The 57,671-nt window shown below is 51.2% G+C and carries 54 protein-coding genes (2 of these 54 cut by a window edge); 47 read left to right on the top strand and 7 right to left on the bottom strand.

Features of this window, described 5'->3' with window-relative positions; all coding sequences use genetic code 11:
- Positions 1–126, top strand: the final stretch of a protein-coding gene (locus HH215_RS11475; RefSeq protein ID WP_169280023.1) for a YebC/PmpR family DNA-binding transcriptional regulator. Its footprint begins 621 nt before the window's first position; only the last 126 of its 747 coding nucleotides appear in the window; its start codon lies off the left edge, out of view; the stop codon is at positions 124–126.
- A 124-nt stretch (positions 127–250) separates the two neighbouring features.
- Here the strand turns inward: HH215_RS11475 and mnmA are convergent, their stop codons facing one another.
- Positions 251–1,429, bottom strand: a complete 1,179-nt coding sequence (mnmA, locus tag HH215_RS11470) for a tRNA 2-thiouridine(34) synthase MnmA (RefSeq protein WP_169280022.1) — start codon at positions 1,427–1,429, stop codon at positions 251–253.
- A 229-nt stretch (positions 1,430–1,658) separates the two neighbouring features.
- Here mnmA and cymR point away from each other — a divergent pair, with 229 nt between their 5' ends.
- The 15 genes from cymR to HH215_RS11395 all read left to right on the top strand — a co-directional run bounded on the left by cymR (position 1,659) and on the right by HH215_RS11395 (position 18,179).
- Positions 1,659–2,078 carry a cysteine metabolism transcriptional regulator CymR gene (gene cymR, locus HH215_RS11465; protein ID WP_169280021.1) on the top strand — a complete coding sequence of 140 codons (420 nt, stop codon included), beginning with the start codon at positions 1,659–1,661 and terminating at the stop codon, positions 2,076–2,078.
- 15 nt (positions 2,079–2,093) lie between these two features.
- Positions 2,094–3,245 carry a cysteine desulfurase family protein gene (locus HH215_RS11460; RefSeq protein WP_169280020.1) on the top strand — a complete coding sequence of 384 codons (1,152 nt, stop codon included), beginning with the start codon at positions 2,094–2,096 and terminating at the stop codon, positions 3,243–3,245.
- A gap of 29 nt (positions 3,246–3,274) precedes the next feature.
- A complete protein-coding gene (locus HH215_RS11455; RefSeq protein WP_169280019.1) occupies positions 3,275–3,826 on the top strand; it encodes a PRC-barrel domain-containing protein in 552 nt (183 codons plus the stop codon).
- Positions 3,823–4,032, top strand: a complete 210-nt coding sequence (locus HH215_RS11450; RefSeq protein WP_169280018.1) for a YrzR-like zinc ribbon domain — start codon at positions 3,823–3,825, stop codon at positions 4,030–4,032. The genes HH215_RS11455 and HH215_RS11450 overlap by 4 nt, the downstream gene beginning before the upstream one ends.
- A gap of 137 nt (positions 4,033–4,169) precedes the next feature.
- Entirely contained in the window at positions 4,170–5,240 is a 1,071-nt protein-coding gene (locus HH215_RS11445; RefSeq protein WP_169280017.1) for an AI-2E family transporter, read from the top strand.
- Positions 5,241–5,588: 348 nt separating this feature from the next.
- Positions 5,589–8,216, top strand: a complete 2,628-nt coding sequence (alaS, locus tag HH215_RS11440; protein WP_169284347.1) for an alanine--tRNA ligase — start codon at positions 5,589–5,591, stop codon at positions 8,214–8,216.
- A gap of 265 nt (positions 8,217–8,481) precedes the next feature.
- Entirely contained in the window at positions 8,482–8,760 is a 279-nt protein-coding gene (locus HH215_RS11435) for an IreB family regulatory phosphoprotein (protein WP_169280016.1), read from the top strand.
- 3 nt (positions 8,761–8,763) lie between these two features.
- Positions 8,764–9,177 (top strand): Holliday junction resolvase RuvX, encoded by a 414-nt coding sequence (ruvX, locus tag HH215_RS11430; RefSeq protein WP_169280015.1) that lies wholly within the window; start codon positions 8,764–8,766, stop codon positions 9,175–9,177.
- A gap of 11 nt (positions 9,178–9,188) precedes the next feature.
- A complete protein-coding gene (locus HH215_RS11425) occupies positions 9,189–9,500 on the top strand; it encodes a DUF1292 domain-containing protein (protein ID WP_169280014.1) in 312 nt (103 codons plus the stop codon).
- A 36-nt stretch (positions 9,501–9,536) separates the two neighbouring features.
- Positions 9,537–9,851, top strand: coding sequence for a DUF1292 domain-containing protein (locus HH215_RS11420; protein WP_169280013.1), 315 nt, complete (start codon positions 9,537–9,539; stop codon positions 9,849–9,851).
- A gap of 69 nt (positions 9,852–9,920) precedes the next feature.
- A complete protein-coding gene (mltG, locus tag HH215_RS11415; protein ID WP_254450448.1) occupies positions 9,921–11,225 on the top strand; it encodes an endolytic transglycosylase MltG in 1,305 nt (434 codons plus the stop codon).
- Between the two features lie 154 nt (positions 11,226–11,379).
- The gene (locus HH215_RS11410) at positions 11,380–12,273 is read left to right on the top strand and encodes a peptidase U32 family protein (protein WP_169280012.1); all 894 of its coding nucleotides are present in this window, start codon (positions 11,380–11,382) and stop codon (positions 12,271–12,273) included.
- Positions 12,274–12,676: 403 nt separating this feature from the next.
- The gene (locus HH215_RS11405; RefSeq protein ID WP_254450447.1) at positions 12,677–13,936 is read left to right on the top strand and encodes a peptidase U32 family protein; all 1,260 of its coding nucleotides are present in this window, start codon (positions 12,677–12,679) and stop codon (positions 13,934–13,936) included.
- Between the two features lie 164 nt (positions 13,937–14,100).
- Positions 14,101–16,215, top strand: coding sequence for a methyl-accepting chemotaxis protein (locus HH215_RS11400; RefSeq protein WP_254450446.1), 2,115 nt, complete (start codon positions 14,101–14,103; stop codon positions 16,213–16,215).
- A gap of 125 nt (positions 16,216–16,340) precedes the next feature.
- On the top strand, positions 16,341–18,179 hold the full coding sequence (locus tag HH215_RS11395) for a peptidoglycan D,D-transpeptidase FtsI family protein (RefSeq protein ID WP_169280011.1): 1,839 nt from the start codon (positions 16,341–16,343) through the stop codon (positions 18,177–18,179).
- Here the strand turns inward: HH215_RS11395 and HH215_RS11390 are convergent.
- Complete coding sequence (locus tag HH215_RS11390; protein ID WP_169280010.1) at positions 18,112–19,257, bottom strand: AI-2E family transporter; 1,146 nt, start codon at positions 19,255–19,257, stop codon at positions 18,112–18,114. The two genes, HH215_RS11395 and HH215_RS11390, sit on opposite strands and share 68 nt — an antisense overlap.
- A gap of 180 nt (positions 19,258–19,437) precedes the next feature.
- On the opposite strand from HH215_RS11390, the gene HH215_RS11385 reads away from it, so the two are divergent.
- On the top strand, positions 19,438–20,922 hold the full coding sequence (locus tag HH215_RS11385) for a polysaccharide deacetylase family protein (protein ID WP_169280009.1): 1,485 nt from the start codon (positions 19,438–19,440) through the stop codon (positions 20,920–20,922).
- Between the two features lie 143 nt (positions 20,923–21,065).
- On the opposite strand, the gene ilvD is transcribed toward HH215_RS11385, so the two are convergent.
- On the bottom strand, positions 21,066–22,736 hold the full coding sequence (gene ilvD / locus HH215_RS11380; protein ID WP_169284343.1) for a dihydroxy-acid dehydratase: 1,671 nt from the start codon (positions 22,734–22,736) through the stop codon (positions 21,066–21,068).
- Between the two features lie 300 nt (positions 22,737–23,036).
- On the opposite strand from ilvD, the gene HH215_RS11375 reads away from it, so the two are divergent.
- The 6 genes from HH215_RS11375 to HH215_RS11350 are packed head-to-tail and all read left to right on the top strand — an operon-like array spanning position 23,037 to position 27,879.
- Positions 23,037–23,339, top strand: a complete 303-nt coding sequence (locus tag HH215_RS11375) for an urease subunit gamma (RefSeq protein ID WP_169280008.1) — start codon at positions 23,037–23,039, stop codon at positions 23,337–23,339.
- A gap of 25 nt (positions 23,340–23,364) precedes the next feature.
- Complete coding sequence (locus HH215_RS36360; RefSeq protein WP_169280007.1) at positions 23,365–23,727, top strand: urease subunit beta; 363 nt, start codon at positions 23,365–23,367, stop codon at positions 23,725–23,727.
- A gap of 57 nt (positions 23,728–23,784) precedes the next feature.
- Entirely contained in the window at positions 23,785–25,491 is a 1,707-nt protein-coding gene (ureC, locus tag HH215_RS11365) for an urease subunit alpha (protein ID WP_310735614.1), read from the top strand.
- Positions 25,492–25,532: 41 nt separating this feature from the next.
- Positions 25,533–26,285 (top strand): urease accessory protein UreF, encoded by a 753-nt coding sequence (locus HH215_RS11360; RefSeq protein WP_254450445.1) that lies wholly within the window; start codon positions 25,533–25,535, stop codon positions 26,283–26,285.
- A gap of 36 nt (positions 26,286–26,321) precedes the next feature.
- Positions 26,322–26,996 (top strand): urease accessory protein UreG, encoded by a 675-nt coding sequence (gene ureG / locus HH215_RS11355; RefSeq protein ID WP_169280005.1) that lies wholly within the window; start codon positions 26,322–26,324, stop codon positions 26,994–26,996.
- Positions 26,980–27,879: an urease accessory protein UreD gene (locus tag HH215_RS11350; protein ID WP_169280004.1), complete on the top strand. Its 900-nt coding sequence runs from the start codon at positions 26,980–26,982 to the stop codon at positions 27,877–27,879. Before ureG ends, HH215_RS11350 begins: the two co-directional genes overlap by 17 nt.
- A gap of 36 nt (positions 27,880–27,915) precedes the next feature.
- Here HH215_RS11350 and HH215_RS11345 read toward each other — a convergent pair whose 3' ends face one another.
- Complete coding sequence (locus tag HH215_RS11345; RefSeq protein ID WP_169280003.1) at positions 27,916–28,578, bottom strand: 3'-5' exonuclease; 663 nt, start codon at positions 28,576–28,578, stop codon at positions 27,916–27,918.
- Between the two features lie 377 nt (positions 28,579–28,955).
- Here HH215_RS11345 and HH215_RS11340 point away from each other — a divergent pair, with 377 nt between their 5' ends.
- Positions 28,956–29,399 carry a tellurite resistance TerB family protein gene (locus HH215_RS11340; RefSeq protein ID WP_169280002.1) on the top strand — a complete coding sequence of 148 codons (444 nt, stop codon included), beginning with the start codon at positions 28,956–28,958 and terminating at the stop codon, positions 29,397–29,399.
- A 456-nt stretch (positions 29,400–29,855) separates the two neighbouring features.
- On the opposite strand, the gene sigK is transcribed toward HH215_RS11340, so the two are convergent.
- Positions 29,856–30,557, bottom strand: coding sequence for an RNA polymerase sporulation sigma factor SigK (gene sigK, locus HH215_RS11335; protein WP_169280001.1), 702 nt, complete (start codon positions 30,555–30,557; stop codon positions 29,856–29,858).
- 182 nt (positions 30,558–30,739) lie between these two features.
- Here sigK and spoVAC point away from each other — a divergent pair, with 182 nt between their 5' ends.
- The 22 genes from spoVAC (at position 30,740) to HH215_RS11225 (ending at position 53,271) form a co-directional block, all read left to right on the top strand.
- Complete coding sequence (spoVAC, locus tag HH215_RS11330; RefSeq protein ID WP_375140496.1) at positions 30,740–31,252, top strand: stage V sporulation protein AC; 513 nt, start codon at positions 30,740–30,742, stop codon at positions 31,250–31,252.
- Positions 31,239–32,276, top strand: a complete 1,038-nt coding sequence (gene spoVAD, locus HH215_RS11325; protein ID WP_174887683.1) for a stage V sporulation protein AD — start codon at positions 31,239–31,241, stop codon at positions 32,274–32,276. The genes spoVAC and spoVAD overlap by 14 nt, the downstream gene beginning before the upstream one ends.
- Positions 32,276–32,626 (top strand): stage V sporulation protein AE, encoded by a 351-nt coding sequence (gene spoVAE, locus HH215_RS11320; protein ID WP_169284340.1) that lies wholly within the window; start codon positions 32,276–32,278, stop codon positions 32,624–32,626. Before spoVAD ends, spoVAE begins: the two co-directional genes overlap by 1 nt.
- A 221-nt stretch (positions 32,627–32,847) precedes the next feature.
- Positions 32,848–34,185 (top strand): ABC transporter substrate-binding protein, encoded by a 1,338-nt coding sequence (locus HH215_RS11315; protein WP_169279999.1) that lies wholly within the window; start codon positions 32,848–32,850, stop codon positions 34,183–34,185.
- Between the two features lie 77 nt (positions 34,186–34,262).
- Positions 34,263–35,153 (top strand): carbohydrate ABC transporter permease, encoded by an 891-nt coding sequence (locus HH215_RS11310; RefSeq protein WP_169279998.1) that lies wholly within the window; start codon positions 34,263–34,265, stop codon positions 35,151–35,153.
- A gap of 3 nt (positions 35,154–35,156) precedes the next feature.
- Positions 35,157–35,996, top strand: coding sequence for a carbohydrate ABC transporter permease (locus HH215_RS11305; protein ID WP_169279997.1), 840 nt, complete (start codon positions 35,157–35,159; stop codon positions 35,994–35,996).
- Between the two features lie 49 nt (positions 35,997–36,045).
- Positions 36,046–37,815, top strand: coding sequence for a cache domain-containing sensor histidine kinase (locus HH215_RS11300; RefSeq protein ID WP_169279996.1), 1,770 nt, complete (start codon positions 36,046–36,048; stop codon positions 37,813–37,815).
- On the top strand, positions 37,793–39,424 hold the full coding sequence (locus tag HH215_RS11295) for a response regulator transcription factor (protein WP_169279995.1): 1,632 nt from the start codon (positions 37,793–37,795) through the stop codon (positions 39,422–39,424). The genes HH215_RS11300 and HH215_RS11295 overlap by 23 nt, the downstream gene beginning before the upstream one ends.
- 26 nt (positions 39,425–39,450) lie before the next feature.
- Positions 39,451–41,103 carry an MGH1-like glycoside hydrolase domain-containing protein gene (locus HH215_RS11290; protein ID WP_169279994.1) on the top strand — a complete coding sequence of 551 codons (1,653 nt, stop codon included), beginning with the start codon at positions 39,451–39,453 and terminating at the stop codon, positions 41,101–41,103.
- 51 nt (positions 41,104–41,154) lie between these two features.
- Positions 41,155–42,000: a glycoside hydrolase family 43 protein gene (locus HH215_RS11285; protein WP_169284339.1), complete on the top strand. Its 846-nt coding sequence runs from the start codon at positions 41,155–41,157 to the stop codon at positions 41,998–42,000.
- A gap of 213 nt (positions 42,001–42,213) precedes the next feature.
- Entirely contained in the window at positions 42,214–43,167 is a 954-nt protein-coding gene (locus tag HH215_RS11280) for an AAA family ATPase (protein ID WP_169279993.1), read from the top strand.
- A gap of 2 nt (positions 43,168–43,169) precedes the next feature.
- Positions 43,170–44,411 (top strand): DUF58 domain-containing protein, encoded by a 1,242-nt coding sequence (locus HH215_RS11275; protein WP_169279992.1) that lies wholly within the window; start codon positions 43,170–43,172, stop codon positions 44,409–44,411.
- Positions 44,408–46,636: a transglutaminase TgpA family protein gene (locus HH215_RS11270; RefSeq protein WP_169279991.1), complete on the top strand. Its 2,229-nt coding sequence runs from the start codon at positions 44,408–44,410 to the stop codon at positions 46,634–46,636. The genes HH215_RS11275 and HH215_RS11270 overlap by 4 nt, the downstream gene beginning before the upstream one ends.
- Positions 46,637–46,900: 264 nt before the next feature.
- The gene (locus tag HH215_RS11265) at positions 46,901–47,431 is read left to right on the top strand and encodes a YqeG family HAD IIIA-type phosphatase (RefSeq protein ID WP_169279990.1); all 531 of its coding nucleotides are present in this window, start codon (positions 46,901–46,903) and stop codon (positions 47,429–47,431) included.
- Positions 47,428–48,549, top strand: a complete 1,122-nt coding sequence (gene yqeH / locus HH215_RS11260) for a ribosome biogenesis GTPase YqeH (RefSeq protein ID WP_169279989.1) — start codon at positions 47,428–47,430, stop codon at positions 48,547–48,549. The genes HH215_RS11265 and yqeH overlap by 4 nt, the downstream gene beginning before the upstream one ends.
- A gap of 52 nt (positions 48,550–48,601) precedes the next feature.
- Positions 48,602–49,444: a shikimate dehydrogenase gene (gene aroE, locus HH215_RS11255; RefSeq protein WP_169279988.1), complete on the top strand. Its 843-nt coding sequence runs from the start codon at positions 48,602–48,604 to the stop codon at positions 49,442–49,444.
- A 214-nt stretch (positions 49,445–49,658) separates the two neighbouring features.
- A complete protein-coding gene (gene yhbY / locus HH215_RS11250) occupies positions 49,659–49,955 on the top strand; it encodes a ribosome assembly RNA-binding protein YhbY (protein ID WP_169279987.1) in 297 nt (98 codons plus the stop codon).
- A 22-nt stretch (positions 49,956–49,977) separates the two neighbouring features.
- Positions 49,978–50,565 (top strand): nicotinate-nucleotide adenylyltransferase, encoded by a 588-nt coding sequence (nadD, locus tag HH215_RS11245; RefSeq protein ID WP_169279986.1) that lies wholly within the window; start codon positions 49,978–49,980, stop codon positions 50,563–50,565.
- Positions 50,555–51,130 (top strand): bis(5'-nucleosyl)-tetraphosphatase (symmetrical) YqeK, encoded by a 576-nt coding sequence (yqeK, locus tag HH215_RS11240; RefSeq protein WP_169279985.1) that lies wholly within the window; start codon positions 50,555–50,557, stop codon positions 51,128–51,130. Before nadD ends, yqeK begins: the two co-directional genes overlap by 11 nt.
- A gap of 22 nt (positions 51,131–51,152) precedes the next feature.
- Positions 51,153–51,497, top strand: coding sequence for a ribosome silencing factor (gene rsfS, locus HH215_RS11235; RefSeq protein WP_169279984.1), 345 nt, complete (start codon positions 51,153–51,155; stop codon positions 51,495–51,497).
- Positions 51,494–52,438, top strand: a complete 945-nt coding sequence (locus tag HH215_RS11230) for a CvfB family protein (RefSeq protein WP_169279983.1) — start codon at positions 51,494–51,496, stop codon at positions 52,436–52,438. The genes rsfS and HH215_RS11230 overlap by 4 nt, the downstream gene beginning before the upstream one ends.
- A 38-nt stretch (positions 52,439–52,476) precedes the next feature.
- Positions 52,477–53,271, top strand: a complete 795-nt coding sequence (locus HH215_RS11225) for a class I SAM-dependent DNA methyltransferase (RefSeq protein WP_169279982.1) — start codon at positions 52,477–52,479, stop codon at positions 53,269–53,271.
- Between the two features lie 945 nt (positions 53,272–54,216).
- Here the strand turns inward: HH215_RS11225 and HH215_RS11220 are convergent.
- A complete protein-coding gene (locus HH215_RS11220) occupies positions 54,217–55,095 on the bottom strand; it encodes a LysR family transcriptional regulator (protein WP_169279981.1) in 879 nt (292 codons plus the stop codon).
- 110 nt (positions 55,096–55,205) lie between these two features.
- Here HH215_RS11220 and HH215_RS11215 point away from each other — a divergent pair, with 110 nt between their 5' ends.
- Positions 55,206–56,483 (top strand): adenylosuccinate synthase, encoded by a 1,278-nt coding sequence (locus tag HH215_RS11215; RefSeq protein WP_169279980.1) that lies wholly within the window; start codon positions 55,206–55,208, stop codon positions 56,481–56,483.
- A 57-nt stretch (positions 56,484–56,540) separates the two neighbouring features.
- Here HH215_RS11215 and HH215_RS11210 read toward each other — a convergent pair whose 3' ends face one another.
- A protein-coding gene (locus HH215_RS11210; RefSeq protein WP_169279979.1) for an MMPL family transporter crosses the window boundary here: on the bottom strand, positions 56,541–57,671 show its 3' portion. 1,095 nt of this gene lie beyond the right edge of the window; only the last 1,131 of its 2,226 coding nucleotides appear in the window; its start codon lies off the right edge, out of view — the gene reads right to left on this strand; its stop codon occupies positions 56,541–56,543.

Here is a 57,671-nt window from a genome sequence, read left to right as displayed (position 1 = left end):
GCCGTGGAAGGCGATAACGCCGATAAGTTATTGAAGATGATGGAAGCTTTCGACGATAACGACGACGTTCAAGACGTTTACCACAACTTCGAGATCAGCGACGATGAAATGAACCGTTTGGGTTAATTCGAAACTTCATTCGATACGATGGCTATATGCCATTATTTTTGGGGCCGCGAGGCCTCTTTTTCGTGTTACTTGAAAAAAACCGCCATCCAAGTTCGGATAGCGGTTTTGCAGGTGAAACAAGTTATTTCGATATGGATACCGAAGCATCGGCAACGGTAGGTTGCAGCATGCGGACTTGATCGATGGTGCCTCCGCCGAGACAGGTTTCCCCATCGTAGAAGACGACGGCTTGTCCGGGGGTGATCGCTTTTTGCGGAACATCGAACTCGACGTCATAAGTACCGTCACCGCGAGGGGTAAGCGTTACTCCCTGATCCGGTTGGCGATAACGGAATTTGGCCGTGCACCGAACAGCTTCGGCGGGTTCGGAAGGGCTGATCCAATTGACGTCCGTAGCGGTTAACCCGACGGAGTACAGACTGGAGTGCGTATCCCCTTGAACGACGTAAAGCGTATTGGTGGTTAGATCTTTACTGGCTACGAACCATGGCTCGCCGTTGCCCGAACCGCCAATTCCAAGACCTTGGCGTTGCCCTAAAGTGTAATACATGAGGCCGTCATGCCGACCCTTCACTTCACCGGAAACGAGATCGACCATATTCCCCGGTTTGGCCGGCAAGTACTGGCTTAGGAATTCCTTGAAATTGCGTTCGCCGATGAAGCAGACGCCGGTACTATCTTTTTTCTTGGCCGTAGCCAAACCGGCTTCGTCGGCAATCTTGCGTACGTCCGGTTTATTAAGATGGCCGATCGGAAACATGGCTCGCGATAATTGCGACTGGTTAAGAGCGTGCAAGAAATAGGATTGGTCTTTATTCGTATCCACTCCGCGCAGCAGCTCGTATTTGCCATCCCTAAGTTCAACGCGCGCATAATGTCCGGTCGCGATCGCTTCGGCGCCGAGATCGAGCGCTTTTTGCAGAAATTCTCCGAACTTGATCTCGCGGTTACACATGACGTCCGGGTTAGGGGTTCTGCCCCGGCGATATTCTTCGAGGAAATATTCGAATACTTTGTCTTTATATTCCTCTTCGAAATTGACCGTATAATAAGGGATTCCGATTTGGTTGCATACGCGGCGCACGTCCTCGGCATCTTCCTCCGCGGTGCATACGCCGAATTCATCCGTATCGTCCCAATTTTTCATGAATACTCCGATGACATCGAAGCCTTGTCTTTTCAATAACAGCGCGGTTACGGAAGAATCCACTCCGCCCGACATGCCGACGACGACACGGACTTTGGAGGGGTCCTTAAACCGTTCCTCGTATGGAAATTTAGTTCCTTCATTATTATTCATGCAACATCGCTCCTTACTGCTGACACAACCGATTCGTTATTATTTTAGCATATTCGATCTTAAATCTCACTTAGGGCGAGTCCTTTCATGAATATGTCACGATTTTTTTGACCAAAAAGGAAATAGATGTGATAACATAGATTTAATATGGGGATACCCCCATTTAAACTAAACGAATAAGACATAAAGAAACTTATTCTATGCTAAAGGCATGAAAGCAGGTGTTCTCTTGAAAATCTCCACCAAAGGCCGCTACGGCTTAACGATCATGATGGAACTTGCGGCTAAATTCGGCGAGGGGCCGATTTCATTAAAAAGCATCGCGGAGAAAAATAGTCTTTCCGAGCATTACTTAGAGCAATTGATTGCCCCGCTGCGTAACGCAGGATTGGTCAAAAGCGTACGAGGAGCATACGGCGGTTATATCTTGTCCAAGGATCCGGAAACGATTTCCTCGGGAGATGTCATTCGCATCCTGGAAGGACCGATCAGTCCGGTTGATTTTACGGAAGAGGATGATCCGGCCAAACGCGATCTGTGGCTGCGGATTCGCGACAGCATCGCCGATGTTCTCGATTCTACGACTCTTCATGACCTGATTACTTTTAAAGGCGAGGACAAGCTCGACAACTATATGTTTTACATTTAGAAGAAGGTGCAAGACATGGGTTCAATTTATTTCGATCATGCCGCGACGTCACCGATGGATCCGGAAGTTCTTAACGCTTACGTTGAGGCGGTAGCAAGTGGACCGGGCAACCCGTCCAGCCTGCATGCCCACGGCCGCGCGGCAAGGGAACGAATTACCTCGGCGAGGGACGTATTCGCATCGATACTGAATTGCGAAGCATCCGAGCTTATTTTCACCGGCAGCGGGACGGAAAGCGACAATTCCGCATTGTTCGGAGCTGCGATGGCTCAGCGTAAGCGAGGCCGAATCGGAATCGTTACGACGGCGGTCGAGCATCATGCCGTTCTGAACGCTTGCCGTCAACTGGAAGCGGATGGATTCGATCTGACGGTATTGCGGGTGGACGAGTTCGGACGCGTCTCCGTCGAAGAAGCGAAGGCCGCGATTAACGAATCGACGGCAGTCGTCAGCATAATGGCAGGCAACAATGAAACCGGAACGTTACAGCCGATTGCCGAAATCGGCGAATGGGCTCGCAAGCATAAAGCTTTAATGCACGTGGACGCCGTACAAGCATTCGGTTACGTTTCTTTTAACCTAAAGGAATTGCCGATCGACTTCCTCAGTCTTTCCGCCCACAAAATCAACGGTCCGCAAGGCGTCGGCTTGCTCTACGTCCGTAAGGGAACCCCGTTTCAACCTTTGTTGCACGGAGGTTCGCAAGAACGGAGCCGCAGAGCCGGAACGGAAAACGTCGCAGGAATCGTTTCGTTCGCCAAAGCCGCGCAAATCGCTTACGATCAACTCCGGGCTCGATGGGATCATGCGGAGCATATCCGCGCGACCGTTCTGGGCAAGTTGGAACAATATCTCGGAGCCGAGCGGTTCGTCGTCAATGGCCACCCCGATCATCGGCTTCCCCATATTCTGAATTTGAGCTTTTCCGGTATTTCTTCCGAGAGCATGTTGATGAACCTGGACTTAGAGAACGTGTCGGCTTCTGGCGGTTCGGCCTGCAACTCGGGCTCGTTAAAACCGTCGCATGTGTTATCGGCAATGAAATTATCTTCCGAAAGAGTGTCAACCGCCGTACGATTTAGTTTCGGTTTGGGCAATACTAGGGAAGAAGCTGATAAATTGGCGAAAATAACTGCAACCATTTCGGCGCGTTTGCGTAATAGATAACAAGCGTTGGAATAGTTAGGAGTCCGGTAATGATTCAAGTTCAACGGATTCTCGGCTTACCGGTGTTGTTCGAAAACGGTAAAAGCATTGGAAAAGTCAAAGATCTATGGTTCGACGAGTTCTGGAGTTTGGTCGGAGTCGTTTTAGACAAGTACGCTCGTTCGGGCATCGTACGCAAGATGCCTAAGGTAGTCTATTGGGAGAACATCGTTCACTGCGGTGAAGATGCCCTGTTGATTCGCAACAGTACGGTCATCGCGACCTTAGATAGCAAACAACTGCTGCGGACTTTCCATACCGGCGTGGTCAGATTAAAGGATATGCCGGTGTTTACAATTGAAGGACAGCATTTAGGTGAAGTGTCGGACGTTTACGTTAAGCCGTCCGAGGGTACACAAATAATAGGATATGAGTTGACGGATGGTTTTCTCACGGACGTGTTCGAGGGAAGGCGGAAATTATTTCTGCCGGAAGCACCCGAGAATATTACTCTGGGCGAAGATGCCATTCTGGTTCCTGCTTCTTACGAGCGGATACTGACGAGAGACCATACATGGAAAGTGACAGGTGATGACGGATGATGAGATGCCCGAATTGCAGCTCCAAAGATATTGGGAAAATCGGTTCCCACCAATTTTATTGTTGGAGCTGCTTTATCGAATTAACGGTGAACGGCGAGAAGATGTCGGTTTATCAAGTGGAAGAAGACGGAACGTTAAGCTCGTTGGACGATTTGTTTTTCGAAGAGCCTATGCCGGCTGCCCACATTCACGCGAACGGAATGTAAGTTGGATAAGCAAGCACTCTGTTTCTCCTTCGGGAGGCAGGGTGCTTTTTTATTTGCGTTGGTTTATGGGTAGGGACAAGTACATATACTAAATAAGAAAGTTAAGGAAGAAGCGCGCATGAAGGGGAGGTGGGGGAATGGATCGGTTCTCTCAGAGCCGTTTGTTTAGCGTGCTTATTTACGCCATCCTATTTTTGGTGGTTTTGTTTCTTGTCGTTCTAGTGCGTCCGATGCTTATGTCCGTGTACGACTTCTTGAAAGCGGTGCTGGCGCCCTTTCTCGTTGCGATGGTGATCTCGTACACGCTTAATCCGATCGTCAATCTGCTTCACGACCGCAAAGTGCCAAGAACGGCGGCGGTTCTGATCATCTATGCGGTGTTTATTTCCGTGTCGGTCGTCATTCTGATGAATGTCATTCCCATGTTTATGAACCAGGTCGAGGAACTGAACGAACATATGCCGGATTTAACGATGAGGGCGCAAAGCTTCGTCGATCAGTTTAACAACAATAACGTATTGCCCGAGACGATTCGGGACGGGATCAATAAATCGATCAGCGGGATGGAGAAACGGCTCGAACAACGGATTACCGATTTCCTTAACAATATCGGCGCTGTCGTTAACGTGTTATTCATTGCGATGATCGTCCCTTTTCTCGCCTTTTACATGATGAAGGACTTGGATGTGTTCGAGCGGGCGGCTCTGCAGTACGTCCCTCGCGCTAAGCGCAAACACGTGATCAGGCTTCTGAAAGAAATAGACGCGGCCTTGGGCAGCTACATAAGAGGGCAACTAATCGTTTCCTTATGCATCGGGGTGCTTGCGTATATCGGTTATCTGATCATCGGTATGCCGTATCCGTTGCTGATGGCGGGATTCGTATCCTTGTTCGACATCATTCCTTATCTGGGTCCTTTCTTCGGCGCGTTGCCGGCGCTGATCATGGCGACTACGATTTCTTGGAAAATGGTGCTGATGGTCGTCATCGTCAATATGATTTGCCAGAACCTAGAGAGCAACGTCATCAGTCCGCAAGTGGTCGGCAAATCGATGAAAATGCATCCGTTGACGATCATATTGGTGCTGCTTATCGGGGGAGAGTTGGCGGGTATCGTAGGGATGATATTGGCGGTACCGTTCTACGCGGCGATGAAAGTCATCGTGCAGCACGTTTCCGCGTACTACATCCACAGAAAAACCGTTTGACAGCGTGGAAACACGTTGTCTATAATTTATGTGATATGCATATTAAACACGTTGAAGAAACATAAGTACTTCGTAGTCCGCATAATCAGAGAGAAGATTCCTTTTCGAATTCCTAACGGGGGATTGACGAGAAGGCTGAGAGAATCTTCGGTGCGAAGGATGAGGGAAGCTCGTTTCGGAGTGCGGATTCAAGTCCGCCGGTGAGGGCCGTTATTCCCGTAAAGAGGAGATTCTAATCTTAACGATTAGGGTAACCAGGGTGGTACCGCGAAGATTTTCGTCCCTGATTTTAGGGGCGTTTTTTTATTTTTTTGGACGATTATGAGGAGGGTGATCGGAATGAAACCGATGAAGGCAGCAGAAATCCGCAGCAAATGGTTAGCGTTCTTCGAAAGCAAAGGACATAAGATCGAGCCGAGCTCGCCGCTCGTTCCCCATAATGACCCGTCGTTATTATGGATAAATGCCGGTATGGCGCCGCTTAAAGCGTATTTCGACGGACGCGTTATTCCGGAAAATCCGCGCATCGCGAATTCGCAAAAATGCATCCGCACGAACGATATCGAGAACGTGGGCAAGACGCGCCGCCACCATACCTTCTTCGAGATGCTAGGCAACTTCTCGATCGGCGATTATTTTAAGGAAGAAGCGATTTCTTGGGCGTGGGAGTTCCTAACGGGACCCGAATGGATCGGGTTCGATCCGGAGAAGCTTTCCGTGACGGTATATCCCGAGGACGAGGAAGCCTATCGCTTCTGGAACGAGAAGATCGGACTGCCGCCCGAGCGGATCGTTAAGCTGCAAGACAATTTCTGGGATATCGGCGAAGGTCCTTGCGGCCCTTGCACGGAAATTTTCTACGACCGCGGCGACAAATACGGAGATCTCTCCGATCCCGAATGCACGACCGGCGGAGAGAACGAGCGTTTCCTCGAAGTGTGGAATCTCGTGTTCTCGCAATTCAATCATAATAAGGACGGCAGCTATACGCCGCTTCCTAACAAGAATATCGATACGGGCGCGGGTCTGGAGCGCTTCGCTTCGATTCTGCAAGACGTGGATTCCAACTTCGATACCGATTTGTTCATGCCGTTGATCGAGCGTACTAGCGGAATCGCGGGCGTGAAATACAAAACGAACGAAGACAACGACGTCGCGTTAAAGGTCATCGCCGATCACATTCGGACGGTAGCGTTCTCCGTCGGGGACGGAGTGCTTCCTTCCAACGAAGGACGCGGATACGTCATTCGCCGCTTGCTTCGCCGTGCCGTAAGATACGGCAAAGTGCTGGGCATCGACCGTCCGTTCCTCTGGGAGCTTACGCCAACGGTTGGAGAAATCATGGGCAACTACTATCCGGAAGTGCTCGAGAAACGCGAATTCATCGAGAAGGTCATCCGCACGGAGGAAGAGCGGTTCCACGAGACGTTGTCGGACGGATTGACGATCTTGGCGGACCTGTGCCAGAAGGCTCGCGCCGAGGGCAGGACGGTCATTTCCGGTCCCGATGCGTTTAAGTTATACGATACGTACGGCTTCCCGTTCGATCTAACGGAAGACTATGCGACGGAGCAAGGCATGACCGTCGATCGCGAAGGCTTCGACTCGTCGATGCAGGAACAGCGCGATCGCGCTCGCGCCGCTCGTCAAGAGACCGACAGCATGAAAGTACAAGGCGGACCGCTCGCCGAATATAACGAGAAGAGCGAATTCGTCGGTTACGAAGGACTTACCGCGGAATCGCGCGTGCTAGCCATCGTCTCGGATAATCAATTCGTCGATATGGCCGGTGTAGACAGTAAAGTGCTGGTCGTTCTCGACAGAACTCCGTTCTACGCGGAGAGCGGCGGACAAGTAAGCGACCGCGGAGTCCTGTTCGGTAAAGACGTTAATGCGGACGTCACGGGCTTGAGCAAAGCCCCGCACGGACAATCGGTACATCAGGTCGTTGTTACTGGAGGAGTCTTGCGTGTCGGCGACACCGTGACGGCTTCCGTAAACGCGTCCGAACGCAGCGCCATCGTCCGTAACCATACGGCGACCCACTTGCTGCACCGCGCGCTGAAAGACGTACTCGGAGAGCACGTCAATCAAGCGGGTTCGCTCGTGGAAGCGGAACGCCTTCGTTTCGACTTCTCGCACTTCGGGGCGATCACGCCGGAAGAATTGGCGGAAGTCGAGCGTCGCGTGAACGAACAAATCTGGATCGGAACGGAGCTCGACATCAGCTTCAAACCGATCGCCGAAGCGAAAGCATTAGGCGCCATGGCGTTATTCGGCGAGAAGTACGGCGATATCGTCCGGGTCGTCCGCGTCGGGGATTACAGCTTGGAGCTATGCGGCGGTTGCCATGTCCGCAATACTTCGCAGATCGGGCTGTTCAAGCTCGTGAGCGAGGGCGGAATCGGATCGGGCGTTCGCCGGATCGAAGCGGTGACGGGACGCAACGCTTACAACTATATGGATGACCAGTTGAACATCCTTAAAGGCGCGGCCGCGCAATTGAAATGCAGCGTAGGCGACGTCGTGAAACGTGTCGAAGCCGTTCAAGGCGAAGCTCGCCAATTGCAACGCGACAACGAGTCGCTGCAAGGCAAGCTGAGCCGCTTGGAAGCGGCGGATCTCGTATCCGCGACTAAGACGGTAGGCGGCGTTACGCTGCTCGCCGCGCAAGTTAACGCTGGCGGCATGGACGCTCTACGAGGCGTCGCCGACGAGCTCAAGCTTAAGCTGGGATCAGCGGTTCTCGTGCTCGGCGCCCCGGCAGACGATAAAGTGAATCTTATCGTCGCCGTCACTTCCGATCTCGTGCAGCAAGGCCTGCACGCAGGCAAGCTGATTAAAGACATCGCCGCGATCTGCGGCGGTGGCGGTGGCGGCAAGCCCGAGCTCGCGCAAGCAGGCGGCAAGGACCCTTCCAAGCTGTCCGATGCTCTAGCCGCGGCCGAGCAATTGGTTTTGGCTCAATTATCTTAAGGAAATTTGGAATTTAAAAGCATTCGACCGAAGGGAGGGAAGTGAACTAACTCTCGGAAGAGTTTACGTCCGCCTCTTGGAGCCCATTGCCACCATTAAATCTCATCAAGGCAATGGGCGGAGAGCAAGCGGCTGGAGAGAGTTAGTTCACTGTACTCCCAACTTGTCGAAAAACTAAGCAGCCACTAATTTCCTGTCCACAAAAGATTATGTTATTATGATTGTAAGTGCTTAAGAGTTTGTCAGTGAAAGCGAGGTGCTGGAGATGAGCTCGTCGGACAACAATAATCATATGGATCTGACGGTCAAGTTCGACGTCGTGGCGGATCCTCATGAAGTTTCAGCCCGCGATATTTTATTTACGGTGCATGATGCTTTAGTGGAGAAAGAGTATCACCCGATTAATCAGATCGTCGGCTACCTGCTGTCCGGCGATCCGGCCTTTATCCCGCGTCACAATAATGCCCGCAGCCTGATTCGCAAGAAGGAACGCGACGAATTGATAGAAGAGCTCGTACGTTTCTATCTTCAGCAGAACCGGTAACCTATGCGCATTATAGGATTGGATTACGGGGAAAGAAGGATCGGCGTTGCGATGAGCGACTTGTTCGGGTGGACCGCTCAAGGCTTGGAGGTCATTGACCAGAAAGTCGTCGCCGATCCGATTGGCCGTATTACCGAGTTAATCAAACAATACGAAGTAGAAGCGATAGTCGTCGGTCTTCCGAAGAACATGAACGGAACCATCGGTCCCAGTGGGGAAAATTGCATCGCATTCGCGGAAAGACTAAAGCAAATACTATCCTTACCTGTACAGCTTTGGGATGAAAGGCTGACTACGGTATCCGCGGAACGAACGTTGCTGGAAGCCGACGTGAGCAGACGCAAACGCAAACAAGTCATCGACAAAATGGCTGCGGCTATCTTGCTGCAGAGCTATCTTGATTCGATATCGAAATGAGGGAATAGACAATGACAGACAACTTAAACATCGAAGAAGAAGCGGAAATTATTTACATCCCGGATGATGAAGGGAACGATGAAGCGTTCGAAGTCATTATGCGCTTCGAATTAGACGACGGAACGGACCGCAAATATTTAATGGTCGTTCCGGCGGAAGAAGACGGGGACGAAGAGCAGGAAGTATTCGCTTTCCGCTACGATGAAGAGAACGACGAGATCAAACTCTACCCGATCGAAGATCAAGCCGAATGGGATATGGTCGAGGAAACGTTCAACACCTTGATCGGCGAGTTCGATGCAGCCGAAGAAAACAAAGGCTAATCAAGCCTCGCGGCTGAAGTTCGGGAGGTAAGCTAGATGGCTGGAAAAAACAAAGAAACGAACGGAGAGCCTACCGCGCTGCGACAGGCTTTCGGGGACCAGGTGGAGCTGCTTGACGAAGACGGCGCAGCCCAATCCTACAAAATTTTAGCCGAGCTTGAAGTCAACGGCGTAAATTACGCGATTCTTCAATCCAAGGCGATGCGGCAAGAAGACGAAATCGAAGTGTTTAGAGTCGTTACGGACGCTGAAGGCGAACAACAGCTAGAAACCGTTACGGACGAAGAGGAGTGGGAGCTTGTTGAGGAAGCTTTCGACGATTCTCAATTTGGCAGCGACGAACAGCCTTAATCAGTAAAGTGACTTAGAGCGGGCGACCGCTCTTTTTCACGAAATGGGGCTTGCTGGAGGGGGAAAACCGTGAATAGAGACGATGAGCCGTCATCGGGTTGGAAATCCATATACGGCAATAAGATTAACGGCGAAGACGACAAATCAACGGGAACTCGCGAATCCGCCGCGGCTACGGAATTAAGCAGATTTCCCCAGACCTCAAGGTCGGAAACGCCGCTGTCCGACGCGAGGCAAACAGATGAAAGGGCAACTCAGCCGACACGCCGTGAAACCGCGGCGCGAACGACGTCGGTACCGCCTGTTCGCCGTCGTAAACCGCGCGTCTTGCTTTGGTCTTTTCTAATCGCATTGGGATTGGTATTGATCGTAGCGGGGGGAGCTTTGTTCTATTTATGGAACGGGCTTCGGCCGACTGCTGCCTCTTCGACTCCGATCAACGTTACAATCAGCTCTGGGATGCGTGCTCAGAAGGTCGCGGAAGTACTTGAAGAAAACGGACTCATTCGAAGTGCATTTCTTTTTAGCGGTTGGTTGAAGATCGAAGGGGAAGGCTCCCGATTCCAAGCCGGCGAATATGAACTTACTCCCGGAATGACCCGTGATGAAATCGTTGCGAAATTGAATGCCGGCGATATCGTAGCGGCAGAGACGATCCGCTTCACGATACCGGAAGGGTTCACGGTACAGCAGATCGCGGCCAGACTGTCGGAAACTTCGGGTCTAGACAAGAATAAGTTTATGGAAGCTTCAGGGAATCCCGCCCAATGGACCGGATCTCTATGGACCAAAGCGTTGCCGAACGATAACAGCCTAAGATTCCCGCTTGAAGGATATCTCTTCCCGGAAACGTACGAGATGAAGCGCGGAAGCACGGAGGTCGACGTTATTAATCGGATGCTCGCCGAGCTTGATCACAAGCTCGATCAGCTGCCTGAAGATTGGCAAAGCACGCTCGAGGAACGAGGGCTCACCGTCCATCAATTGCTGACGATTGCCTCCTTAGTAGAAAGGGAAGTCGTAGCGGACGAAGAACGGCCGATCGTGTCCAGCGTCATCCAGAATCGCTTGAAGAAGAAGATGCCGCTTCAAATCGACGCAACGATTCAGTATTTGCTCGATAAGCAGAAAGAGCGGTTGCTCGAGGCCGATCTCAAAGTGAATAGTCCGTACAACACTTACTTGAACGCCGGACTTCCGCCAGGTCCGATCGCAAGCCCGAGCTTGAAGTCGATCGAAGCCGCGCTATATCCGGAAACGACGGATTACTTCTACTACGTAACCAAGAAAGACGGTACGAACACCCACCTCTTCGCGGTAACGTATAAGCAGCATCAGAAAAATATTCAGTTAAGCGAGAAAAACGTTAAATAAGAATAAAGACGCGTTCGATCGGACGCGCTGCGACCCGGCTAGCTTGCGTAAAGTACCTAAAGGTGCTTTGCGCAGGCGAGCCGGGTCGAAGACTTCCCGGAGGTGTATCCCTATTACAACGTTAATTCCCGAGTTGCAAATATCCGCAGGATCCATGGAGCAACTGGAACGATATATCGCGGCAGGCGCGACCGCCATACTCGTCGGAGAATCCCGCTTCAGCATGAGACAGCCGGGAGAGATGACGTCGGAATCGCTTAAGGAAGCCGTTGCGGCGGCGCACCGCCTTGGAGCGAAAGTTTACGTAAATATGAATAAGCTGTTCCGCAACGACGAGTTGGGTTGGTTGCCGGAATACATGGAACTGGTGAAAGAAGCCGATGCGGATGCGATCGTATTCGGCGATCCGGCGGTACTGATGAACGCAAGGCGTCATGCGCCGGATATGACTTTGTTCTGGAACGCGGAGATGACGGGAACGAACTCTTCGGCTGCTTCTTATTGGGGGCGCCGAGGAGCTAAGCGAGCCGTTGTGGCACGGGAGCTTAATGAAGAAGAGATCATCGATTTGAAACAGAAAGCACCGATGGAAATCCAAATTCAAGTTCACGGAATGACGAACATCTATCATTCTCACCGGAATCTCGTGCAAAGCTATTTGGAGCATCTTGGCCGAGAAGCGACGCTCATTCGCAAAGGAGCGGACAAAGGTTTGTTCTTGGTAGAGGCCGAGAGACCGGATGAGAAGTTTCCCGTTTACGAAGACGATAACGGTACCCATGTGATGAGCCCCGATGACATTTGCCTATTAGAAGCGTTGCCGGAGCTTATCGAGGCCGGAGTAGATAGCATGTATGTGGAATCGCTGCTGAAGTCGGATGATTACAACGAAACTGTCTTGAGGAGCTACAGGCAAGCTTTGGATTCGTGGGAACGGAGTCCTGGCGAATTCAAGCTCGATCCCAAATGGCTGGCAGCCATTCGGAAATTGCAGAACCCCGATAGGGAGTTAGGCTTCGGATTCCTATACAAGGAGCAAGTCTACTGAGAGGTAGTTCAATAAGTCAGCATATGATCACGAAGCGATTTCAGGGAGCGAATTCGACATCGAATCTTGAATTCAGCTGGGCCTTCCGATGCTCACGTAGGTTTCGCCTACGCTCCGCTCCTCAGTCCCTAGCTTCATCCAACCTTCTCGGTGCTGAAAGGCCGACTTATTGAACTTTTATTTGAAGAGGTAATTCAATAAGTCAGCTTTTGATCACGAAGCGATTTCAGGGAGCGAATTCGACATCGAATCTTGAATTCAGCCGGGCCTTCCGGTGCTCACGTAGGTTTCGCCTACGCTCCGCTCCTCAGTCTTTTATTTGAATCCAATTATTTTCAGAGAGATATAAATGACGTATGCGGTACAATTTATTAATAAAACTACTCGCAAGGAGGACAAGGGTATGAGCCAATCTCTAATGCAGGAAACGCCGCGCGGCAACGGGAAACGGCAGCGTTTAGATAAACCGGAGCTGTTGGCGCCGGCCGGAAGCTTGGAGAAATTGAAGTTTGCCGTTCATTACGGCGCCGATGCCGTATATATTGGCGGTCAGAAATACGGTTTGCGTTCCAACGCGGATAACTTCACTTTTGAAGAAATGCGCGAAGGCGTACAATTTGCAGCCAAGTACGGAGCGAAAGTGTTCGTAGCGACGAATATTTATGCTCATCAAGAGGACTTAGACGGCATCGAGGACTATCTTAAGCAGCTTGAAGATGCGGGGATTGCGGCGATAATCGCGGCAGATCCGGCCATCGTAGAAACTGCGCAGAGAGTCGCTCCCAAGCTGGAGGTGCATTTAAGCACCCAACAGTCGACGATGAACTGGCAAGCCGTGCAATTTTGGAAGGAAGAAGGATTGCCCCGGGTCGTGCTTGCGAGAGAAACGACGATGGAAGAGATTCGCGAAATGAAGGCAAGAGTGGATGTCGAACTGGAAGTATTCATTCACGGAGCGATGTGTTCTTCCGTATCGGGGCGTTGCGTGTTGTCCAATCATTTTACGGACCGCGATTCCAATCGGGGGGGCTGCTGCCAATCTTGCCGTTGGAAGTACGATCTGCATGCCGACGAGCAATCGATCATGGAGCCAGGACAAAATTCGTTCACGATGGGGTCCAAAGACTTGTGCATGATCCAGCACATTCCGGATCTTATCGAAGCCGGAGTAGATAGCTTTAAGATTGAAGGACGGATGAAAAGCATTCACTATGTCGCTTCCGTAGTTAACGTATACCGACAAGCGATCGATGCCTACATGGCCGATCCGGAAGGTTATCAATTGCGGACCGATTGGATCGAGGACATTGGCAAAGCGGCTAATCGTCCGTTGAACACCGGATTTTTCTATGCGGTTCCAGGAGCGGAGGAACATATCTACGAAGCGGAAGAAAAACCTGCTCCTTACGATTTTGCGGCCGTCGTGACGGATTATGACGAACGAACGGGAATCGCGACGATTCAGCAGCGCAGCCCTTTCCGCCCTGGCATGGAGGTAGAATTTTTCGGTCCAGGGGGTAGGCAGTTCGTTCAACGAATCGATGAAATCACGGACGCGGATGGGAATCCCTTGGAGGTTGCCCGTCATCCGCTGCAGAAAATCCGCCTGAAAACGGCACTGCCGGTTAAGCCATTCGATCTCATGCGCAAAAAATTACATTAAAAAATTTTAACTATACTAAAGGATTTGTGAATAAACTTGTCGAATTGTCACATTTAAGTAAATGTTGCCACCCAAGCGGCCGATATATACTTTATGGACATCTGGGCAAGTTTTTTTATTAGCCGCTAGTCAGTCGTCACTACATAGTTGGAGGGTCATAGCAGATGAATAAATCGTGGCGTGAAAAATTGGGAGCGGTAAATTTGAAAAAAGCTACCAATAGTGTAAGCGGTTTATCAAAACGCGTTGGAGGTCAGTTTAAGGAAACCAAGTTCGAAAATCCGATTCGCTCGGTAGGAATGAAGTTGTTTTTGCTCATCTTTTGCAGCATTTTAGCGTGTGTACTTTCTTTAGGATGGTTTTCCTACTCGAAGTCCAGCACTATCATACAGCAGAAAGTAGCGGATTCAAGCAGCCAGACCGCGATCCAGACGGCAGGTAAAATCGCCTTGCTGATGGATGGCTATGAACGGCAATCATTGCAATTTATTACGGACAATTCTTTTATCACTTTGTTGAGCACTCTTGCGATTACGGAAGACGATTACGAGCTGTTCGATACGTCGAGACAACTGACGGAAAAGTTGAGCAGCATCGCCATGGCGGACTCGAGCTACGAATCTATTTCTCTGATTCCAGCGGATGCGGAAGGTCAGTTCATGACTACCGGCAGCTCGATTAGCAAGGAAGAAGTAATGAAGTTACCGTTCCTTAAAGCGGTATCCGAAGGAAACGGCAGAGCGGTATGGGGGCCCACGCTCGCAGGAGGCTTGGACGGAGCGCGCAACGTTCCGACCTTCTCGCTCGGACGGATGTTGAATCAAGGAAAAGCGTATTACTTATTGCTTGAGATTAAAGCCAAAACGTTGGAAGAGCAGATGAAGACGGTTAACTTCGGAGAAGATAGTTCCTCTTATATCGTGGCGACGGACGGTACTATGGTCTACGGCCCCGATGAGAAGAAATGGGGATCGAAGTACGAGTACGAAGTGCCTGGAGATGACGGGACCGCTACGATTAGCGCGGACGGAACGAAGACGCTTTCCTCAGCGGGCGTCCTCGAGAACAACGGATGGAAGCTTATCGGTAATATACCGGTAGCGTCATTGGTTAAAGACGCCAAAGCGATCAGCAACTTAACATGGCTTATGTCTCTTATCGCGGCGTTAATCGCGGGAGCGATCGGTTTTATCGTATTGCGTTCGGTCGGACGTCCGCTAGCTCAACTTCGGACCTTAATGAACGAAGGAGAGCGCGGTAACCTGACGGTTCGTTCGACGATTAGGCAGAAAGACGAGATCGGACAAGTATCCGATAGCTTTAACCGCATGATGGAGGAGATCACGAGTCTCGTTCGGCAGACGAACTTATCGGCGCAAGAAGTTCTGGAGACGGCTACCTCGTTGACGGATTCATCGCGCAAAACCGCGGGTGCCGCGAAGGAAATCGCCGTGGCGACCGAGGAAATCGCGAACGGCGCGACGAACCTTGCCGTCGAGTCCGAGAAGGGCACGGATTTGACGATCCAAATCGGAGCACAAGTTCAATCGGTTATCGATTCCAATGTTCAGATGGGGCAATCGGCTAACGAAGTAGAAGAAGCCGGCCGCAAAGGGACGATCTATATGGGCGGCCTTATCGAGAAGACGGGCCAAACGGAAGAAATGACTCGTTCGATGGTCGATAAAGTCGATAAGCTGAAGGAGAGCACCGGCTCGATCCGCAAAATCTTGGACGTTCTGGGCAATATCACGAAACAGACGAATATTCTTTCCTTGAACGCAACGATCGAAGCGGCAAGAGCCGGAGCGGCCGGTAAGGGATTCATGGTCGTAGCCGATGAAATTCGTAAGCTTGCCGACCAATCGCGCGATTCGATCGGCATCGTAGGCGGCATCGTCGAGAATATCCAACGCGAGATCGACGAGACCGTAAGCGTATTGTCCGAAGCGTATCCGATATTCCAAGAGCAGATTCAATCCGTACGCGAAGCGAATCAGATCTTCATCACGGTGCAAGACAATATGGGCGGATTCGTACATCGGTTAGAATCGGCTACCGATTCCGTTCGCAACCTAGAGAGCGCGCAGTCGACCTTGTCGCTGGCTATGAGTAACGTTAGCGCCGTTGCGCAAGAAGCTTCCGCAACTTCTGAGCAAGTCGCATCGCTGAGTAACGAGCAATTGAACATCAGCGATGGCCTAGTTCAATTGTCCAACCGTCTAGAAGCCGTATCCGGCAAACTGCGCGAGTCCTTGAGCAGGTTTACGGTATCTTAATGAATCTAGCGGGCGAATCGTCGTCCAACTAAACAACAAGGCAGATTGGGGTAATTCCCGATCTGCTTTTTATTTTGGATCAATATGGAAATAATGAAGGGGAGAAGGATGGAGGGGGCAAGCGCATGAAACGGGAGTGGGCAATTCGAAGCTTTCATATCCTATTATTTATTGCCATCTTATTCGGAGTCGAAAGCGCAAGATTGGCTTGGCTGCAGTTTGGATTCGGCGGTTCGAAGACGGCGAGCGGATCGCTGAATCAGAGCGCCTTACTCCAACGATCGGACGGTCTCGTGTTGGATCAAGGCCGCGGTCAGTTTCGCGATCGCGAAGGCAGGCCGCTGACGGGCGAGACAGTGCGAAGCTTGGCGGCGTTTCCGGACAACGGCATGCCACGGGGAACGGAGCAGGACGTTAAGCAGTTGGCCTCGGCACTTGGCGTCGAGGCTGGGAAGCTGGAACAATGGTTTGCTAATGTACGCGAACCTGAAATATGGAAAGGTCAGCATTCTTCTCTGGCGCTTAATCTGACGGAACAGCAAGTTCGCACGGTTGAACGTTCCAACTTGCTGGGAGTAGCCGTCCTGCCTTACGTAAATCGTTATCCGGCCGAATTCTCGCCTTATCATGCGATCGGCTACATTTCCCAACATCCCGAAAGGGTGCGTCGAGAGTACGATAAGCAAATCGCGAATCATCATATGAATGTCAAGAATCCTATCGGCGGATCGGGTTTAGAGAAATCATTGGATCGTTTTCTTCAAGGACGTGCTTCGACAACTGTCATGCAAATTACGGATGCTACAAGGCTTCCTTTGAAAGGCTTAGGACTGCGAATAACGGCACCTAATAATCCGCATTTTCCGATTCAGGTCACAACGACGTTGGACGTCGAGATTCAGCAGATCGTTAGCGAGGTAATGAGTAAATATTCGATAAGAAAAGGAGCGGCCGTAGTTCTGGACGCAAGTAATGCGGATATTCTGGCTATGGCGTCTTTGCCGCAGCTTGATCCTTATCATATCGGTTCGAAGGATACTGATGAACGCAACCATGCGCTCGTCGCTGCGCCTCCGGGTTCCGTCTTCAAGACGATAACGTTAGCTGCAGCTATCGAAGCGGGCGTGACGTCGTGGGACGAAACTTTTATTTGCAACGGGCACTACGGTAAATACGGGTTGAAGTGCTGGAAGGAAGGCGGACACGGCCATCTCACGTTGGAGCAGGCGTATGCCCAATCATGCAATGTGGCGTTCGCCACTTTGGCGGAACGGCTGGATCCGGCTTGGTTGCAAATTACTGCGGAACGCTTGGGTCTCGGTCGTAAAGTCGGCTGGAACACGGATAAGTTCGTCGATGGGCTGCCCCTTCGTTTGTTAGGCGAGGAAGAAGCGGGTTCGATTTTCTTGGACAAAAAAACGGCGCAGGACGGCGGCGTGAGAACGGGAACCGGAATCGGGCAACGGGATGTGCGCGTAACCCCGCTTCAAATGGCCAATATGGCGGTAACGTTGCTGCATAACGGTCATGTATTCGCTCCACGGCTCGTGAAAGAGGTTCGGTATGCGGACGGCGGATTGCTGACTTCGATCAAAGTGAAATCTGCCCCCTCTAAATACGGTCAGATCGAGCCTAAGACCGCGGCGATGATTCGGCAAGGAATGCGTTCGGTCGTACTGCAGGGGACGGCAGAGAACGCCCTAAAGGGAGCCAAGTGGCCGCTTGCCGGCAAGTCGGGGACGGCAGAGTTAGCAGGCAAGCAAAAAGCCCATAACGACCAATGGTTCGTCGGTTACGGGCCGGTTGCGGAAGGTAAGCCGCGATATGCGGTCGCCGTGCTGATCGAAGACCAGCCTGCGGGCTTGCGCAATCGCGGAGCAACGCTGTTCGGAGCGATTATGGACGGTCTTCGTCTTTATGAACAGCGGAATCGACAGGTTGAGGAGCGAACGGAGAAACGTTGAATTCCTCTTTCGGATACCGGATCCATGTGTGGAAGTAACCTTGGTCGTACAAGGCTTTCAACAGGATCATTAGAATCGGTGCCAGGATGAGTCCGGCAACTCCGAAGAGAGACAAGGAAACCATCATGAACGCCAGCATCGTAAAAGCGGATACCCCGACGGTCTGTCCCGTAATGCGCGGCTCCAAAAATTGCCGGGTTAGCGTGACGACGAGCAACAAACCCGTCAACCAAATGGCGAGATTAATGTCGCCGGTGATGAACAAATAAGCGATCCAAGGAATGAACAACGTGCTAACGCCAAGAAGCGGTAGAACATCGAAGAAACCGGCCAGAAGGGCGATGGAGAAAGCGTTGTTCACTCCGAGCGACAATAGCGCGATATAAATGACGATGAACGTGATGCTGATCAGCTTTCCTTGCGCTTTGAGATAAGCTCCGATTCCTCGGAATACGTTGTTGCTCAGAAATTCGAAAGCGACTTTGAACGTTTTCGGAGCGCGGTCTTTACCTAATTTTTTCCACGTATCGATCTCAACGCTTAAGAAATAAGCGAGAATGATGGCGATCGAGAAATTCAGTATGAACGAAGAGAAGGAAGTCAGGAATCCGACTAGCCAATTGAGAAAATCCCCGGCCCATTTCGCTCCAAGATCGGTCACTTTGGCCGTAGCTTCCGTTATTTTTTCCGTGATATCAGGCGGCAAAGCGTCCATCCGGTTCTGAATGTCGACGGTGATCGTTTTGACTTGGTTTTGCAGAAGTTCCTGATACTTAGGCAAATCATCGGCAAGTTGCGTGATTTGCAGGGTGAAGATAAATCCGAGTCCGATAAATATAGCAAGAATAACAAGCGCAAATAGCAATATGCTTATCCCGGATGCGATCGATTTGGGCAAGCCCCAACGATTAAGCAAACGGGCGAGAGGCTCGATGATCCAAAATACAAGGAAGGATAAGAAAACGGGAGTTGCGAGGTTGTACAAATAGCTGAACGTGTACATCGTAAGCCAGACCGTAAGCGCGATAACGCCAATGTCGAACGCGGTCCGCCAATATTTCTGATACAAAGAAAACATTTCTTTAGCCACCCTTTTCTAAGTTCGATCATAACTTGTCCATTCCATATAATGTTATTGTACACGATAACAAAAAAGATGCCTATAAGGATGCCTATTTTTCGAACGGTTATGATAAAATAGAAGACAGGCATTTGACAGCTCGCAGTATATTATGGCAATCAAGATGGTGGGGAAGGCATGGAAATCATCCTTTGGATCGGTTTTTATTTTTTGACTTTTTATGCTTTTTTACCGGCTCTTATAAGTCGGATTTTCGGTTTTAGAGTGTTCATGCGCGGTAAATCCAAGACGGAGATCGCACTGACTTTCGATGACGGTCCCGATCCGGAATATACGCCGAAGCTTTTGGACCTATTGAAACAACAGGGAGCTAAAGCGACTTTTTTCGTCGTTGGGGAAAATGCGGAACGAAACCCCGAGATCATCTCGCGCATTCACGAAGAAGGACATATTCTAGGCATTCACAATTACGTACATCATTCGAACTGGCTTATGCGTCCGCGTACGGTGAAACGTCAAATCCATCGCACGTCGGACGTCATCAAAAAGATTACGGGTTCAAGACCGATGTATTATCGACCGCCATGGGGAATCGTGAACGTCTTCGACTACGCGAACTTAGGGTACTTGCAGATCGTGCTGTGGACTTCCTTGTTCAGCGATTGGCGCAAGAAGATCGGACCCGATAAGCTCTACCGGCGCATGAGGCAGAAGTTGAAGCCCGGCCAAGTGTTCCTGCTGCATGATTGCGGAAGTACTTTCGGTGCGGATCGCGATGCGCCCGCCAATACGATCTCGGCGTTGGAACGGATATTGGACGACGGTCGTCAACTCGGCTACCGATTTGTCGGGATCGACGAGATGATCGAGATTACGGAACGGGCTAAGAAAAAAAAGAATAGCGATCATCGGACTGCGAGGAAATCAACCATGAAGAGCAGTGAAGGGGAAGAGGCCGCGGTTCCGCGTATTGGCCCCCTCAAGAAAGTGATCGTTAGTCTTTGGATGGCCTACGAGAAAATTTTCCATGTCGTATTCAGGCTTCGTCCGGTCGGTTCCGGACACTTCTTCAACTATCGGATCCGACGTTATTCAGGCCCTCCGCTTGATCTGCAAGGGGATCAGACGCTCCGATCGGGGGATCGCATCATGGAAATCCATTTCGAGAACCAAATGTTGTTCGATCTCGGAATGAACTCCAAGTCGACTTTGCAAATCGGCATTCGGATCATTCGCGAGATGGAGAAGGCGCTGCCGGAGATGGCGAGGGAGCTTGCAGTCGCTCCGAACGGAGATCAAGTCAGGGCGTTATACGGAGTATCGATGATTCATCGCGGCTCCGAATCGCTTGGTTATAAGACTTTCGAATTGCCCAGGGGGTTATTTGCCTGGACGACGAATATTTATTTAAGAGTCCTTATGCGTGTTATTCATCCTGCAGGTAATCAAAGGGTACGCGAGAAAGCCGATTCGTTAAATCCGCGAATGCTCATTATGCCAAGAGACATTCTGTTGACTTGGGCGAATGATGACAGGGCGAAACGTCGCCCCGTTCGAGAGCGCGCGACGAAGAGCGATGCCGCCAAGCCATCCAATCAAGGGGCGGAAACGCAGGAGCTTGTCTCGCATTTCGAAGAAGGATCGATCGGCAAGCTTGTTTAATCGAAGAAGCGAGTACGGGTTTAACAGCCGCGTATTCGCTTTTTTATTTGTTGGATGAATAAACGATGTGGAATAAAGAAAAAAAACCGCCTCGAGAGAGGCGGTGGTCGATTAACGATTCAGTACCAGGCTTAAGCCGAAAACTACATTTTCATAACGCCGCCGCGGCTGGCGTTGGTAACCATCGCGGAATAACGGGCCAAGTAACCGCGTTTGATCTTCGGTTCGAAGCCTTTCCATTCGGAACGGCGGCGATCCAGCTCTTCGTCGCTGACTTCAAGCGTAATCGAGCGGTTGTTCATATCCAGCTCGATCATATCTCCGTCTTCTACGAACGCGATAGGGCCGCCTTCGGCTGCTTCCGGTGAAATATGGCCGATCGCGATTCCGCGGGAAGCTCCGGAGAAACGTCCGTCGGTAATCAGGCCGACTTTCGTGCCGAGCCCCATGCCGACGATCTGGGAAGTCGGAGCAAGCATCTCGGGCATGCCCGGGCCGCCTTTAGGTCCTTCGTAACGAATAACGACGACATGACCTTCCTTGACCTTGCCCTCGGCGAGTCCTTGCAACACCGCTTCTTGCGAATCGAAGCAGATCGCCGGTCCGCGGTGATAACCGCCAACCGATTTGTCGACGGCGCCGACTTTAATGATCGATCCGCCGGGAGCGAGGTTTCCGAACAAGACGGACAAGCCGCCCTCCTTCGAGTGAGGATCGTCGATCGGACGAATGACCGAGTGATCGGTAATTTCCGCGCCGACGACGTTCTCGCGAAGCGTCTTGGCGGATACGGTCATTACGTCGCCTTGAAGCGCTCCTTCTTTCTTGAACAGCTCGTTGATAATGGCGCTCACGCCGCCCGCGTTGTGAAGGTCTTCGATGTGGTGATCGGAAGCGGGAGCCAACTTGGACAAGTAAGGCACGCGTTTCGCGACTTCGTTAATCCGTTCGATCGGGTATTCGATTCCCGCTTCGTGCGCGAGAGCCAAAGTATGCAATACCGTGTTGGTCGATCCGCCCATTGCCATATCCAATGCGAAAGCGTTGTCGATGGCATCAAGCGTAACGATATCGCGCGGCTTGATGTCTTTCTTGATCAATTCCATCAGTTGCGTTGCGGACTTCCTGACGAAATCGCGACGTTCCGGTGCGACCGCCAGAATCGTGCCGTTGCCCGGCAATGCCAAACCAAGCACTTCGGCGAGACAGTTCATGGAGTTAGCGGTGAACATGCCGGAGCAGGATCCGCAAGTCGGACATCCGTATTGTTCAAGCTCGGTTAAGCTTTTCTCGTCGATCTTGCCGGTCATGAACGCGCCAACGCCTTCGAAAACGGACGTTAAGGAAATCGCTCTGCCATCGCTCGTACGTCCGGCTTTCATCGGTCCGCCGCTGACGAAGATAGTCGGGATGTTGACGCGCAGAGCGGCCATCATCATGCCCGGAGTAATTTTGTCGCAGTTCGGAATACAAACCATTCCGTCGAACCAGTGAGCGTTAACGACGGTCTCGACGGAGTCCGCGATAATCTCGCGGCTCGCCAAGGAGTAGCGCATGCCGATGTGACCCATAGCGATCCCGTCATCGACGCCGATCGTATTAAATTCGAACGGAACGCCGCCAGCTTCGCGAATGGCGTCTTTGACGATTTTACCGAACTCCTGCAAGTGAATATGTCCCGGGACGATATCGATGTAAGAATTGCATACTGCAATGAAGGGTTTGCCGAAATCTTCTTCTTTAACGCCGGCGGCACGCAGCAAGCTGCGGTGCGGTGCGCGGTCGAAGCCTTTGGTGATCATGTCTGAACGCATTTTTTTGTTAGCCAAATTTAGCCCCTCGCTTTCTGTTAAACCGGAATGTCATATCCTTGATTTTATCACAGAACGAGACGGCTTGACCAGACAAGGCTTTCGAATAACGCGGTGAATCGTTAAACAATCGCTTCAGTAAATTATGGTGATTTTGCGTCATGTATGTGTTATATATCGTTTGAAATAAGTGGGATTTACACAATTAATCAATAAATTATGTAATAAAACATAACATATATTATTTACTTCTCGGATTAGGTTACCTATAATGGGAAGAAAAGTTCTGAAGGGGATGGGAAATTGAATCTGACGGAACGCGAAAAAGAAAAATTGCTAATTACGGTAGCGGCCGATTTAGCGCAAAGAAGATTAGCTCGCGGCGTGAAGCTTAATTATCCGGAATGCATCGCGTTGATTACGTCGGCCATTATGGAAGGTGCCAGAGACGGGAAATCGGTAGCTGAGATGATGTCTTATGGCACCACATTATTGACTAGGGAGCAAGTGATGGAAGGCGTTCCGGAAATGATTCACGAGGTGCAAGTGGAGGCGACTTTCCCGGACGGTACGAAACTCGTTACCGTTCATCAGCCGATTGCTTAGGGCGTCAATGGAAGGGGGATAGGTAATGATTCCAGGTGAAATTAGGGCGAAATCCGGAGAAATTCAGCTAAACGAAGGAAGGCGTACCGTCGAGCTTATCGTAAACAACGTTGGCGATCGTCCGGTTCAGGTCGGTTCCCACTACCACTTTTTCGAAGTGAATCGGTCTTTGCGTTTTCCTAGGGAGCAAGCTTTCGGCATGAGATTGGATATCCCTGCGGGTACGGCGGTCAGATTCGAGCCAGGAGAAGAAAAGCCGATCGTTCTTACCGAATTAGGCGGCGCCAAGATGGCTTTCGGATTGAATGGGATTTCAAATGGATCTGCATCGGGAGAGATGACTGCCGCAGTTGCAGATAGACTAAAAGCTTGGGAAGCGTTGAAGTGAGTTCCAAAGTGACATGTGGAGCAGGACGGAGTAAGAAGGGAGAGAACGGGCATGCGGATGGATCGTCAGAGCTACGCCGGAATGTTCGGCCCTACGGCCGGAGATGCGGTAAGACTTGCGGATACGGGGTTGTGGGCGGTTGTCGAGCAGGACTACACCGTGTACGGGGATGAGTGCAAATTCGGCGGAGGTAAGGTCATCCGGGACGGAATGGGTCAATCTAGCCGTGCAATCAGAGACGAAGGCGTGCTGGATACGTTGATTACGAATGCAGTCGTGATCGACCATTGGGGAATCGTGAAGGGCGACATCGGGATCAAAGACGGCGTCATCGTCGGGATAGGCAAAGCCGGTAATCCGGATATCATGGACGGCGTGGATGAAGGAATGGTCGTCGGTGCAAGCACGGAAGTCATTGCCGGGGAAGGCAAGATCGTGACAGCCGGCGGCATCGATACGCACATTCATTACATTTGCCCGCAGCAGATCGAGACCGCGCTGTCATCTGGCGTAACGACGATGATCGGCGGAGGGACGGGGCCGGCGACGGGGACGAACGCAACGACCTGCACGCCGGGAGCGTGGCATCTCCGCCGGATGCTGGAGGCTGCGGAGGCTTTTCCGATGAATCTCGGTTTTCTGGGCAAAGGGAACGCTTCGACGCCGGCTCCTCTAATCGAGCAGATCGAGGCGGGCGCTATCGGGCTTAAGCTGCACGAGGACTGGGGGACGACGCCCGCGGCGATCGACGCTTGTCTATCGGCGGCAGATCGGTTCGACGTTCAGGTGGCGATCCATACGGATACGTTAAACGAAGCGGGATTCGTAGAGGATACGCTTAGGGCGATCGGCGGCCGAACGATTCACACGTATCATACCGAAGGAGCGGGCGGCGGTCATGCCCCGGATATTATCAAGGCGGCCGGTGAGCCGAATATCATTCCCTCCTCGACGAATCCTACGCGACCTTTTACGGTGAACACGATCGAAGAGCATTTGGATATGCTGATGGTCTGCCATCATCTGGATAGCGGAATTCCCGAGGATGTAGCGTTCGCCGATTCGCGCATCCGTCCGGAGACGATCGCCGCGGAAGATATTTTGCACGATCTCGGCGCTTTCAGCATCATCAGCTCGGATTCGCAAGCGATGGGGCGCGTCGGGGAAGTCATTACCCGCACTTGGCAAACCGCGGACAAAATGAAAACGCAGAGGGGACCGCTAGATGGGGACGACGAAGAAGGCGACAATGAACGGATCAAACGTTACGTGTCCAAATACACGATTAATCCGGCGATCGCTCACGGAATTTCTCACCTCGTCGGTTCCCTCGAACCGGGCAAATGGGCAGACGTGGTCGTATGGAGCCCGTCCTTCTTCGGCGTAAAGCCGGATCTCGTCTTGAAGGGCGGCAGCATTGCCTACGCGCAGATGGGAGATCCGAATGCTTCGATCCCGACGCCTCAGCCGGTATTCGGCAGGCCGATGTTCGCTTCGTACGGAAAATCGCTGTTTCGTAGCTCGATTACTTTCGTGTCGCAGGCGGCGTACGATCGAGGAATCGCCGACGAACTTGGCTTGCAGAAACGAATCGAGCCGGTCAAAAATTGCCGCAATATCGGTAAGAAGGACATGATCCGCAACGATGCGACGCCGGTCATCGAAGTCGATCCGGATACTTACAAAGTAACGGTCGACGGAGAGCTTGCGATATGCGAGCCGGCTTCCGTCGTTCCGATGGCTCAAAGGTATTTTTTGTTCTAATCCATAAATTCTAGCATTCCAAGGAAGGAGGCGGATCGGACGTGAAGGATGCAGGGGGAGCAGAAGGCGAATCATTGGGCTCCGGCCAGTGGCTTTCCTTGCAGCTATTGTTGGATTCGGCTCTGCCGATCGGCAGCTTTGCCCATTCCTTCGGATTGGAGTCGCTCGTTCAGGACGGACTAGTCATGGACGGAGCGAGCTTGCGCCAATACATGATATCCATGCTGCGGCATAGCTGGGCGACTAGCGACCTCATGGTCATTAAAGCCGCGTTCGGAGTTGCCCCAGGTGGAGACTACGGCACAGATAATAGAAATCGGAATGCTTATGCTTACGAAATCGAGAAGCTAGTCCATCTTCAAAGACTTGCCCCTGAATCCCGGGACGGGATGGAGAAAATCGGCCGGAGGCTGCTGAAGCTGGCTCCCGAGCTGTTTCCGTCTATGTCGATGACGCTACGAAGTCTTCATGAGGACACTCGCGGCGGGCAATGTTACGGCAGTTATCCTCTCGTCTATGGGGTGATCTGCCGCGAACTGCAGGTTTCGCTTGGAAGAGCGGCGGAGGGATACCTGTATACGGCGGTCGCCACATGCGTGAACGCGGCCTTGAGATTGATCTCGATGGGGCAGACGGAAGCTCAACGCTTGACCGCTTCCTTGTTCCCGGACATTACGCGGTCGTGGGAGGCCGTGCGGGAAATGGATCCATCGGAGGCTTATAGCGCGATGCCTCTTGCCGAGCTTGCGATGATTCGGCATGAGACGTTATATTCCCGGTTGTTTATGTCATAAGAAGCGAAAAAACACTTATAAGCGGAGGGATTGCATATGTGCCAAGGAAAAGAAGGACATCATCATCATGAGTGGGAAACGCCCCAAGTCACGGGAGGACGTCCGATGCGAATCGGAATCGGAGGCCCGGTCGGATCCGGCAAAACAAAGCTTGTGGAGCAGCTTGCCTTTCAATTGAAGGACAAAATTAACTTAGCGGTGATCACGAACGACATCTATACGAAGGAAGATGCGCGAATTCTGTCCGATACAGGGTGTTTGCCAGACGATCGGATTATCGGCGTTGAAACCGGAGGATGTCCGCATACGGCCATTCGCGAAGATGCTTCGATGAATTTCGAGGCCGTCGAGGAGCTTGAGCAACGTTTTCCCGATCTGGATTTGATCTTGATCGAGAGCGGCGGAGACAATCTGGCCGCGGCTTTCAGCCCGGAGCTCGTTGATCGGTTCATCTACATTATCGACGTTGCCCAAGGCGAGAAAATCCCTCGCAAAGGCGGTCCCGGAATTATGAGATCGGATCTGCTGATCATTAACAAAATCGACCTGGCTCCGTACGTAGGAGCCAGCTTGGAAGTGATGGAACGCGATTCCCGCCAAATGCGCGGCGAAAGGCCGTTCGTCTTCACGAATTTGTTCGGAGGCGAGGGATTAAACGTCGTCTCGGATTGGGTAGCTCGGGAGACGGTTCGCCATGAGGCCGCCGTCTAGTCTAGGCGCAATCCCTTTAATCGAGAGGTTGTCGGAGCTCCGGGCTACGGTCGGGATAATAAACGGCCGTCCGGAGTTGATTTCCCGGTATCATACTTCACCGCTTAAGATCGCGAAAACATTCCCTCTCGGAAGCGGTAATGGGAAGCAATTGGCCGTCTTGCAAATGGACGGTTCCCCCGGTCTGCTTGAAGGGGACCGGTATGTGTTTGATTGGGAACTGCGCGAGGGCGCTCGCCTCTATGCGACGAATCAAGCCTATACCCGAGTACATCCTTGCGAGTCCGGCAGCGATTCTAGGTTGTACCAACGGTTCATGTTAGGGCCCGAAGCCATACTCGAATGGATGCCGGAGCCGATTATGTTATTTCGGAATGCTCGTTTCGTCTCCGAAACGGAGATCGATCTGGCTGATGGGTCGATCTGCGTGGTCGGGGATATCTTTTGTCCGGGAAGGCTATCGCGAGGCGAGGCGTTTTCTTTCCATTCGTACGATTCGAAGATAACGGTCATGTACAAGGGAGAACTCGTACATTATCAGAGACAGAAGTGGGAACCCGCCCGAATGCAAGTCGATAATGTCGGCTGTTTCGGAGGTTACACCCACATGGGAATATTCTCCGTATTTTCCGATCGGGTTACCTCGGATCTTGTGGTCAGGATACGCGAAGCGTTGGAAAGCATGGAAGCTATTCCGGATGGGGTTAGCTGGGGAGTCGCTCGAACCGCGAAATGCGGGATAGTGGTGCAGATGGCGGGACATGCGGCCTGGAAACTTCAGAGGCTGACGTTGGCCGCGTGGGACTGCGTCAGGCTGCAGCTAATGGATCAGCCTCCGTTGAGATTTCTTAAAGAGGCCTGGATGACCAGGAGTAACAAATGAGATTGCCGAAAGTAGCCGCGTTGTCCGTCGATGCGGCTACTTTTGCTGTTCGGGGAACAAACCGGCGAGTCCGGCGAAGGGCAAATTCTCGTAGTGGTCGGTCTTATAGACGACTTCGCTTTCGATTTTCGCTTCGTCGCTCAGCTTGTTGCGCTTAAATTGAAACTGGTCGAACAACTTAACAAGAATATGCGCGGTGTTAATCGCGTCGTCCATCGCCCTGTGGTGGGAGCCGGAAAAGGGAATTTCCAGCATCTCGAGCGCCGGTTTTAAACCCATCTGCTGGTGTTTCTCTAGCTTGTATATTTTGGATAACATCTTCTGCAGGTTGTTATGGTTAACGATCCAATCGGTCGCGATCTGATGCTGTCGGCATTCCTGCACGAGTTGTCGCAAGTCGTCCGGTCCCCACGCGCACAGAAAATATTCGTCCGATCCCATCCATTCCGTATATTCGCGAACGACTTGTTCAAGCGTGCCCGCTCCGTTAACGTCATCTTGCGTAATTCCGGTAAAAGCGGTCGTATCCGCGGTCAGCTGAGGAACGATCATCGGCTTCACGAACGATTGGAACGTTTCGATAATCTGCGGGACATCGTCGACCAGACGAACTTTAGCCGCTCCGATTTCGATAATTTCGGCGATTTGGCCCTTCTTGCGCCGAACCGTCATTTCTAAGTCATATACGATAATGGTCACTTCAAGCACCTCTAAGACATTCCGATAATGTTTCGTACCTTTGTTATTATAGACTTACGCGAAGCATTTGTCAGTGTGGAAAATAATCTTCGCTTTTGGTTGAAAATGGAGTTGAACACGGACAGCCCGCTGATGAAGTTCAGCGGGCTGTCCGACGATGATATTCGTTCTAGAGAGTAGGTTTGAAAAACAAGAATAAGAAGAGAATGACGCCTAAAGCTCCAGCCACATAGGGCCGATTCCGATAATGGCTCCGACACAATTTCGACAATCTTTTCTTGAAATCGCCGTAAAATTTGATCGTTGGAGTCCCATAAGGTACAATTTAGAAATTAAGCAAACACAATTGCAGGTAAACCACAGGAGGAATTAATGTCATGAGTACATTTTCGCAAAAGCTAACTTCCATGCGCCAAGGACTTAAAGATCAAGTATCGAAGTTCAAGAATAAGGATTTCATGGACGCGGTTGTCGCCGGATGTGCGATCGTGGCTGCAGCCGACGGAAAAATCGACGGCTCCGAGAAACAAAAGATGATCGGTTATATTAACCATAACGAAGAGCTTAAAGTGTTCGAAATCTCGAAGGTCATCGAAAGATTCAACCATTATACGAGCAATTTCGATTTCGATCATATGATCGGTAAAGCCGAAGCGATGAAGCCGATTATCAAATTCAAGGACAAGCCCGAAGCACGCGTTGTCATTAGCGTTTGTTGCGCAATCGGTGCCGCCGACGGCGATTTCGACGAATCGGAGAAAAACGTGGTCAGGGAAATGTGCCGGGCGGTTAATCTTCCCGCCGGCGATTTCGGACTGTAAGCATCAGTTATAAATCAAACATAACCCCATCGTATGAACAAAACTCATCTCGTATGAATGAATTATGGTCTCATTGGGGGAACAAACATTTATGAAAACGGGTGGTACAGGAGGTTTCCTGTGCCTCCCGTTTTGTGTTTAAGTACAAGTTTTTGTATTTTTCGACCCAAGTTTCTTATTCAATTGATCGTCTATTTTCGCATCTGATTCGTCAATTCGATGAATTACGGCAGAAGTAACCGCCTACGGTCCGTTGATTAATCCCATTCAAAAACCATATTTTCAATGGAAAACACTCAAATAAGAGCGCACATTTCCGTTAGATTTTGAAAAGCCCCTTTTTGAGAAAAATAAAGTCTGCTGGTTCCGTTAGAATCTGTGGCATTTTAACCGTATATTAATAAACCGACGCGTTCGCTTCTACTCAAGCAAACTCGTCGGTTTTTCAATTATGCATTAACGCTTAGCCTTATAAAACTCGTGATAGAGTTTCATTAACGCTCTCTTCTCGATTCTTGACACGTAACTCCTCGATATTCCGAGCTCCCGAGCGATTTCTCGTTGGGTTCGCTCGTCCCCGCCGCCGTCCAACCCGAACCGTCCGCGAATGACTTCCTGCTCGCGATCGTCCAATATATCGAGATTGCGGTAAATTTTGCTTTTCTCGATTTTCAACTGAACTTTCTCGACCACTTCGTCCGGCTCGGTGCCGAGAATATCCTGCAGAGTGATCTCGTTGCCTTCTTTGTCGGTTCCTATCGGATCATGAAGCGAAACGTCTTTTCTCGTTTTCTTTAACGACCGTAGATGCATTAGAATTTCGTTCTCGATGCAACGAGCGGCGAAGGTAGCAAGTTTCGTGCCTTTGTTCGGTTGGAAGCTCTCGATCGCTTTAATGAGTCCGATCGTTCCGATCGAGATGAGATCTTCCAAATCCTCTCCGGTGTTATCGAATTTCTTGACGATATGGGCAACCAATCTCAAATTGTGTTCGATAAGCAGGTTTCGGGAAACGGGGTTACCTTCGGCAAGCCGTTGCAAATGCAACGCCTCTTCATCGTCGGTGAGAGGCTGGGGAAACGCGTTATTTTTGACATAAGACACGAGTAAAGATAATTGCTTCAAGAACAAGGCAATCGATGTGATAAAACCGGGCACGGGAAGGCCACCTCCGTAAGTGGGGTCGGGTTGTTGGAAAGAAGCATTACCATTGTATGTGGGTAAACGCCCAACAGTGCCTGTTCCACAGCTTTAAAGTCGATCGTCCGAATGACAATGCCCCACAATGGGAAATAATTAACGCTACAAGTATGTCGCAATTTCCTTTGGAGGTGGTTTTCTTGGCCGTAAAAAGCGCCGGACGCGGTAATCGACCGTATAAGCCGGTATCCATGTCTTCGAAAGAGTACCAAGCATTCGCCAAAGCAAGAGAGCCTTCCCGGTCCGTATGGACCAATTGTCTGAAGGCGTTCTTGGTAGGCGGAATTATTTGCACGATCGGTCAGGGAGTAACCGAATTTTTCATCGCGGTGTTCCACATGTCATCCAAGGATGCCAGCAACCCGACCGTAGCGATCATGATCCTGCTATCGGTTATTCTGACCAGCATGGGCGTCTATGACAAGATCGCGCAATGGGCCGGAGCGGGAAGCGCGGTTCCGGTAACGGGCTTCGCGAATTCCATGGCGTCGGCGGCGATCGAGCATCGGGCCGAAGGCTTGGTACTTGGCGTTGGTTCCAATATGTTTAAGTTGGCGGGTTCCGTCATCGTGTTCGGCGTCGTGGCGGCTTTCGTAATCGGCATTATCTACTGGGTGTTCGGAATCGGGGCGTGGCATGATACTACAGGGTAAACGGACATGGGTTTTTCCAAAGCCGCCCGTCATTATAGCAACGGGAACCGTCGTCGGACCCGATGAGGGAGAGGGTCCGCTCTCTTCCGATTTCGACCTCGTTCATCCCGACCTGGAGATCGGACAGCCTAGCTGGGAGAAATCCGAAAGGGTGCTTCTGGAGCAAGCATCCGATATCGCGTTGCAGCATGCGAAGCTGTCTAAGGATAAGCTCAGCTTCTTCGTCGGCGGAGATTTAATGAATCAGATTATTAGTAATACTTTCGCGGCACGCACGTTAGGGGCTCCCTATCTTGGCGTATTCGGCGCTTGTTCGACTTCGATGGAATCGCTCGCCATAGCGTCTCTGATCGTATCTTCCGGCGCCGGCGAATATGCCATGGCGGGCACTTGCAGCCACAATTGCACCGTAGAGAAGCAGTTCAGGTATCCGACGGAGTATGGATCGCAGAAACCGCCGACGGCCCAATATACGGTTACGGGCGCGGGCGCGTCCATCATTGCCAGCGAAGGAGAAGGACCGATCATTACCGCGGCGACGATTGGCAAAATCATGGACTTGGGCATTAAAGACCCCTTCAATATGGGGGCGGCAATGGCTCCCGCTGCCGTGGATACGATTCAAGGGCATCTTCAGGATACCGGAAGAGAGCCGGGGTATTACGACTTGATCGTAACGGGAGATCTAGCGGGCGTAGGCCATCCGATCGCGACTGAGATGCTGCAAAGAAACGGCGTGCCGATGGATCAGACGAAGTTTCAGGACTGCGGGCTGATGATCTATGACGTACAGAAGCAGAAGGTTCAGGCGGGAGGCAGCGGGTGCGCTTGCTCGGCGGTCGTCACTTACGGTCATCTCTTGAAACGGATCCATAAGGGAGAACTGAACCGGATATTGGTCGTCGCGACGGGAGCTTTGCTCAGCCCGCTTTCGTATCAGCAAGGGGAAAGCATTCCATGCGTAGCGCACGCAGTAGCGATAGAAGCGCCAAACACTGAGAAGCAAAGAGGTGCCGAATTATGATGGACTACGTATGGGCTTTCGTGGTCGGCGGCGCGATATGTGTCGTTGGCCAGCTATTGTTCGACGTCGTAAAGCTTACACCGGCGCATACGATGTCATTGTTGGTCGTCACTGGAGCGGTAATGGATGCCGTCGGTTGGTACGATCCGCTTGTCGACTTCGCGGGGGCCGGAGCGACAGTGCCGATAACGAGCTTCGGCAACGCATTGGTTCATGGGGCTCTGTCGGAGCTGCAGGACGTAGGTTGGATAGGGGTTATTACCGGTATTTTCAGCATAACGAGCGCGGGCATTTCCGCGGCGATCGTATTTTCGTTTTTAGCCGCGTTAGTCGTTAAGCCGAAGGGTTGATCGGCGATAGCCTGCGAGCGAAACAGGTGATTCCATTATTTAACGGGAGTCACCTGTTTTGTGCTTTTCTTATCGTTCATGGGGTGGAAGGATCGTAAATATGTGCAAAATAGTTAGCATAACTGATTATTCTTATGGTATCCCTTACTTTTGTTTATGTCTTTCCCTTCTTTCCTAACCTACAATGAGGAGGCATTCAAACATTAAGGAGGGTTCGCTTTATGTTAAACAAAAAAACAATTACCGGGGTCTCGCTTGCCTTGACGATGCTATTATCCGCTTGCTCCAATGGCGCAAACGAACCAAGCAAAGAGAGCTCGGCATCGCAACCGGCGGCCTCGCCGTCCGCGGATAGCGGTAAGAAAGTCGAATTGCGCATGTCTTGGTGGGGTTCGGATGAGCGCCACGAAAAAACGCAAAAAGTCATCGAGCTGTTCGAGCAAAAAAATCCAGGCGTCAAAATCACGGGGGAATATTCCGGATTCGACGGATATATGGATAAGCTGAACACTCAGATTGCTGCGGGCAACGCCCCGGATTTGATCCAGATGGGCGGAAATATCAAAGAATACGTAGACAAAAAAGCATTGCTGGATTTGACTCCATATGTAGGCAACGTTCTAGTCTTGGACGATTTTAACGGCGGATACGTGAAAGCGGCTACTTTCGAAGAGAAGCTGTACGGCGTCACGCTAGGCGTTAGTTCAACCGCATTAATGTACAATGCGAGCATGTTCGAGAAAGCGGGCGTACCGCTTCCGACGGATACATGGACTTATGAAGACTTTAAAACCTCGACGACTCAAATTGCTCAGAAACTAGGCAAAGGTCATTACGGTTCGTACGATCTTTCCAGCGATGCGGCTTCGTTGGCTTCGTATTTGGGAAGTAACGGCAAAGAGTTATATCGCGACGGCGAACGCCATTTCGACAGCCAAGATATGATCAACTGGTTCACGATGTGGGATGAATTGCGTAAAGCGGGAGCTATCGTGCCTGCGGACGTTCAAGTAGCCAACCCTCCGACGGCCGTTGATAAATCCCTTATCGTTAAGGGACAAGTTGCCATTCAAAGCATGTCGGCATCCCAAATCTTCGGTTTCCAAGAGCTGACTCAGGATAAGTTGGCTTTGAGCATGTACCCGAACGGTTCGGCGGGCAGCGGAATGGTCCCTCCGATTTCCGGACAATTCATCACTTCGTATGAAGGAACTAAGCATCCTGAAGAAGTCGCGAAGTTCATTAACTTCATGGTGAACGACCCTGAAGCAGGCGTTATCCTTGGCAGTACAAGAGGCGTTCCGCCGGCAGGCAAAATTCGCGACGTATTGTCCGCGCAATCCACGCCGGTCGATAAAGTTCTTTACGATTACATCTCGCTAGTAAGCGATACGGCACCGGCCGTCGAGTATCAACAATTCCCGTTGGATAATGAATTCATTAAATTGTTGCAGTTAACGAGCGAGAAAATCGCGTTCGGAGCTCAACCGATCGATTCTTCCGTCAATGAATTCATGACCGAATTGGATAAATTGCTAGTCAAAGCAAAAGCGCAATAAACGTAACATCTAGAGAAAACGGAAGACCGGGAGCCCTTAGACGGCTCCCTCTTCCCTAAGATAGGAGAGCTAATCTTATGCAGAAATACAAAACCTATGCAGCCGGGTATTTGTTTCTGTTGCCATGGTTGATCGGCTTTATCTTGCTTTACTTAAGCCCGATCATCGCATCTTTGTATTTGTCCTTTACGAAGTATGACTTGCTTACGGCACCGAAATGGATCGGCTTCGAAAATTATAAGACGATGTTTACGGACGATTACCGTTTGGGAGATTCGATCAAGGTTACTTTTCAATACGTGTTACTATCGGTTCCTTTCCGTTTGGCGTTCGCGCTCGGACTGGCTATGTTGCTTAATCAAGGCATGAAGCTTCTTGGTTTATACCGAACGATCTATTACATTCCTTCCTTGCTTGGAGGAAGCGTCGCGATTTCCGTGTTGTGGAAACAAGTGTTCGACAAAGAGGGGATTTTCAATCAGGGTTTGTCATTTATCGGGATCGAGGGACCCAATTGGATAGCCGATCCGAAGTACGCGATTTATTCTCTGATCGGATTGTCCGTATGGCAGTTCGGGTCGGTCATGATTATTTTCTTGGCCGGACTTAAGCAAATCCCTCAAGAGTTATATGAAGCGGCTACCGTAGACGGTGCTAGCATTTTTCGTAAATTTTCGAAAATCACGATGCCTCTGCTTACGCCCGTCATCTTCTTTAATCTGACAATTACGTTGATCCAGTCGTTCCAAACGTTCACTAAAGCTTTCATTATAAGCAATGGTTCGGGCGGTCCGATCAATTCGACTTTGCTCTATTCTTTGTACTTGTATATTAAGGGCTTCACTTTCCTGGACATGGGATACGCCTCCGCAATGGCTTGGCTGTTATTGGTTATCATCGCAGCTTTCACCGGCTTATTGTTCCTGACCTCCCGTTACTGGGTTTACTATTCGGATGGGAGGAATTAATCGATGGCAATTAATCGACAGTTCAAAACAGCCCTGTTTCATGTAATCGTGCTGGGATGCGGGCTCTTGATGCTATATCCGGTATTCTGGTTGATCAGCAGCTCCGTGAAACCGACTACGGAAATCTTTACGTCTAAAGGTTTGTGGCCTTCCTCGATTACGTTCGAGCATTATTCCCAAGGCTGGAACGGGTTACGCAACATTCAATTCGGCCGGTTCTTCCTTAATTCCATTTTATTGTGCGTAGTCGCGGTCATCGGGACGGTACTCAGTTCTTCTATGGCGGCCTTTTCGTTCGCGCGTATCGACTTTCCGTTGAAAAACCTGCTTTTCGCGTTGATGCTTGGTACGATCATGCTACCGGGACATGTTACGCTGATTCCCCAATATATTATGTTTCATGAGATCGGATGGGTAGATACTTACCTGCCTCTGATGACGCCGAAATTCGTCGGGGACGCTTTTTTCGTGTTCTTGATCGTGCAATTTATTCGGGGTATTCCTAAAGAATTGGACGAGAGCGCTAAGATCGACGGTTGCGGCTGGTTTACGCTCTATTTCCGCATCATTATGCCGCTTAGCCTGCCTGCGTTGATGACCGCCGCGATCTTCACGTTCATGGGCACATGGGATGATTTCTTCGGTCAACTGATCTACTTGAGCGATATTAAGAAATTCACCGTTCCGCTAGGCTTGCGCCTCTTCCTGGATTCCAGCGGCAGCTCTAACTGGGGAGCCGTGTTCGCAATGTCCGTCCTGTCCATCGTTCCTAGTCTTGTCATCTTCTTCCTGGGTCAGAAATACTTCACCCAAGGCATCGCGACAACCGGATTGAAAGGTTAAAATAGGATTATGATTGTAAATTAACTTTTCAAAAAGAGGACTGTACGAAATGCGACATCTGGTGAAATATCCGACAAAACTTTTTACGCTTATGGTGCTTTGTTTCATCGGCTTTAATAGCCTTCTATTGCTAGTATCGGGCATTGTGTATTATGAGACGTATTCTAAGATTGCCTACCGCGAAATCCGGGAAACCAAAAAAGAGCTGCTCGACGAGACATCCCAGAAGCTCTCGAATTACGTGGCGGGCATTCAAGATACGGCCCGATTCTTAGTGACGAACACGATGGTACAACAAAGCCTGTCGGAAGCGCCGGATAGCGAGTACGACTTCGTAACCAAGAGTCGGCAGTTATATGAAGAATTTCAAAAGCTTGCGACAGTTAAAGAAGGTTTGCATTCAATTGAATTGTACACGGATTGGTTAAAAGGCTATCCGGCATTTTTGGGTCAATTCATGCATCCGATGGACGAAGCGGACAAGCAAGGTTGGTTGGGACGCATGGACAGCACCGACGGGTTCTGGATCGCTTCCCACGACTATGGAGTTTCAGGCAACGTTCGGATGGTCAGTTACGTTTATCGAATTATTGGCCACAGGGGAGAAATTCTGGGAATCGTGAAGCTCAATATTCCCGACAAAAAATTGTTCGAAATTTTGAATAAGCGCGATGCGCTTAAGGATAGCGCCAACTATTACGTGGTATTGGACTCCGGCGGTAATTATATCGCATCCGTGCTGCCTGAGGGCGTCGAAGTCATCGATGACGTAGATGCGATGGTACGCGAAGTATCGGCAACGAAATACAGCGTTATTGAATCGGACCAGAATTCACAGTACTGGATGCTCATGCAATTGATTTCCAAAGACGTGCTCAAGCAAAGCGGCAAAGAAGTTCGGATACTCATTATCGGACTGTTGCTCGGGCTGATCGTGCTATCTATTCCGATCGCTCTATGGGTGTCAAGGAAATTGACTTCTCCGATATACGGAATTGTCGAGGGCATGCGCACCGTGGAAAAAGGCGATTTCAACGTCCGGATGGGTGCGTCGGGCATACAGGAATATCTTCATCTTACGACTCATTTTAATCGGATGGTACATCGGTTAAAGGCGTTGATCGGACAATTGAATCAGGAACATCGCGATCGTCGGGAAGCGGAAATTCAATTGTTGCATGCTCAGATCAAGCCCCATTTCCTATATAACACGTTGGATTTGATTCACTGGCGAGCTCTGGATTACAATGCGTACGAAATTAGCCAGATGGTTCAACAATTGTCCAAGCTGTTTCGTATCGGACTAAGCAATGATAAGTGGTATGTTCCCATGAGGGACGAGTTGGCTCATGCCCGTTGTTATATGGCTATTCAGGAATATCGGCAAAATTTCAGCATCGAATACGTCGAGAGCGTGAAGAGCGATCTGCTTGACGTGATCATCCCGAAAATCGTGCTTCAGCCTTTCTTGGAAAATGCGGTCATTCATGGGTTTCAACATCGGAGCTACGAGAAAGCGGTTATTCAGGTTGTCATTGAACAACGGGAAGAAGCAGGAAACCAACAGTTAATCATCGCGATTACCGATAACGGAAGCGGGTTGCCGGAAGGGTTCGATATTCAGACGACCGGAGGAATCGGAATTCGTAATGTCATAGACAGGATACAATTGTATTGCGGTCCGAAGTACGGAGTGCGAGTCGCTCCGGGGGAACGGGGGGGCACGCAGGTGATCATGAATTTGCCGCTGATTAACCATGAGGCGGAAATGGAGCAACTGACAAGGAGCCTATCCCATGAATACGATTCTCTTGGTTGATGATGACGATTATGTAATTAATGGACTGCTAAAACATATTCCATGGAAGGACATGGGCGTAAGTATAGTCGGTACGGCAGCAGACGGAATGGAGGGGTTGAGTAAATTCCGCGAGCTGCGGCCGGATTTCGTTATTACGGATATCTATATGCCCGCGATGGACGGCTTCCAGTTAACCGAAGCGATTCATGACATCGACCCGGACGTTCCGGTAGTCATCTTAAGCGGGTACGATGATTTGGCGAACGCGAGGAAAGCGGTATCTACGGGAGTGAATCACTTCCTGCTCAAGCCGCCCAGCATTTCGGAGATCGAGTTCGTCGTACGCGAGGTTCTGCAACAACTGAACGAGTCCCAAGAGCAAGACGAATTGCTGTCCAGCTATTTGCAGCAGCAAGATATCGTGCGTAAATCGATGAAGGACGCTTTCTTCCGGGATTTGTTGTCTACGCGGTATCGGCCTGAGGAGTTGCCGGACAATAGAATCGCGTTTATGGGTTTGCCCGAACAGTCGTCCGTCCAGGCGTTGACGCTTAGTCTCGTGAGGTCGGACGTCTTCGCGCGAAGAGAAGAACGCGATTGGCAACTGTTGCGTTTCGGAACGGGGAACATCATTCGCGAAATGCTGAACGCCCAATTAGGCAGCCAACCGGATCTGTCCGCGGAAGTGCTGGAATATTCCGATCAAGAATTCGTGATCATTTTTCTAGGTGCTCCGCCACAGGAAGATGAGAGTCAACAATTGCAGCAATTCATCGTCAACTTATCGGATGAAATATTGGAAAACATTCTTCAGTTTATGAAGCTCTCCGTGCTGGCGGGGCTCGGCACCGTTCGCGCCGGTTATCATGAATTAATGGATTCCTACCTGGAAAGCCGCTATGCGGTAGAGATCGCGGAAATGAACGAGTGGAACCGGGTATACGTCTATGCGGATTCCACCGAAACGGAGCCGGGTAAAGTTGTCTCGATGGATTCGGTTCGCTATTTGCACGATGCTATTTTTCAAAAACAATGGCAGAACGCCCATGAGCTATGGAATCGGCTGGCCAAGGAAATGGCGGGCGGCAACGTATCTCTTCCGGTATGCAAAGGGGTTTGCTCCGGGATCGCAAGCGCCTTGTGGATAGCTACGCAAACTTCCGACATGCAGGAGGAAACGTCGGGTCCGGGTCTCGAAGACCTGTTGCTCAAATTAAACCGGTCCAGCTCCGCCAGGCAAATGCTGGAGGGGATGGACGATGCGATAGCGCGTCTGATCGCTCTGAACCGGGACGATCAGGTCGGCAAAAAGAGCAATGCGTTGGTCGAACGAGTAATTAAGGAATATATAGAAAAATGTTATCACGAGGATATTTCTTTAGAACAAATCGCGGCGAATCTCCACGTGAACCGGAATTATTTGAGTCAACTGTTCAAACGGGTTACCGGCGAACCGTTCGTAACCTATTTCAACAAATATCGAATCCGCAAAGCGATCGAATTGATCGGCACGGGAAAATACATGGTTTACGAAATCAGCGAGAGGGTAGGCTTTCAGAATTCTACTTATTTTAGTCAGGTGTTCAAATCGATTACCGGGTACAGCCCGTCCGAATATAATCGCTAACGCATCGGACAAAGGAGCGTAAGCATATGGCCACAGTATTGCAGAAATTGCGGGACAAGGATTCGCAAGGCATATCGATGCAGCGGAACTCTAATATCGCTCAGTCGTTTCAAGCTGAATTTGCCCGCTTGGGCGTTAAATTCGCTTCTTCGCCCGCTCGATTGGAGAAAGTATTCGATCACGCCGTCGCCAAACTCGGGGATTGCATCAAGCCGGACGGCCAGGGTAGGCCTATCCTGCAGGAAGGAGGCGTCTATCACGGTTGCTGGCTGGAAAGCACCGGTACGATCAATGCGGAAATTTTGGCGCGATATTGCCCGGACACGGCTCAGTCCACGTTCGCGCAGTTTGCCGAGCTGCAGCGCGAGGATGGCTTGATTCCGTATAAAGTGACGGCGGACGGCGCCGTCTTTAAGCAAATTCAATTGGTCACGCCTCCGGCCAGGAGCGCGTGGAATCACTATATGTTGAACGGGCGGGATCGCGTTTTCTTGAACAAAATGTATACATCGCTTGCGCGGTTCGACGACTGGCTGGCGCAGTATCGCGATACGAGAGGTACGGGATGCGTGGAAGCATTCTGTACGTTCGATACCGGGCACGACTTGTCGCCGCGATTCTGGCACGTGCCGGATACGCCGGAGCAGGACGATCCTAAGCGTTACGATCCGCATTCGCCGATCTTGCCGCTGCTCGCCCCGGATCTAACGGCAAGCGTGTATTGCAGTCGGAGTTACTTGTCCCGGATGGCTCGCGAACTAGGGCAGGACGACATAGCCCAAGTATGGAAAAACAAAGCCGCCGCGACGCTGCGAAGTCTGAACGCTCATTGCTTGGATGAGTCGGACGGCTTCTTCTATGACGTGGACAACAACGGTAGGTTTAATCGTATTCAGTCCGACGTCCTCTTGCGCGTGCTTGCCTGCGAGGTCGGAGACGACGATTTCTTCGCTTCTTCGCTATCACGTTACTTGCTGAATACCCGTAAATTTTTCGCAAAATACCCGTTAACGTCGATCGCCATGGATGATCCCCGCTTCGATCCGTTTACGAGCTACAACACGTGGGGCGGCGCCGTTAATTTCTTAAGCTTGATCCGGGCTCCGCATGCCTTCGAAAGTCATGGACGTCATGTGGAGCTCACCTGGATTATGCAACCGATTATTTCCGCGATCTCGCGGATGACCCGATTCGGTCAATGTCTGAGTCCTTGGACGGGCGAAGAAGGATATACCGAGACTTATTCTCCGGCGATTTTGTGCGTTCTGGATTATATCGAGCGGTTGAGCGGTATCGTGCCGACGCCGGATGGCGAGCTCTGGTTTACAGGTTTGCTTCCGCAGACGTTGGACCATGGACAAAAGTTAGCGGATGAAACGGCGTATTGCCGAACCGTAGACGGAATCGGATTTGAACTTCATAACACGCGGTCGGAATGCTCGATCTATCAAGACGGCCGATTGAAATACCGGTTTCCCGCAGGCGTTCGGATCGCTACCGATCGCTCGGGGCTATTGCGCAACATTGTCGGCATGTCCGTTCGACCGGTCGAAGGAATCGTTCGGTTGGAGGAACGGGAGATCCCGTTTCGCATCGCGGGCAACGAGGTTTTACGATTCGAAGAAGGAAGTTTCGTAATCGAATCGGCTCCGGGCGTCATCCTCCCGACCTATGAATAGCTTATCAGGAAAGGAAAGATTATCGTGGCGTTGACCAAAGAACAAATTCAGATGCGCGATCCATTCGTACTCAAGCAGGAAAGCGAAGGGTGCTATTATTTATATGGTTCTACCGATCCGAACATCTGGAAGGGCAAGGCGATCGGATTCGACGTTTACAAGAGTCGGGACTTGGAAGATTGGGAGGGACCGTTCCCCGCTTTTCGCCCCGAACCCGATTTCTGGTCCGATACGAATTATTGGGCTCCGGAAGTTCATGCTTACGACGGCAAATATTATATGTTCGCTACATTCAAAGCGGAAGGCGTATGCAGAGGTACGCAAATTTTGGTTGCCGATCAACCTGTAGGCCCATTTATTCCCCATAGCGATGGGCCGGTGACTCCCCATGATTGGGAATGCTTGGACGGTACCTTGTATGTCGACGAAGACGGTACGCCATGGATCGTCTTCTGCCATGAGTGGGTACAAGTCAAGAACGGAACCGTCTGCGCGTCACGTTTATCTCCTGAATTAGACCGGGCGATCGGAGAGCCGATCTTGCTCTTCTCCGCGCTAGATGCGTCATGGGTCGATGCGGTTAAGGGAGGAGCGGGTTACGTCACCGACGGGCCCTACGCTTATCGTTGCAACAATGGCGAGTTGCTGCTCTTATGGTCGAGCTTCCGGCAAGGACGTTACGCGCAAGGGATCGCTCGATCGGTATCCGGCGGAATTCTCGGTCCATGGGTTCAGGAGCCCGAGCCGATTTACGAGAACGATGGCGGTCACGGCATGATTTTCCGAACGTTCGAGGGGAAAATTTTGTTGACTCTGCACGCTCCGAACAGCACGCCGGACGAGCGTCCCGTCTTTATCGAGCTTGCGGAAGAGGATGGGCGGTTAAGATACGTATAGTTTTTCGTTGATTGTGCTTAGGGCAATCCATTGTCATCCATTGGTGACTATTGGATTGTCCTATTTTTTGCGGTCGCCGTTGACGGTGGAGGTTTGGCTGTTTTACTATTGATTTTTGGAAGAAACTAAAATTTACGATCCCATCCAAATTCAGGTATAATAAAAAAAGGACTATATAAATACATCAAAGTAGATTCCATAGGAGGAACGAGAATGGATCATCATGCCGCGATGCAACTACTAGATCAAATTAGACGAAATATGGAATCGTGTATTTACGGAAAGAAAGAAGAAATCGCCTCCATGCTTACCGCGATGCTTGCCGGCGGTCATGTGCTCATCGAAGACGTACCGGGCACGGGAAAAACCCAAATGGTTAAAGCGCTGGCCCTGTCGATAGGCGGCGTGTTTCATCGCATTCAGTGCAATCCGGATTTATTGCCTACCGATATAACGGGCGTTTCTATCTATCATCCTAAACTTGAACAATTCGTATTTAGACCCGGCCCGGTAATGGCCAATTTGTTGCTTGCCGACGAGATCAACCGGGCAACGACGAAGACGCAATCCGCTTTGCTGGAAGCGATGGAAGAACGGAGAGTATCCGTTGACGGGGAAACGCATATCCTTCCTCATCCTTTTATGCTGTTCGCTACGCAAAACCCGATAGAATTCGAAGGGACATATAGTTTGCCGGAAGCGCAGTTGGATCGTTTCTTGATGAAAATCAAACTCGGTTATCCAGACGAAGCATCGGAGAAACGTCTTGTTCTAGAGCCGGGCGCAAGCCGCGCGGCCGAATCGTTGAAGGCCGTCGCTACGGTTGACGACGTTTCCCAGATGCAGCGGTTGGCGGAGGCCATCCATTTGGAAACGACCGTCGCCGATTATTTGATTGCCTTGATCCGCGGAACTCGTCAGCATTCGGCGGTGTTGCTCGGCGCAAGTCCCCGGGCCGCGGTTGCGCTTGCTTCCGCCTCTAAAGCCTATGCGTTCCTTAATCATCGCGCTTTCGTATTGCCGGATGACGTCAAGGCAATGGCGCCGCTCGTACTAAGCCACAGATTGCATCTGCGCTCGGAAGCCAGGATGCAGGGCGTTACGACGGTACAAGTACTGCAGGACGTTCTGCGGCTGTTGCCGGTGCCCGTAGGAATGGAGCGATAATCATGTCGCGCCTGTATTTACCGCGTGCGTGGTGGTTAAGCGCCATTCTATATGCAGTCGCTCTCTGTTATTTATTGTTTCAGGGCGGCAAAACTTCGCTCATGCTATTCGTAATCTTAAACGCGCTCGGAGCCTATTTAATGCTCGGTCGCTGGAGCGGAATCGGCGGCGTGCAAGGCATGCGGATAACGGACTCGGGAGAAGGCAACTCCGCTCTTCTGACCGCCGGGATGAGACTAAAGGTTAAGCTGCGCATGCAGATTCCCGGATTCTGGCCATTGCCTTACGTCATCGTTAGAGAGAAATTGGTCCGTTCCACCGGCGGAGAATCTCAGTTGTACGAAATGTCCTTCGTCCCGGATTACAAGCGCCGGGGAGAAGTTCATTTTGAGACGGCTCCGCTTAGAAGAGGCAGATACCAATTCCATAAAACCGACTGTTCGACGAGAGATATTTTCGGATTGTTCGAGCATAAAGGCTCTTTCGCCCAACCGCTACATCTCCAAGTGTTGCCGCGAACGATAGCGTTGAAGGACTGGCGTTTATTCCGCAGATCGCAGCGCGGGGTGTTCCAGCATACGTTCACTTCGTTGTGGGCAAGAGAGACGACGCAGATCGACGGGGTAAGGGAATACATCCACGGGGATCGGCTTTCGCGGATTCATTGGAACGCAACCGCCAAGACCGGGCAATGGAAATCGAAAGAATTCGAGAGAGAAGCGCTACCCCGCGTCGTATTCGTGCTGGATCGCAATCTTTCTTCCTATTCCGTAGCGGACCATTTCGAGCTCGCCGTATCGGTGGCTGCGTCTCTGCTTGAATTAACGATCGCGAAAGGAATGCCGCTCGGCTTCGTCTCTTCGGGAGAGACTTCCTACTGGTTCGGCGAAGGCCGAACGCCCGTCTCCCGGGATGAGGTTCTCCAGCATCTCGTAGACGTTGAAGCGGACGGCACGAAATCGCTTGGGGACGTATTATGCCAAGTCGCGGAGAGATACGAACCCGGCATTCATATCGTGATCATTGGGTCGTCTACGGACGATCAGACGGTCGGGGCTATGAGCACCCTTGAGAGCAGGAGAATGGTGCCAAGCGTCATTCATATATCGGATAAGCATCCGTCGGCGGAAGAAGCCGGAAAACTTAGGCAATGGCAAACGTTGTGCCAGTCCAAGCAATGGGAGTTTTGTACGGTTTCCCAGCTTGAGAAGCTGCCGTTGGCATTAGGGGCGGTGACGGCATGAAATTGCGGGTATCCGGACAATTCTGGCGTCGCCTAGTTCTGGAGCGCCTTCATAGGATTTTGGCGCTCGTTATCGTATTGCAACTCATTCAATGCTTTTCCGACTATTGGTGGGAAGAAACGTATTCGATTATATACGGCGTATTAACGGTAACGGCGGTTACGGAATTGTTGATGTCCCGACTATTCGGCATCCGAATCGTCGTTCAAATCGCTTCAATCATTGGCATGATATTGTGGAAAATGCCTGTAGAATGGCGTGGTTGGCCCGAAAGCTGGAGAAGCTGGGGCAATATCGGCGATTTTATCTCGTTTCACGCTTCGGAGCTGCACCCTTTCTTCGAATTGGCTCTCGGGGTCGTTGCCGCTGTCCACGTTCTGGCATGGTTGGGTACGAGGCGGGTAGGTGCCATTATCGTCGTCGTACTGTCTATCGCCGTCATGGCGACCGTCGATTCGTTCTTTCCGCTGGAATTGTGGCACAATATTGCCTGGATCGTTACAGCCGGTCTCGCCTGGCTTGTCATTCTTCATCTTAGACAACTTCAGGTCAGACATCCGGATAGTTGGGAAGCGATGGCCGAAAGGCCGCTCGATATCGCGTTCCCCGCTGTTATCATCATTACGATCGTGCTTCTAGCCGGTGTCTTAATGCCGCGGGCTCCCGTCATTCTCGAAGATCCTTATACGATCTGGACGGAAGCGCAGGGACGCGAGGTACCCGTCTTCTCGGGGGAGGGCGGCGTCCAGAAGGTTAGCTCGTCCGGCAGTAAAGGCTCCTCGTTATCCGGGTACAGCAGGGACGATCGCAAAATCGGCGGAGGGTTTCAATTCGACTACTCTCCGGTTATGACGATAACGACGTCGCAACGCAGCTACTGGAGAGGCGAGACGAAGACAATCTATACGGGCAAAGGCTGGGGGGATCTCAAGAATCCCGAGCTCGTTCCCGCGGGGATCGGAGATCCGGAGGATGTTCCAACGCTGGAACTTACGCCGCCTAGAGCCGAAGGCCTTAAGACGGTCGAAGTCGTTCAGACCGTAAAGATCGAACGGAAAGGCAAGCTTCCCGTGCTGTTCGCAGCCGGACCGGTATCGTCCGTCATCGAGCTGAAGAGCGACAACAACAACGGCCTCAGATGGAATCCGCTAGAGTGGGAGCTGCGGTGGGGGAAATCGTCGACCGTTCAATCGTACTCGGTCGTTTCGCAAGTCGCGGTTCTTGACGAGAAGGCATTAAGAGAGCTTGCTCCGTCTTCGGGTAGCAGTCTTGATCTCGCTCCTTACCTCCAATTGCCGGACAGCTTACCGGAGCGGGTCCGGGATCTGGCCAAGGAGCAAACGAACGGTTTAACGAACGATTACGATCGGGCGAAGAAGCTTGAGCAATATTTGAAAGAAACGTTCCCTTATACGAATACGCCGGATGTCACCCGTCAGACGAATCGGACGAACGGCGATATCGTGGATGCTTTCTTGTTCGAAATTCAAGAAGGCTATTGCGATTACTTCTCGACCTCGTTCGTCGTCATGGCTCGTTCGATCGGATTGCCGACAAGATGGGTCAAAGGTTACTCTACCGGTTATGATCCTTCCGTCTTGGAGCGCGCTCGCTTCGGCGGGCCGGATGAAGCTCCCGATCCTACTGGAGCGGGTACTTATACGGTCCGTAACGCGGACGCGCATTCCTGGGCAGAGGTTTATTTCGAAGGATACGGCTGGATTCCGTTCGAACCGACCTCCGGGTTTTCCGTACCTCAACCGTTACCGGAAGGGGAAGTGCTGCAACCGAGTACCGAAGTCGTTGAGGAAGTAACTCCAGCGGAAACGGGAACGGTGGAAAAGAACAAAGATTGGATCGTTCCTGCAGGCGCTCTCGGCGTTGTCCTGATTATCGTTGCTATCGTATTCGTCGGTTACAGAAGCAAACGCGCGAAGAAGTTATGGGATCGCATTCGTCATAAGGGGAGCACGCCTAATCAAAGAGTCGTACGAGAGATGGAGAAACTATTGTCCTTCCTCCAACGCCAAGGATTGCGCAGGGAATCGCACGAGACCATCAGAGAAACGTTTAATCGATGGGGGAATAAGTTCTCCTCGCTGCGTAATGAATTCGACGGAGCGTTAACGACGTTCGAGAAGGCGCGTTACGGACATGATAACGGGAATAGCCAACTGCTTCATGAGTTTACCGATGTGGCTACTAAAATCCGTAAAGCATTATAGTGGTAGTAAATTTAGTGGAATAAGCCGCACGGATTGAAGTAACGTTGAGACAAAGGGAAGGCACGGGCTGCCCGTGCTTTCCCGTTTTTTTTGCAAGAAACGAACCTAAAAGGTTAAAAATCCTAGGCCTCAATCCTCATCCGATCGCTCGTCACAAACGCGTACCGCCATCTTCGGGACGGCGAGTACGTTTTACTTAGTCAGTGGGGGTGTGGTATATTTTGAGGAAGATTAGCCGTTAACAGACAGGAGTTAATAATCAAGATGTTCAAGCGTTTGCTTCCCGATCAAATCGTAAATACCGTTTTTGATATTGATTTGGATGAATTGAAAACAAGAGGAGTCCGCGGCATTATTACGGATCTCGATAACACCCTAGTGGGCGCCAAAACCCCGCTTGCCACTCCCCAACTGGTCGGTTGGTTGGATATCGTCAAGGAACGGGGTTTTAAAGTTGTCATTCTTTCCAATAACAATAAGACGAGAGTGGGGAAATTCGCCGATCCGCTCGGTATTCCGTTTATTCCCGCGGCGCGCAAGCCGGCCGGAGCTGCCTTTCGTCGCGCACTGAGTTTGCTGAAACTGGATCCTGGACATACCGTTGTCATAGGCGATCAAATGCTCACCGATGTGCTGGGAGGACGGCGCGCGGGACTGCATACGATTCTGGTGACGCCGATCGCTCCGAGCGAGGAAGGCTGGGCGACGCAAATCAATAGGCGGATAGAGAAGATCGCTCTAGCCAGATTGCGAAGAAAAGGGCTATGGCCGGATAAGGGAGAACGTAAATCATGATAGCAGAACAACAGAAGCCTCCTCGTTGCGCAGGCTGCGGAATACCGCTTCAAAGCGAAGACCAGAGACGACCGGGATACGTGCCGGCTTCTTCCATCGATAAGGAAGAGGCGGTGTGCCAACGCTGTTTCCGGATCAAAAATTATAATGAAGCCTCTTCCGTCGCGGTGGATCAGGACGAGTTTCTTAAATTGCTGGGCGGAATCGCATCGACGGACAGCTTAGTCGTTCATATCGTAGACTTATTCGATTTTCAAGGCAGTTTAATTTCCGGCTTGCAGCGCTTCGTCGGTCAAAATCCGATTCTTCTTGTCGTGAATAAGATCGATTTATTGCCGCCGGTTACGAACTGGAACAGATTACGGAATTGGGTGCAGAAACAAGCGCGCGAGGAAGGGCTGAAAGTCGCCGACGTCGTGTTGTGCAGCGCCCGCAAAAATATCGGCTTCGACCGCGTCGTAGAAGCCGTGAATACGTATCGTCAGAACAAGGACGTCTATGTCGTCGGCGCGACTAACGTCGGCAAGAGCACGTTAATCAATCGTCTGATCTCCGATTATAGCGATCTGAAGCGCGAGCTCACCGTCTCCCGTTATCCGGGAACGACGCTCGATGCCGTTCATATTCCGCTTGACGACGGCAAAAGCATCATCGATACGCCGGGGATCGTCTACGCATGGCGAATGTCGGAAATCATTCCGCGCAAAGACTTGGCGGCTCTGTTGCCGGATAAACCGCTTAAACCGTTAACGTATCAACTAAATGAAAAGCAATCGTTGTTTATGGGGGCGTTGGCTAGGTTCGACTTCTTGGAAGGGGAACGCCAATCGTTCACGGTCAACATGTCGAGCGGACTTACCGTTCATCGGACGAAGCTTGAACGGGCCGACGAATTGTACGAACAGCATAGAGGCGTTATGCTAAGTCCTCCTAGCACGGAGGATCTGGAAACCTTCCCGGCATGGACCCGCCATCGTCTGAGAATTCCGCCGAATACGAAGCAAGATATCTTCATCTCCGGATTAGGGTGGATTCAAGCGAACGGCAAATCGGGAGCGGTCGTAGACGTACACGCTCCGCGCGGAATTAAAGTGATGCTGAGGGAAAGCATCCTTTGAACTACCTTTTATAGTCAATTACCTCTTCGGGAGAGAGAGGAGTAATGCCTCGATGGACAGTAATACCGTATTATTCGGAGTCATAGGCGATCCCATCCGCCATTCTAAATCGCCTATCATGTTGAATCGCGCTTTTCGGGAGCGAAACGTCAACGGAGCCTACGCGGCTTTTCACGTCAAACCGAATCAATTGGAGAATGCGATCGCGGGAGTTCGGGGATTAGGATTCAGAGGGTTAAATGTTACGATTCCGCACAAGATCGAAGTTATGGCGTATCTCGACGAGATCAGCGAAGGCGCGAAAGCGGCCGGCGCCGTTAACACGATCGTCAACGACAATGGCCGATTGATCGGATATAACACGGACGGTATCGGATACGTTCGTTCCTTGAAGGAAGAAGCCGAACCGGACATAGCCGGTAAAACGATCGTCGTATTAGGTGCCGGAGGCGCGGCTCGAGGCATTCTCTGGGCGTTAGCCCAAGAGAATCCAGCGGCGATCCTAATTGCCAATCGTACGGAATCGAAAGCAAAGGAGCTTGCCGCGTCGTTCTCTCCGGATTATCGGATATCGTCGCTCCCTTGGGGCGATCTTCGGGCAGCGTGCTCGAACGCGGATATCGTCATCAATACGACTTCCGTCGGAATGTCGCCGAACGTCAACGAGCTTCCGATTGATCCGACATGGCTCAAGTCAGGCTCGGTCGCAAGCGACCTGATCTACAATCCCCTTAAGACCGCGTTCTTGCTGCAAGCAGAGCAGGTCGGTTGTAAGATCCACAGCGGTCTGGGCATGTTCATCTACCAGGGCGCTTACGCCTTCGAATATTGGACCGGCCAGCCAGCCCCGGTGGAAGCGATGCGCGAGGTCGTTCTTGAGTCGTTTGTAAAATAGGTTTTGTATGAGAAAAGAATATTTGATTTTGAACTCTTTGAGATTCTTGGAAGGGTGGAGAAATAGGGATTGGTACGGAGAGTTTACGTCCGCCTTTAAAATCGAGTTGTACCCGCATATTAACAAGCGGCGGAGTGCCAACCCTTTTTCGTAATCCTGACATTAAGAATCTAGAGTCTCAGCGCTATTTTCACAATAGAAAGCAGGAAAATTAATGTTAACAGGAAAACAAAAACGCCACCTTAGATCGCTCGCCCATCACCTTACCCCGATTTTCCAAGTCGGCAAGGGCGGCGTTAACGACAATCTGATTCGCCACATCGAAGAAGCGATCGAAGTACGCGAGCTAATCAAAATATCCGTGCTGACGAATAACGACGACGACCCGCGTGAAATTGGAGCGGAGCTTGCCGAGAAATCGGGCTGCGAGCTGGCGCAAGTCATCGGCAAAACGATCGTTTTATACAAGGAATCCAAAGACCACAAGCAGATCGTGTTACCACGCAAATAAGGATCGGAAGGACTTAGGGCCAATGCGTAAAATCGGTTTGCTCGGCGGAACTTTCGACCCCGTCCATAACGGCCACTTGCTGGCAGCCCAAGCCGCCCTTGAGTCGGCCAATCTGGAGGAAGTCTGGTTTATTCCTACGAATACGCCCCCGCATAAGCCGCAACCCGGTGCAGATAGCGGCATGCGCCGCCGGATGCTTGAAGAGGCGATCGCCGGCAATCGGAATTTCAAGCTCAACGAAATCGAGCTGCAGCGCGAAGGTACGTCCTATACGATTGAAACGGTGACCGCGCTGCAACAACAACATCGAAACTTGATGTTCTATTGGATCGTCGGTTCCGATATGGTAAAGGACTTGCCGAATTGGCGGCAAATCGATGAACTTGCTGAACGATTAACGTTCATCGGCCTTGAACGACCGGATCAGCCGGGCGATGAGGAACAGCTGCCCGACTTCATTCGGAATCGGCTTCAGAGGGCAGCGATGCCTCCGATGGGCATTTCGTCCACCGATATCCGGCGAAGGGTCAAAGAAGGACGTTCGATTCGTTATATGTTACCGGACTCGGTCGCCGAATTCATCCAAAGGAATGGCTTATATGAATCTTGAATCTTTAAGGGAAGCTACCCGCCAGCAGATGCCCGAGAAAAGATGGAAGCATACGCTCGGGGTCGTCGAGACGGCGATCAAGTTGGCTAAGCGTTACGGCGGAGACGAGAGGAAGTCCGAGCTGGCGGCGCTATTGCACGATTACTCCAAAGCATGGGCGATCGATCGGATGGAAACCATTATACGCGAACAGAACCTGTCTCCCGACTTGCTCGTATTCGATAAGGAGCTGTGGCATGCGCATGTAGGCGCTTGGGCGGTTGAGGCCGAGCATGGCATTACCGATGATGAGGTTCTGGACGCGATTCGTTACCATACATCCGGACGCGTAAACATGACGAAGCTGGACAAAATCGTTTGTTTAGCGGATTATATAGAACCGGGGAGAGATTTTCCGGGCGTGAACAAGTTGCGGGAGCTAGCCGAGTTTAGCTTGGAGGAAGCGCTCATCTCGGCTTTCGGTTCGACGATAGCTGTACTGGCGGAGCGGGGAAAACGTATTTTTCCGTTAACGGTACTGGCAAGGAACGATCTCATTGTGCAATTCAAACAAGCGAATCAATAAAATAGATAACGGAGGCTGAGACATGGCAGGAAGCTCGGAACAATTGTTGAAAGCGGTACTTAACGCGGCGGAAGAAAAGAAAGCTCACGATGTCGTGGCTTTGAACTTGCAAGGTATCTCGCTGATCGCGGATTATTTCGTGATTTGCCACGGGAATTCGGATACGCAAGTAATGTCCATCGCGACGGAAATTCGGAAAAGCGCGGAGCTTAGCGGCAAAAGAGTACGTCTAGAGGGTATGGATACCGCGAGATGGGTGCTTGTTGATATGGGAGATGTCGTGGCGCACGTATTCCATCGCGACGAGCGGGAGTATTACCACCTGGAACGTCTATGGTCCGATGCGAAGGCAGTTGAATCCGTATGAATTTGACCGCTGGTACTTTGCAGCGATTATGGGTTCGAAGAGAGATTTCTCCTTATGGCTGGTTTCTCGGATTCGGTCCCGAAGAAGGTCCCGAAGTTCATCTACCTTACGGGGAAGCCGTCGGAAATCGGCCTGAAGTAGATACGGAAATCGAAGTGTTTCTGTTTCACGACGACAAGGAGCGCATAACAGCAACCTTGCGCAAGCCACTGATCGTATTGGGTGAAATGGCTAAGCTTGAAGTCGCGGATTTCCATCCTCATTTCGGCTTTTTTCTAGAGATGGGAATCGGTCGTCAATTGTTGTTGCCGATGAAGCAATTTCCTCCCGAGCGCAGAAACGTGTGGCCCCAGAAGGGCGACGAGCTATTCGTCGTCATGAAGCAGGATAAGGAAGGACGCATGCTCGCTCGCTTAGCGAAGATCGATGATTTTTCCCCGCATATCTTCCGGGCTCCGACCTCGTGGCTTAATCAAATGCGCGAAGGCTGGGTTACGGACGTCTTTCGCGATGGCGTGTTTACTTTGGTAGACGGCGGATTGATCGGTTTAGGGGCGCTAGGTTATATCAACGACGCATCCATGACGCACCCGCTTCGGATCGGTCAGAAGTTTTGCGGCAGGGTCACGCAGGTTAGGGAAGACGGAAGGGTTTCCCTAAGCATTCGGGCAAGCAAAGAAGTCGGACGTCTGGAAGACGCGGATCGTATTCTGGCTTTCATTAAGGAACGACCCGGCGGAGCAATGCCGTATTCCGATCAGACGAGCGCAGAAGACATCCAACGCCGTTTCCAGCTTAGCAAATCGGCGTTCAAGAGGGCGCTGGGCAAGCTGATGAAGGAAGGCCTAATCGTTCAGAAGGGAAATTGGACGCATTTGGTTACGACAGAGGAGCAATCCGAGGATCGGCCGAAGACGGAAAACGAACAAACGGAGGCTTAGCTTTCGGGAGACATTTGACGGAGACTGGGGAGACAAGCATGCGTACATACCGGCAGTTCGCTGCGGTATACGACCGACTGATGGAGGAAATGCCGTATTCCGAATGGATGAGCTTCGCTCGTCGTTGCTGGGATAAATACGGCGTTCCCAAGACGGTCGTGGATCTCGGCTGCGGAACGGGGAATATGACGATTCCGCTTGCCCGTTCGGGCTTCAGCGTATTCGGAATCGATATTTCTTCGGAGATGCTGTCCGTTGCGCGAAGCAAATGGGACGAGCCGGTTACCCGCGGCGGATACCGCGACGAGCCGGGAACGATCCGATGGCTTCAGCAGGATATGCGGGATTGGGAGCTTCCTCACTCGGCGGACGCGGTGATCAGCTTCTGCGATTGCTTGAACTATTTGACGGAGCCGCAAGACGTAACCGCCACGATTCGTCAAACTTATCAAGGGTTGACTCCGGGAGGCTTGTTCATGTTCGACGTTCATTCTCCGCGGCAATTGGAGAGTTATGCTGAAGAGCAGCCGTTCGTATACGACGAGAAGGACGTAGCCTACTTGTGGACCTGCGACTACGATCCGGGCCGGATGGAAATCGAGCATTCTTTGACTTTCTTCATTCAGGAAGAATCGGCATCTCACAACGGTGGAGCGCTGTATAGTCGCTTCGAGGAGTCTCACGTTCAGAGAGCTTACGATCCCGATTGGATCAAGGATCAGCTGAAGGAAGCAGGCTTTGAATTGCTCCATCTCGTGGCCGATTTTACGTGGGACCAACCTAACGAGGAATCGGAGAGAATATTCTTTGTTTGCCGCAAGCCGGCGGAATAAGAAGAATTGACTATCTAGCGAATATTTGTTATTAAGCGGGACTGTTCCCGAAGTCATCTGACTTCGGAAACAGTCCCGCTTGTTTGTTGTTCAAAGAATTCTGTGTGCAGGCAAATAAAAAAGTGGAATTGTGAAGGAGCAGCTTAGCAACATGCGATAGGGAGAAGTGTTAAGTGAAGGCGCAACTTAGCAACAAGAGATAGGGAGAAGCGTTAAGTCGGTACCTTGTGAATACGGATGAAATAAATAATGAAATGTAAGAGTCGTGCGTCCCTCCCGCCCATTGTCGCAAAAGGCGACAATGGAGAGGTCCAAACGAGCAATGCCCCGCCCATTGTCGCAAAACACGACAATGGGGAGGTTCAGATGAGTAATCCTCCACCCATTGTCGCAAAACGCGACAATGGGGAGGTTCAGATGAGTAATCCTCCACCCATTGTCGCAAAACGCGACAATGGATAGGTCAAGACGAGCAACTCCCCGCCCATTGTCGCAAAACGCGACAATGGGGAGGTTCAGATGAGTAATCCTCCACCCATTGTCGCAAAACGCGACAATGGGGAGGTTCAGATGAGTAATCCTCCACCCATTGTCGCAAAACGCGACAATGGATAGGTCAAGACGAGCAACTCCCCGCCCATTGTCGCAAAACGCGACAATGGATAGGTCAAGACGAGCAACTCCCCCCCATTGTCGCAAAACGCGACAATGGATAGGTCAAGACGAGCATCGCCCTGCCCATTGTCGCAAAACGCGACAATGGAGAGGTCAAGACGAGCATCACCCCGCCCATTGTCGCAAAACGCGACAATGGAGAGGTCAAGACGAGCATCACCCCGCTCATTGTCGCATAACGCGACAATAGAGAGGTCAAGACGAGCATCACCCCGCTCATTGTCGCATAACGCGACAATAGGCTAGGGCTTTAGAGAGAGAAATACATCCTTAAGGCAACAAGCCGAGAAACCGCTTCGACGCGGATGATAGAGGTATTCCGCTCAGAGTCGCGATGCCGATATGCCGCTTGGGGACGGCAGGGAACAGCGGAATTTCGATTAGTCGTCCCGCCTTCAGTTCATCGCTCACGTATTCGCGGGCAACGAAAGCCAAGCCGAAACCGCTGCGAACGAATTGAATGACGAGATCGATGCTCCCGAGCTCGAATTCGGGCTTTAACGTTATGCCGTGGGAGGAGGCGTAGCGATCGAGGAAACCGCGAATGCTTCCACCGGGCTCCAGCATTAACAGCGGAAATCGAGCAATATCTTCAAGGTTGAAAATCCGATCCGCAAGCGAGGCATAGGCTGCCCCTCCGACAAGGCATTCCTGCAAAGCGAGACTTTTCTTCATCGTTACTTTGCTGTCCGATGCCGGTAAATTGACGATTCCGAAATCGATCAGCCCTTGCTTCAGCAACGAAATCGTCTCGGGTGTCGTTCGATTCGTAACGCGTATGCGTACATTCGGATAATCGAGGTGGAAACGTTCGAGGTAAGGTAACAAAAAGTGTTTGCACAGCGTATCGCTAGCGCCGATATTCATTTCGCCGCTGTCGAGATTATGCATCTCGGCCAGTTTTTTCTCTCCGATATCCATAAGCCGGAAGGCTTGCTCGATATGGGTGAACAGAACTTCTCCTTCTTTTGTCAGTTCGACTCCTCTCGGGGTGCGAAAAAACAACTGTCCTCCGAGCTGATTTTCTAGCTGCTTCAGAGTATGGCTTATCGCGGGTTGCGTAATATGCAGCTGTTCGGCCGCCTTGGATAAACTTCCTTTTACCGCCGTCCAATAGAACGCCCGATACCACTCCGAATTAATCGACATACACATTACCTCGCTTTATATCAGACATTACTAATATCAATTTTTCTTATATATTCCATAGATCTATAATAAACCTAGCAGCTGCAAAACGAAATAGGAGGCCAGATAATATGACCGTAATGGCGATCGTGGGAGCGAATTGGGGAGACGAAGGGAAAGGCAAGATGACGGATATCCATGCGGCGGAATCTTCACTCGTGGTTAGATACCAAGGGGGGAGCAATGCCGGACATACGATTATTAACGACTACGGTAAATTCGCGCTTCATATGCTGCCTTCCGGCGTGTTCCATCCCGAGGTGACGAACGTCATCGGTCCGGGCGTGGCTTTGGATGCCGAGCAATTATTAAGCGAACTCCAAAATCTAACGGCAAGAGGGGTGCCTCAGCCGCGAATTCGCTTATCCGAGCGGACTCAGATCGTACTGCCGGTGCATCGTCTATTCGACGAACTCGAGGAGGAGAGGCTTGGCTTGAACGGATTCGGTTCAACGAAGCGGGGGATTTCTCCGTTCTATTCGGATAAATACGCGAAATTGGGCATTCAAGTCGCGGACCTCTTTGACGAGATACGTTTAAGAAATAAGCTGGAGAGGTTGCTGGAATCCAAAAACGTTCTCCTCAAGCATCTCTATAACAAGCCGGAAGTTCCTATCGACGAGTTGCTGCCGAATCTCTTGGAGCTCTCGGCAAAACTTGAACCCTATATAAGCGATACGACTCGATTACTTCAAGAAGCCTACGGCCAAGGGGAAAACATTTTGTTGGAAGGACAACTGGGAGCTCTTCGGGATCCGGATCATGGCATTTATCCTCATTCGACGTCATCCTCCACTCTAGCGGGATTCGCGACCGTGGGCGCGGGTTTGCCCCCGTACGCGATAACCCGGGTGATGGCGGTCGCCAAAGCCTATTCCTCTTGCGTGGGGGCGGGGCCTTTCGTCTCCGAACTGAACGGGACGGAGGCGGAAGAGCTTCGTCGCAGAGGAGGCAGCGCGGGTGAATACGGGGTTACGACCGGGCGGCCAAGGCGAGTAGGATGGTTCGATACGGTAGCTACCCGCTACGGCTGTGCGGTGCAGGGGGCGACCGAAGTCGCCTTGACGAATCTCGACGTTCTTGGTTATTTGGACGAAATTCCCGTATGCGTTCAATATGAGGCGGAGGGCGTCGCAATCGATCGTTTCCCGACAACCGTACAACTCGATCGGGCTAAGCCGATTCTGCAGCTTCTCCCCGGATGGAGACGCGATATTTCAGACGTAAAGGCGTTCGCGGATTTACCCGTCGCCGCTCAAGATTACGTCAAATTTATCGAGTCGTCGATCGGATTCAACATCTCTTGCGTGTCGGTGGGACCTCATAGAGACCAGATCATTTATCGGTAGAAAAAAGCGGCTCAGAAGTCGAGTGATCGACCACTGAAGCCGCTTATTTGCGGAATTCTATTCGTTCGTCCCCCGAATGGGTTCTCTCACGGGTTCGTACTTGGCCGGCCAGAACGCCCAGCGGCCTAGCAACAACGTAATCGCCGGTACGAGGAACGGCCGGACGACGAAAGTATCAAGCAGGACGCCGATCGCGGTAATCGTCCCGAATTGAACAAGCACTTGAATCGGCAGCGTAGCCAGTACGGCGAACGTTCCGGCGAGAATCAACCCCGCGGACGTGATGACGGCTCCCGTCTCCCCCACGCCTTCCCTAATCGCTTGCTTCAACGGCATATGTTTTCTCTTCTGCCATATGCTCGAGATCATGAAGATGTTGTAGTCTTCGCCGAGCGCGACTAAGAACACGAACGAATATAAAGGAATCGAGCCTTGGATGGCATCCGCGCCCATGACGTAATGGACGATTAGCCAGCCGAGCCCGAGCGCCGAGAAGTAGGATAGAATAACCGTCAGCACCAAGTATACGGTAGCTATGATGGAGCGTAAGTAAAGGAGCAGGAGCAGCGTGATCAATCCGATGACGATAGGGATAACGAGCATCGTGTCTCGTTCTCCGGTGATCTTCGTGTCGTATTGCTCCGCCGTTTGACCGCTGATCCATACATGGTCGTCCGGATCGGCTACGCCCGCGTCGGACAGTGCTTGAATAGCTGTTTCCCTTAGGTCGGGGATATGATTCATCGCTTCCATGGAATAGGGGTTCAAGTTGAACTGAACTTCGTATGCGATGATTTGCGAGTTCGATTGACCGGTTTGCGGCTCCGATACGGTATCGATATACGGCAGAGCGCCAAGTGTTTGATCAAGAGATATCGACTTCCCCTGCGTGTCGACGATGACTTTCGCGGGAGCGAGCTCTCCTTCGGTAAACTGTTCTCCGATCGTCGCGAACCCTTCGCGGGATTCCATATCCTTCGGAAAAGAAGACAAGATGTCGTACGTGTACTTGATTTGCGTCGTAAAGGTCGCTAAACCGCCAAGGAGAACGATGCAAATCCCGAGGATCCACCATGGTTTGCTTACGACGGTTCTGCCGATCCAATTGCTAGGTTTCTTAAGAGAGGCTGGCGGTACTGATTTTCCTTTTCGCGCAGCGCGTTCTTGGAGCATTTCCGGCGTCCTAGG

It is taken from the genome of Cohnella herbarum (assembly GCF_012849095.1).
In the GTDB taxonomy this organism is placed as follows: Bacteria; Bacillota; Bacilli; order Paenibacillales; family Paenibacillaceae; genus Cohnella; species Cohnella herbarum.
Note: the sequence above shows the minus strand (reverse complement) of the source record. Positions and strands in the feature narration are given on the sequence as shown.

Coding starts and splice junctions, on each gene's coding strand:
- HH215_RS36360 (WP_169280007.1), top strand. CDS start 23,365: ATGATTCCAGGTGAAATTAGGGCGAAATCCGGAGAAATTCAGCTAAAC.
- HH215_RS11460 (WP_169280020.1), top strand. CDS start 2,094: ATGGGTTCAATTTATTTCGATCATGCCGCGACGTCACCGATGGATCCG.
- HH215_RS11295 (WP_169279995.1), top strand. CDS start 37,793: ATGAATACGATTCTCTTGGTTGATGATGACGATTATGTAATTAATGGA.
- HH215_RS11390 (WP_169280010.1), bottom strand. CDS start 19,257: ATGTTTTCTTTGTATCAGAAATATTGGCGGACCGCGTTCGACATTGGC.
- ilvD (WP_169284343.1), bottom strand. CDS start 22,736: ATGCGTTCAGACATGATCACCAAAGGCTTCGACCGCGCACCGCACCGC.
- HH215_RS11290 (WP_169279994.1), top strand. CDS start 39,451: ATGGCCACAGTATTGCAGAAATTGCGGGACAAGGATTCGCAAGGCATA.
- HH215_RS11225 (WP_169279982.1), top strand. CDS start 52,477: ATGCGTACATACCGGCAGTTCGCTGCGGTATACGACCGACTGATGGAG.
- HH215_RS11265 (WP_169279990.1), top strand. CDS start 46,901: ATGTTCAAGCGTTTGCTTCCCGATCAAATCGTAAATACCGTTTTTGAT.
- HH215_RS11400 (WP_254450446.1), top strand. CDS start 14,101: ATGAATAAATCGTGGCGTGAAAAATTGGGAGCGGTAAATTTGAAAAAA.
- HH215_RS11275 (WP_169279992.1), top strand. CDS start 43,170: ATGTCGCGCCTGTATTTACCGCGTGCGTGGTGGTTAAGCGCCATTCTA.
- aroE (WP_169279988.1), top strand. CDS start 48,602: ATGGACAGTAATACCGTATTATTCGGAGTCATAGGCGATCCCATCCGC.
- HH215_RS11315 (WP_169279999.1), top strand. CDS start 32,848: ATGTTAAACAAAAAAACAATTACCGGGGTCTCGCTTGCCTTGACGATG.
- HH215_RS11395 (WP_169280011.1), top strand. CDS start 16,341: ATGAAACGGGAGTGGGCAATTCGAAGCTTTCATATCCTATTATTTATT.
- HH215_RS11350 (WP_169280004.1), top strand. CDS start 26,980: ATGAGGCCGCCGTCTAGTCTAGGCGCAATCCCTTTAATCGAGAGGTTG.
- HH215_RS11310 (WP_169279998.1), top strand. CDS start 34,263: ATGCAGAAATACAAAACCTATGCAGCCGGGTATTTGTTTCTGTTGCCA.
- spoVAE (WP_169284340.1), top strand. CDS start 32,276: ATGGACTACGTATGGGCTTTCGTGGTCGGCGGCGCGATATGTGTCGTT.
- HH215_RS11450 (WP_169280018.1), top strand. CDS start 3,823: ATGATGAGATGCCCGAATTGCAGCTCCAAAGATATTGGGAAAATCGGT.
- rsfS (WP_169279984.1), top strand. CDS start 51,153: ATGGCAGGAAGCTCGGAACAATTGTTGAAAGCGGTACTTAACGCGGCG.
- HH215_RS11220 (WP_169279981.1), bottom strand. CDS start 55,095: ATGTCGATTAATTCGGAGTGGTATCGGGCGTTCTATTGGACGGCGGTA.
- HH215_RS11280 (WP_169279993.1), top strand. CDS start 42,214: ATGGATCATCATGCCGCGATGCAACTACTAGATCAAATTAGACGAAAT.
- HH215_RS11385 (WP_169280009.1), top strand. CDS start 19,438: ATGGAAATCATCCTTTGGATCGGTTTTTATTTTTTGACTTTTTATGCT.
- nadD (WP_169279986.1), top strand. CDS start 49,978: ATGCGTAAAATCGGTTTGCTCGGCGGAACTTTCGACCCCGTCCATAAC.
- HH215_RS11435 (WP_169280016.1), top strand. CDS start 8,482: ATGAGCTCGTCGGACAACAATAATCATATGGATCTGACGGTCAAGTTC.
- ureG (WP_169280005.1), top strand. CDS start 26,322: ATGTGCCAAGGAAAAGAAGGACATCATCATCATGAGTGGGAAACGCCC.
- HH215_RS11445 (WP_169280017.1), top strand. CDS start 4,170: ATGGATCGGTTCTCTCAGAGCCGTTTGTTTAGCGTGCTTATTTACGCC.
- HH215_RS11230 (WP_169279983.1), top strand. CDS start 51,494: ATGAATTTGACCGCTGGTACTTTGCAGCGATTATGGGTTCGAAGAGAG.
- HH215_RS11340 (WP_169280002.1), top strand. CDS start 28,956: ATGAGTACATTTTCGCAAAAGCTAACTTCCATGCGCCAAGGACTTAAA.
- mnmA (WP_169280022.1), bottom strand. CDS start 1,429: ATGAATAATAATGAAGGAACTAAATTTCCATACGAGGAACGGTTTAAG.
- HH215_RS11425 (WP_169280014.1), top strand. CDS start 9,189: ATGACAGACAACTTAAACATCGAAGAAGAAGCGGAAATTATTTACATC.
- HH215_RS11270 (WP_169279991.1), top strand. CDS start 44,408: ATGAAATTGCGGGTATCCGGACAATTCTGGCGTCGCCTAGTTCTGGAG.
- HH215_RS11300 (WP_169279996.1), top strand. CDS start 36,046: ATGCGACATCTGGTGAAATATCCGACAAAACTTTTTACGCTTATGGTG.
- yhbY (WP_169279987.1), top strand. CDS start 49,659: ATGTTAACAGGAAAACAAAAACGCCACCTTAGATCGCTCGCCCATCAC.
- ureC (WP_310735614.1), top strand. CDS start 23,785: ATGGATCGTCAGAGCTACGCCGGAATGTTCGGCCCTACGGCCGGAGAT.
- alaS (WP_169284347.1), top strand. CDS start 5,589: ATGAAGGCAGCAGAAATCCGCAGCAAATGGTTAGCGTTCTTCGAAAGC.
- HH215_RS11410 (WP_169280012.1), top strand. CDS start 11,380: ATGGAGCAACTGGAACGATATATCGCGGCAGGCGCGACCGCCATACTC.
- ruvX (WP_169280015.1), top strand. CDS start 8,764: ATGCGCATTATAGGATTGGATTACGGGGAAAGAAGGATCGGCGTTGCG.
- yqeK (WP_169279985.1), top strand. CDS start 50,555: ATGAATCTTGAATCTTTAAGGGAAGCTACCCGCCAGCAGATGCCCGAG.
- yqeH (WP_169279989.1), top strand. CDS start 47,428: ATGATAGCAGAACAACAGAAGCCTCCTCGTTGCGCAGGCTGCGGAATA.
- HH215_RS11305 (WP_169279997.1), top strand. CDS start 35,157: ATGGCAATTAATCGACAGTTCAAAACAGCCCTGTTTCATGTAATCGTG.
- HH215_RS11405 (WP_254450447.1), top strand. CDS start 12,677: ATGAGCCAATCTCTAATGCAGGAAACGCCGCGCGGCAACGGGAAACGG.
- HH215_RS11285 (WP_169284339.1), top strand. CDS start 41,155: ATGCGCGATCCATTCGTACTCAAGCAGGAAAGCGAAGGGTGCTATTAT.
- HH215_RS11455 (WP_169280019.1), top strand. CDS start 3,275: ATGATTCAAGTTCAACGGATTCTCGGCTTACCGGTGTTGTTCGAAAAC.
- HH215_RS11420 (WP_169280013.1), top strand. CDS start 9,537: ATGGCTGGAAAAAACAAAGAAACGAACGGAGAGCCTACCGCGCTGCGA.
- HH215_RS11215 (WP_169279980.1), top strand. CDS start 55,206: ATGACCGTAATGGCGATCGTGGGAGCGAATTGGGGAGACGAAGGGAAA.